General features: G+C 70.7%; 54 protein-coding genes, 1 tRNA gene and 1 pseudogene (1 of these 56 running past the window's edge). 17 read left to right on the top strand and 39 right to left on the bottom strand.

From position 1 onward, the window contains the following. On the bottom strand, positions 1–768 hold the 5' portion of the coding sequence (locus J7I97_RS02780; protein WP_214930729.1) for a hypothetical protein. The gene continues 438 nt to the left of window position 1, outside the view; 768 of the gene's 1,206 nt are visible here — the first part of the coding sequence; the start codon lies at positions 766–768; its stop codon lies off the left edge, out of view. Between the two features lie 52 nt (positions 769–820). Next, positions 821–1,132, bottom strand: coding sequence for a calcium-binding protein (locus J7I97_RS02775; RefSeq protein ID WP_214930728.1), 312 nt, complete (start codon positions 1,130–1,132; stop codon positions 821–823). Between the two features lie 100 nt (positions 1,133–1,232). Between J7I97_RS02775 and J7I97_RS02770 the strand changes: the two genes are divergently transcribed. After that, positions 1,233–2,126: an LLM class flavin-dependent oxidoreductase gene (locus tag J7I97_RS02770; RefSeq protein WP_214930727.1), complete on the top strand. Its 894-nt coding sequence runs from the start codon at positions 1,233–1,235 to the stop codon at positions 2,124–2,126. A 34-nt stretch (positions 2,127–2,160) separates the two neighbouring features. On the opposite strand, the gene J7I97_RS02765 is transcribed toward J7I97_RS02770, so the two are convergent. From J7I97_RS02765 to J7I97_RS02755, 3 genes are all read right to left on the bottom strand, one after another. Then, entirely contained in the window at positions 2,161–4,986 is a 2,826-nt protein-coding gene (locus J7I97_RS02765) for a tetratricopeptide repeat protein (RefSeq protein WP_214930723.1), read from the bottom strand. Positions 4,987–5,272: 286 nt separating this feature from the next. Further along, positions 5,273–7,228, bottom strand: a complete 1,956-nt coding sequence (locus J7I97_RS02760) for an HSP90 family protein (protein ID WP_214930721.1) — start codon at positions 7,226–7,228, stop codon at positions 5,273–5,275. A 133-nt stretch (positions 7,229–7,361) separates the two neighbouring features. Next, positions 7,362–7,901, bottom strand: coding sequence for an RNA 2'-phosphotransferase (locus tag J7I97_RS02755; RefSeq protein ID WP_214930719.1), 540 nt, complete (start codon positions 7,899–7,901; stop codon positions 7,362–7,364). A gap of 132 nt (positions 7,902–8,033) precedes the next feature. Between J7I97_RS02755 and J7I97_RS02750 the strand changes: the two genes are divergently transcribed. After that, positions 8,034–8,864 carry an aquaporin gene (locus J7I97_RS02750; RefSeq protein ID WP_214930718.1) on the top strand — a complete coding sequence of 277 codons (831 nt, stop codon included), beginning with the start codon at positions 8,034–8,036 and terminating at the stop codon, positions 8,862–8,864. Between the two features lie 104 nt (positions 8,865–8,968). Here J7I97_RS02750 and J7I97_RS02745 read toward each other — a convergent pair whose 3' ends face one another. The 4 genes and pseudogenes from J7I97_RS02745 to J7I97_RS02730 all read right to left on the bottom strand — a co-directional run bounded on the left by J7I97_RS02745 (position 8,969) and on the right by J7I97_RS02730 (position 12,843). After that, on the bottom strand, positions 8,969–9,883 hold the full coding sequence (locus tag J7I97_RS02745) for a MerR family transcriptional regulator (protein ID WP_214930717.1): 915 nt from the start codon (positions 9,881–9,883) through the stop codon (positions 8,969–8,971). A gap of 10 nt (positions 9,884–9,893) precedes the next feature. After that, positions 9,894–10,064: pseudogene (locus tag J7I97_RS02740) on the bottom strand (metal-dependent hydrolase); the annotation flags it as partial. Positions 10,065–10,186: 122 nt separating this feature from the next. Then, positions 10,187–11,968 (bottom strand): SDR family oxidoreductase, encoded by a 1,782-nt coding sequence (locus J7I97_RS02735; protein WP_214930816.1) that lies wholly within the window; start codon positions 11,966–11,968, stop codon positions 10,187–10,189. 5 nt (positions 11,969–11,973) lie between these two features. Next, positions 11,974–12,843, bottom strand: a complete 870-nt coding sequence (locus J7I97_RS02730) for a M24 family metallopeptidase (protein WP_214930715.1) — start codon at positions 12,841–12,843, stop codon at positions 11,974–11,976. Between the two features lie 215 nt (positions 12,844–13,058). Between J7I97_RS02730 and J7I97_RS02725 the strand changes: the two genes are divergently transcribed. The 5 genes from J7I97_RS02725 to J7I97_RS02705 all read left to right on the top strand — a co-directional run bounded on the left by J7I97_RS02725 (position 13,059) and on the right by J7I97_RS02705 (position 17,281). After that, complete coding sequence (locus J7I97_RS02725) at positions 13,059–14,030, top strand: ABC transporter ATP-binding protein (protein ID WP_214930713.1); 972 nt, start codon at positions 13,059–13,061, stop codon at positions 14,028–14,030. Continuing rightward, positions 14,020–14,907, top strand: coding sequence for an ABC transporter permease subunit (locus J7I97_RS02720; RefSeq protein ID WP_214930712.1), 888 nt, complete (start codon positions 14,020–14,022; stop codon positions 14,905–14,907). Before J7I97_RS02725 ends, J7I97_RS02720 begins: the two co-directional genes overlap by 11 nt. Then, positions 14,904–15,815 carry an ABC transporter ATP-binding protein gene (locus tag J7I97_RS02715; RefSeq protein WP_214930711.1) on the top strand — a complete coding sequence of 304 codons (912 nt, stop codon included), beginning with the start codon at positions 14,904–14,906 and terminating at the stop codon, positions 15,813–15,815. The genes J7I97_RS02720 and J7I97_RS02715 overlap by 4 nt, the downstream gene beginning before the upstream one ends. A 14-nt stretch (positions 15,816–15,829) precedes the next feature. Then, positions 15,830–16,549, top strand: coding sequence for an ABC transporter permease (locus tag J7I97_RS02710; RefSeq protein ID WP_214930710.1), 720 nt, complete (start codon positions 15,830–15,832; stop codon positions 16,547–16,549). 84 nt (positions 16,550–16,633) lie between these two features. After that, positions 16,634–17,281, top strand: coding sequence for a rhomboid-like protein (locus tag J7I97_RS02705; RefSeq protein ID WP_214930709.1), 648 nt, complete (start codon positions 16,634–16,636; stop codon positions 17,279–17,281). Positions 17,282–17,462: 181 nt separating this feature from the next. Here the strand turns inward: J7I97_RS02705 and J7I97_RS02700 are convergent, their stop codons facing one another. The 9 genes from J7I97_RS02700 to J7I97_RS02660 form a co-directional block, all read right to left on the bottom strand. After that, on the bottom strand, positions 17,463–18,275 hold the full coding sequence (locus J7I97_RS02700; protein WP_214930708.1) for an HAD family hydrolase: 813 nt from the start codon (positions 18,273–18,275) through the stop codon (positions 17,463–17,465). Then, on the bottom strand, positions 18,272–19,549 hold the full coding sequence (serS, locus tag J7I97_RS02695; protein ID WP_214930707.1) for a serine--tRNA ligase: 1,278 nt from the start codon (positions 19,547–19,549) through the stop codon (positions 18,272–18,274). The genes J7I97_RS02700 and serS overlap by 4 nt, the downstream gene beginning before the upstream one ends. Before the next feature lie 520 nt (positions 19,550–20,069). Next, entirely contained in the window at positions 20,070–21,005 is a 936-nt protein-coding gene (gene pheA, locus J7I97_RS02690; protein ID WP_214930706.1) for a prephenate dehydratase, read from the bottom strand. A gap of 43 nt (positions 21,006–21,048) precedes the next feature. Then, entirely contained in the window at positions 21,049–22,344 is a 1,296-nt protein-coding gene (gene efeB / locus J7I97_RS02685) for an iron uptake transporter deferrochelatase/peroxidase subunit (protein ID WP_251058413.1), read from the bottom strand. Then, the gene (locus J7I97_RS02680; protein ID WP_214930704.1) at positions 22,344–24,359 is read right to left on the bottom strand and encodes a copper resistance CopC/CopD family protein; all 2,016 of its coding nucleotides are present in this window, start codon (positions 24,357–24,359) and stop codon (positions 22,344–22,346) included. The genes efeB and J7I97_RS02680 overlap by 1 nt, the downstream gene beginning before the upstream one ends. Before the next feature lie 22 nt (positions 24,360–24,381). Beyond that, complete coding sequence (locus tag J7I97_RS02675; protein ID WP_214930702.1) at positions 24,382–24,927, bottom strand: copper chaperone PCu(A)C; 546 nt, start codon at positions 24,925–24,927, stop codon at positions 24,382–24,384. After that, complete coding sequence (locus tag J7I97_RS02670) at positions 24,924–25,574, bottom strand: SCO family protein (RefSeq protein WP_214930700.1); 651 nt, start codon at positions 25,572–25,574, stop codon at positions 24,924–24,926. Before J7I97_RS02670 ends, J7I97_RS02675 begins: the two co-directional genes overlap by 4 nt. A 54-nt stretch (positions 25,575–25,628) precedes the next feature. Beyond that, positions 25,629–26,354 carry a YcnI family protein gene (locus tag J7I97_RS02665; protein ID WP_214930699.1) on the bottom strand — a complete coding sequence of 242 codons (726 nt, stop codon included), beginning with the start codon at positions 26,352–26,354 and terminating at the stop codon, positions 25,629–25,631. Between the two features lie 110 nt (positions 26,355–26,464). Beyond that, positions 26,465–27,316 (bottom strand): hypothetical protein, encoded by an 852-nt coding sequence (locus J7I97_RS02660; protein WP_214930698.1) that lies wholly within the window; start codon positions 27,314–27,316, stop codon positions 26,465–26,467. 209 nt (positions 27,317–27,525) lie between these two features. Here J7I97_RS02660 and J7I97_RS02655 point away from each other — a divergent pair, with 209 nt between their 5' ends. Then, positions 27,526–28,008: an ATP-binding protein gene (locus tag J7I97_RS02655; protein WP_214930697.1), complete on the top strand. Its 483-nt coding sequence runs from the start codon at positions 27,526–27,528 to the stop codon at positions 28,006–28,008. A 109-nt stretch (positions 28,009–28,117) separates the two neighbouring features. Here the strand turns inward: J7I97_RS02655 and J7I97_RS02650 are convergent, their stop codons facing one another. Together J7I97_RS02650 and J7I97_RS02645 are read right to left on the bottom strand one after the other, a co-directional pair. Continuing rightward, complete coding sequence (locus tag J7I97_RS02650; RefSeq protein WP_214930696.1) at positions 28,118–29,584, bottom strand: aminopeptidase P family protein; 1,467 nt, start codon at positions 29,582–29,584, stop codon at positions 28,118–28,120. Positions 29,585–29,687: 103 nt separating this feature from the next. After that, on the bottom strand, positions 29,688–31,145 hold the full coding sequence (locus J7I97_RS02645; RefSeq protein ID WP_214930694.1) for a PP2C family protein-serine/threonine phosphatase: 1,458 nt from the start codon (positions 31,143–31,145) through the stop codon (positions 29,688–29,690). Between the two features lie 523 nt (positions 31,146–31,668). Between J7I97_RS02645 and J7I97_RS02640 the strand changes: the two genes are divergently transcribed. Next, the gene (locus J7I97_RS02640) at positions 31,669–32,490 is read left to right on the top strand and encodes a bifunctional DNA primase/polymerase (RefSeq protein ID WP_214930693.1); all 822 of its coding nucleotides are present in this window, start codon (positions 31,669–31,671) and stop codon (positions 32,488–32,490) included. A gap of 156 nt (positions 32,491–32,646) precedes the next feature. Further along, positions 32,647–33,240, top strand: a complete 594-nt coding sequence (locus J7I97_RS02635; protein WP_214930692.1) for a hypothetical protein — start codon at positions 32,647–32,649, stop codon at positions 33,238–33,240. Between the two features lie 180 nt (positions 33,241–33,420). Here J7I97_RS02635 and J7I97_RS02630 read toward each other — a convergent pair whose 3' ends face one another. The 3 genes from J7I97_RS02630 to J7I97_RS02620 all read right to left on the bottom strand — a co-directional run bounded on the left by J7I97_RS02630 (position 33,421) and on the right by J7I97_RS02620 (position 36,098). Beyond that, positions 33,421–34,395 carry a DUF5926 family protein gene (locus J7I97_RS02630; RefSeq protein ID WP_214930691.1) on the bottom strand — a complete coding sequence of 325 codons (975 nt, stop codon included), beginning with the start codon at positions 34,393–34,395 and terminating at the stop codon, positions 33,421–33,423. A 226-nt stretch (positions 34,396–34,621) separates the two neighbouring features. Beyond that, positions 34,622–35,224 (bottom strand): ATP-binding protein, encoded by a 603-nt coding sequence (locus J7I97_RS02625; RefSeq protein ID WP_214930690.1) that lies wholly within the window; start codon positions 35,222–35,224, stop codon positions 34,622–34,624. 85 nt (positions 35,225–35,309) lie between these two features. After that, the gene (locus tag J7I97_RS02620; protein ID WP_214930815.1) at positions 35,310–36,098 is read right to left on the bottom strand and encodes a glycerophosphodiester phosphodiesterase; all 789 of its coding nucleotides are present in this window, start codon (positions 36,096–36,098) and stop codon (positions 35,310–35,312) included. 248 nt (positions 36,099–36,346) lie between these two features. Here J7I97_RS02620 and J7I97_RS02615 point away from each other — a divergent pair, with 248 nt between their 5' ends. From J7I97_RS02615 to J7I97_RS02590, 6 genes are all read left to right on the top strand, one after another. Beyond that, the gene (locus J7I97_RS02615; RefSeq protein WP_214930689.1) at positions 36,347–37,927 is read left to right on the top strand and encodes a S1C family serine protease; all 1,581 of its coding nucleotides are present in this window, start codon (positions 36,347–36,349) and stop codon (positions 37,925–37,927) included. A gap of 119 nt (positions 37,928–38,046) precedes the next feature. Next, entirely contained in the window at positions 38,047–38,952 is a 906-nt protein-coding gene (locus J7I97_RS02610; protein WP_214930688.1) for a LysR family transcriptional regulator, read from the top strand. Positions 38,953–39,070: 118 nt separating this feature from the next. Beyond that, positions 39,071–39,625 (top strand): cysteine dioxygenase family protein, encoded by a 555-nt coding sequence (locus J7I97_RS02605; protein WP_214930687.1) that lies wholly within the window; start codon positions 39,071–39,073, stop codon positions 39,623–39,625. Then, entirely contained in the window at positions 39,625–40,707 is a 1,083-nt protein-coding gene (locus J7I97_RS02600) for a putative sulfate exporter family transporter (RefSeq protein ID WP_214930686.1), read from the top strand. Before J7I97_RS02605 ends, J7I97_RS02600 begins: the two co-directional genes overlap by 1 nt. A 176-nt stretch (positions 40,708–40,883) precedes the next feature. After that, positions 40,884–41,888: a serine protease gene (locus J7I97_RS02595; RefSeq protein WP_214930685.1), complete on the top strand. Its 1,005-nt coding sequence runs from the start codon at positions 40,884–40,886 to the stop codon at positions 41,886–41,888. A gap of 70 nt (positions 41,889–41,958) precedes the next feature. After that, a tRNA-Ser gene (locus tag J7I97_RS02590) sits at positions 41,959–42,048 on the top strand. Positions 42,049–42,180: 132 nt separating this feature from the next. Here the strand turns inward: J7I97_RS02590 and J7I97_RS02585 are convergent. From J7I97_RS02585 to J7I97_RS02515, 15 genes are all read right to left on the bottom strand, one after another. Beyond that, positions 42,181–43,506 (bottom strand): tyrosine-type recombinase/integrase, encoded by a 1,326-nt coding sequence (locus J7I97_RS02585; RefSeq protein WP_308363363.1) that lies wholly within the window; start codon positions 43,504–43,506, stop codon positions 42,181–42,183. Between the two features lie 142 nt (positions 43,507–43,648). Further along, positions 43,649–43,837, bottom strand: coding sequence for an AlpA family transcriptional regulator (locus J7I97_RS02580; protein WP_214930683.1), 189 nt, complete (start codon positions 43,835–43,837; stop codon positions 43,649–43,651). Positions 43,838–44,305: 468 nt separating this feature from the next. Next, positions 44,306–45,778: an ATP-binding protein gene (locus J7I97_RS02575; RefSeq protein ID WP_214930681.1), complete on the bottom strand. Its 1,473-nt coding sequence runs from the start codon at positions 45,776–45,778 to the stop codon at positions 44,306–44,308. Beyond that, entirely contained in the window at positions 45,778–46,644 is an 867-nt protein-coding gene (locus J7I97_RS02570) for a bifunctional DNA primase/polymerase (RefSeq protein ID WP_214930679.1), read from the bottom strand. The genes J7I97_RS02575 and J7I97_RS02570 overlap by 1 nt, the downstream gene beginning before the upstream one ends. 78 nt (positions 46,645–46,722) lie before the next feature. After that, positions 46,723–46,995 carry a hypothetical protein gene (locus J7I97_RS02565; RefSeq protein WP_214930678.1) on the bottom strand — a complete coding sequence of 91 codons (273 nt, stop codon included), beginning with the start codon at positions 46,993–46,995 and terminating at the stop codon, positions 46,723–46,725. Positions 46,996–47,006: 11 nt separating this feature from the next. Next, positions 47,007–47,195, bottom strand: a complete 189-nt coding sequence (locus J7I97_RS02560; RefSeq protein WP_214930676.1) for a hypothetical protein — start codon at positions 47,193–47,195, stop codon at positions 47,007–47,009. A 159-nt stretch (positions 47,196–47,354) separates the two neighbouring features. Then, positions 47,355–47,597, bottom strand: a complete 243-nt coding sequence (locus J7I97_RS02555; protein ID WP_214930675.1) for a hypothetical protein — start codon at positions 47,595–47,597, stop codon at positions 47,355–47,357. Between the two features lie 150 nt (positions 47,598–47,747). Beyond that, positions 47,748–49,814 (bottom strand): FtsK/SpoIIIE domain-containing protein, encoded by a 2,067-nt coding sequence (locus J7I97_RS02550; RefSeq protein ID WP_214930673.1) that lies wholly within the window; start codon positions 49,812–49,814, stop codon positions 47,748–47,750. Positions 49,815–49,905: 91 nt separating this feature from the next. Further along, positions 49,906–50,106: a DUF6257 family protein gene (locus J7I97_RS02545; RefSeq protein WP_214930672.1), complete on the bottom strand. Its 201-nt coding sequence runs from the start codon at positions 50,104–50,106 to the stop codon at positions 49,906–49,908. A 74-nt stretch (positions 50,107–50,180) separates the two neighbouring features. Next, the gene (locus J7I97_RS02540) at positions 50,181–50,567 is read right to left on the bottom strand and encodes a DUF6251 family protein (protein WP_214930670.1); all 387 of its coding nucleotides are present in this window, start codon (positions 50,565–50,567) and stop codon (positions 50,181–50,183) included. Continuing rightward, positions 50,564–50,824, bottom strand: a complete 261-nt coding sequence (locus tag J7I97_RS02535; protein WP_214930668.1) for a hypothetical protein — start codon at positions 50,822–50,824, stop codon at positions 50,564–50,566. The genes J7I97_RS02540 and J7I97_RS02535 overlap by 4 nt, the downstream gene beginning before the upstream one ends. After that, on the bottom strand, positions 50,821–51,156 hold the full coding sequence (locus J7I97_RS02530; protein ID WP_214930667.1) for an RRQRL motif-containing zinc-binding protein: 336 nt from the start codon (positions 51,154–51,156) through the stop codon (positions 50,821–50,823). Before J7I97_RS02530 ends, J7I97_RS02535 begins: the two co-directional genes overlap by 4 nt. Next, positions 51,156–52,178 (bottom strand): DUF2637 domain-containing protein, encoded by a 1,023-nt coding sequence (locus tag J7I97_RS02525; protein ID WP_214930665.1) that lies wholly within the window; start codon positions 52,176–52,178, stop codon positions 51,156–51,158. The genes J7I97_RS02530 and J7I97_RS02525 overlap by 1 nt, the downstream gene beginning before the upstream one ends. Next, entirely contained in the window at positions 52,175–52,510 is a 336-nt protein-coding gene (locus J7I97_RS02520) for a hypothetical protein (RefSeq protein WP_214930663.1), read from the bottom strand. Before J7I97_RS02520 ends, J7I97_RS02525 begins: the two co-directional genes overlap by 4 nt. Continuing rightward, positions 52,507–52,776 (bottom strand): DUF6284 family protein, encoded by a 270-nt coding sequence (locus tag J7I97_RS02515; protein ID WP_214930661.1) that lies wholly within the window; start codon positions 52,774–52,776, stop codon positions 52,507–52,509. The genes J7I97_RS02520 and J7I97_RS02515 overlap by 4 nt, the downstream gene beginning before the upstream one ends. A 604-nt stretch (positions 52,777–53,380) precedes the next feature. Here J7I97_RS02515 and J7I97_RS02510 point away from each other — a divergent pair. Beyond that, positions 53,381–54,511 carry a helix-turn-helix transcriptional regulator gene (locus tag J7I97_RS02510; protein ID WP_214930814.1) on the top strand — a complete coding sequence of 377 codons (1,131 nt, stop codon included), beginning with the start codon at positions 53,381–53,383 and terminating at the stop codon, positions 54,509–54,511. Here the strand turns inward: J7I97_RS02510 and J7I97_RS02505 are convergent. Continuing rightward, complete coding sequence (locus tag J7I97_RS02505) at positions 54,495–55,271, bottom strand: NUDIX domain-containing protein (protein WP_214930659.1); 777 nt, start codon at positions 55,269–55,271, stop codon at positions 54,495–54,497. The two genes, J7I97_RS02510 and J7I97_RS02505, sit on opposite strands and share 17 nt — an antisense overlap. Positions 55,272–55,343 lie beyond the last annotated feature (72 nt).

Below are 55,343 nucleotides of genomic sequence, written 5' to 3'. Positions count from 1 at the left end.
GGGATGTGCGGCGACGGCGGCCTCCTGGCGGTGGCGGTAGTAGGCGTTGAAGAGGTCTTCGGCTTCGGCGGGGGGAAGGACCAGTTCGTCGCCGCCGCAGAACTCGACGAACGCGGCCCGGTCCTCCCGCATCCGCTGCCATCCCTGCTCGATCTTCTCGGGGTTGCGGAAGACGAGTTCGGGTTGGCTGGTGGCCAGTTCGAGCGCCGCCCGGGCGATCTCGGTGGCGCTGGACCTGGGGTAGCTCGACATCGCCCCGGATACCAGCCACGCCCCGCCGGCCGAGTGAACGGGTACCAGGCAGGTGTGAAGGAACCCTCCCTTGGACACTCCACGGAACGCCGCCCGCCCGACATTCGAGTACGTGCGGTACTCCAGGTCGTCGACCAGGTTCAGCAGAACGACGGCATCACCTTCCTTGCGCTGGATCTCGAAGATGCCCTCGACCGGGTCACGCCAGCCGAGCAGCATCTCCCGGTCGACCGCGGTCAAGTCCCTCCGTCCAGCGACGAACCGGTCCACCACGGTCGAACCGTCCGGCAGGCGGTACCGCAAGGTGAAGCGATCGACGATCCGGATCGCCGCGCCCTCGTCCAACTGCCGCTCAGGCCCTGCGGCCTCCAGCAGGAGGGGCGTCAACCACCGGTCGAAGCGGGCGCTCTGCGCGAAGGCGACCAGCTGCCCTTTCAACTCGGCACTGCGCTCGATGAGGTCGGTCAGCGACGGCCCTCCGGCGCCCTGATGCGTGCCCTGTGCGGCGTTAGCCACGTTCAGCCTTTCCCTACAAGCCGGCTCCGTGTGAAGTGTGAGGTGCCCGGCCTCAACCGGCCCAGTGACGGTATGCCTCGATCCACTCCGCGCCCTCAGGGGCCGGGGTGGGCAACGGCAGCTCCAGGAGTCCGATCGACTGCCGGATGCCGCCGCGAGAGCACACGGCGACGATCCGGCCGTCCAGCGTGAGGTCGATGCCGCGCACGGTTACCTCGATGCCGAGAACCGCGGTGCTGAAGGGCACGTCGAGGTACTCCTCGAGCATGGTGAACAGACCGGTCAGCTGCTCGTCCTCGTTGTAGGCGTCGACAGTCGCCTCTTCGATCATGGCCTCGAGTTCGGCCTTACCCAGCGTGCGCATGGGGCCACGGTAGCGGCCTCCATCGCGACGCCGGCGTGGCTTCCTGAATCTGTTCGCCGGCACATCCGTGGCAGCGGGAAGCCCGCGTATCGTCTGAGGCATGCGTCTGAGCACGGTGATCCTCCCCATCCACCGGTGGGGCGAAGGACAGAAGATCTGGCGGCGGGCCGAAGAACTCGGATTCCACGCCGCGTACACGTACGACCACCTGTCGTGGCGGTCGTTCCGGGACGGGCCGTGGTTCGGCGCGATCCCCACGCTCACCGCCGCGGCGACGGTGACACAGCGTATGCGTTTGGGCACCCTCGTGACTTCGCCGAACTTCCGGCACCCGGTGACCCTCGCCAAGGAGCTCATCACCTTGGACGACATCTCCGGCGGGCGCATCACCCTCGGCATCGGCGCGGGCGGCAACGGCTTCGACGCGACCACTCTGGGCCAGGAGCCGTGGACCCCGCGCGAGCGCGCCGACCGCTTCGCCGAGTTCGTGCCGCTGCTGGACCGGCTGCTGACCGAAGGCGCCGTGAGCCACTACGGCACGTTCTACTCCGCCGAGGAGGCCCGCAACATCCCCGGCTGCGCGCAGCAGCCGCGGCTGCCGTTCGCGGTCGCCGCGACCGGGCCGCGCGGGCTCAAGCTCGCTGCCCGGCACGGCCAGGCCTGGGTGACGACCGGGGATCCGAAGCTGTTCGAGGAGGGCACGCCCGAGCAGTCGCTGGAGGCCCTGCGCGGCCAGCTCGGCCGGCTTGAGAAGGCGTTCGTGGAGATCGGACGGGATATCGAGCCCATGGAGAAGATCATGCTGACCGGCTTCACGCCGGAGCGCAACACGCTGCTGGAGTCCGTGGACGCGTTCGTCGACTTCGCGGGGCGGCACCGCGAGCTCGGCTTCACCGAGCTTGTGATCCACGCGCCCGTCCCGGACTCCGACTTCGCCGCCGACGAGACCGTTTTCGAGAAGATCGCCACCGAGGCGCTCGCCCAGCTGGGCTGACCCCCACCGCCGCACGGCGGCGGGGGAAGCCGCGTCAGGCGGTCAGGTTCTCGATGATCCGCTCCGCGCGGGGCAGCACCCAGTCCGGAACGGCATCCTCGGGCCACGCCCGGATCTCATCGACCAGCGCCGAGATCCGGGCGGCGCCCACCTCGGCGCGGCCCAGCTCCTGCTCGGTCCAGGCGGCGTTGTTCAGGCACTGGAACCGGTCCTGCAGATGCGCCGGGCCGAGGTCGGCGTAGACACCGGCTGCCCGGTCCCACAGCAGGACCTCCTCCAGCCGAAGCGCCTCGATCTCCGCCTCGCTCAGCGACTCGGCGGGGCCGGAGCCACCGCCGGCGGCCACGCCCCCGTCCTCGTCCCCGTTCCCGTCCTCGTCCTCGTCCTCGTCTCCGTCTCCGTCGCTGCCGTCCTCGTAGGCAGCCTGCTCGTGTACGTTGACCCGCCGGTCGAGTACCTGGGCCAGTTGGTGCCAGGTCTGGGCGAGCTCGGACCGCAGCTCCGGGGCTTCCGGGGTCCCCGCCAGCGCAGCCTCCAGTACCGCGGTCGCTTCGTCCATCAGGGCCCGCGCCCGTGCCACCGTGGCGTTGGTGACTTCCTCACGCAGTGCCAGCCAGGCCAGGGAGCGCAGGATCCGTGCCTCGGAGACCGGCGCGTCCCCCGTTACCCGGTGCAGCTCCAGGGACCGCTCGTACGCCGCGACGGCTTCCTGCGTCAGCCTCGCCTCGGACAGCTGGTCCGCGGCCGACTGCGCGAAGCTCGCCTGCGGACGCGGATCCTCCCATCCCTTCACCGCCTCCGCCGCCAGCAGATACTGCTCCGCGGCCGCACGCGGTTCGTTCAGCTCCCGCAGCAGATCACCGAGGAACTCCCGGACGGACACGGCCTGCTGCTCGCCGTGTTCCAGCAGATCGGACAGCGTCGACTGGATCACCTCCGCAGCGTCGGCGTTCCGGCTCAGCCGCGCGTACGCCCGCGCCAACAGCAGCCGGGCCTGCGACCCGCTGTCGGTGGTGAGACCGGCCTGGTCGAACCAGTGCGCCGCCGTCAGCGCGTGCTGGGCCGCTTCCTCCGCCGCCTCGGCCGCCGCCTCCCCCGCAGCTCCCGCCCGCCGCAGCAGGATGTCCGCCAGGGTGAGCCGTACGACGCCCTGCTGCTCGGCGTCCGTCACCTCCGCGGCATGCTCCAGCCCGGAACGCGCCGCCTCCTCCGCCTCCTCGGGGCGGCCCAGCGACAGCAGCACACCGGCCCGCAGCACCAGCGGATCCACCGCCTGCCACGGCCGGCCCGCCGCGACACCCCGCGCGGCCGCCGATGCCAGCAGCGGCGTGGCCCGCTCGGGGTCGCCCTGCGACAGGGCCACGCGGCCCAGCATTTCCTCGGCCTCCGCCACCAGGTCCGGCAACGTCTCCCCGTACGCGGAGACGAAGGCGGTGAGGTCGGCCGACAGTTCCCCGTGCCCGTGGCCCCGCTCGTGGTCGTCGGCGTGGCCGTGCCCATGGCCGTGCCCGTCGCCGCATTCGGGCTCGCGTACGGCCTCGACCGAGCGGAGGTACGATTCCAGGCGGATCGCGGACAGTTCCGCGAGGGCGATCCGGCGGGTCCGCAGCGGTTCTCCCGCGTCCAGCGCCTCGGCGGCCCGCAAGGCCACCCCCAGCAACTCCCGGATCTCCCCCGGCTCGGCCCCGGACTGCGCGGCCGCGCTCGCCAGCCGCAGCTCCGCCAGCGCGGCGCGTTCGGCCTGCCCCAGCGCCTGGTAGTCGTCGCGGGCCGCCGCCAGCAGCTCCGCCGCGTCCGCGGCCCCGCCCCGCGCGGCCGCCAGGGCCCGGTGGTCCGCCACATCGGCGGACACCAGCGGGTCCACCTCACCCTCCGGGCGCGCCTCCACCCGTACGGCCACCTCAGCCCAGAGCGCGTCCGCGCCCGGATGCCCCAGGTCACGCGCCGCCCGGGCCCGCTCCACCAGCTCGGCGAAGTCCGCCCCGGCCGGCGCGGCCACGGGCGCGGCCACGGGCGCGGCCGGAGCCGCCATCGGCAGGGCCGTACTGCGCACCCCCAACGGCAGCACATCGGCCAGCGGCGCTTGACCGATCCGGTCGAGGAGCCGGTCCGAGACCCGGGTGGTGCCGTTGCGGGCATCGAAGCGCCGGGCGATGTCGAGCGCGCCCGCGCGCAGCACCTCGTACAGCTCCGACACGGTGCGCGCGATGCCCTCGTAGGGGACGGCGGGGCTCTGCCCGTGGCCCAGCTCCTTGAGCCGGCGCAGCAGTACGAGGATCCCGCCGTGGAACGCCAGCTGGTCGTCGACATTGGCGAGCGGGCCCACATGGGCGGCATGCTCGGCCAGGATCTCCAGTCCGCGCGGCTCGTTGCCGGTGAGCGCGCAGAACTCGATGTGCTTGCCGATCGAGGGCAGCAGGCTCTCCTTGCCCCGGGCCAGGCGGTAGCCGCGCAGGTGCTGTGTACGGGCCTCGTCGAGGCGGCCGAGCCGCAGCAGTGGCAGCAGCGCGATGGCCAGCACCCGGTGGGGCTCCTCGGCGCAGGTCTTGTCGCCCGCCAGCACCGGCTGCCACACCTCCAGAGCCCGTGCGTCGTCGCCGCGCAGCATCGCGTAGTGGCCCTGGCCGTTGAGCTCGCAGGCGTGGCAGTCGCTCATGTCGTCGCGGTCGGCGGCCTGCCACCGCGCGTACGCCCGCTCGGCCCGCTCGTCGTCGCCGATCGAGTCGGCGAACCACAGCTCGGACTCGCGCACGGGCCGCTCGCTGTACCCCGCGATCCGGTAGCGGCGCTCCATCTCCTCCAGCCAGCCGGTGGCGGACTCCAGCGGGACCTCGGGGGACTTGTTGATGGCCGTGGCCACCCCTTGAACTGCCAGAACAGCGAATGGGCATCCCACTTGGAGAAGGCGCCGGGATCCTTGTCGTACTCCTGGAGCAGCCGGGCGAAGGGCACCAGCATCTTCGTGGACTCGGCGCTGTACAGGTAGGCGTTGATCAGGTTGTCCAGTGCCGCGCGGAACAGCTCGCGGTCGCCGCTCGCCTCGGCGGCCGCGGACAGTGCCTCCGCGTGGGCGTTGCGGGCGGTCCCGCCCGGCGACTGGCGGTTCTCGGCCAGGCCCCGCTGGATCTCCTCGCGCGTCAGCGTCGTCACTTCTGGTCCTCCTGGGTGTCGGCGGGGTGGGTCGCCCATTCCAGGAGACCGAGGAAAGCCCGGTTGAGCAGGGTGGAGTCGGCGGGGCGCAGCGGCCGCTGGGACATCAGCAGCGCCTGCCCGTACAGCGATTCGACGGCGGTGCCGGTGAGGGTCTCGTCGGGCAGCGTCGCGATCCGCCGGATCAGCGGGTTGTTGTGGTTGAGGACCAGCCGGGCCCGGGGCGCCGAGCCGCGCAGGGCGCCGAGGATGCCGCTCCACAGGGAGTCGGCGCTCTCCAGCGCGGCGCTCCGGTCGCGCTCCTGCCGGGCCTGGCGGTCGTCCAGGTAGAGCGCCGGGACCGAGACGGGCTGGAAGGCGCGCAGCACCACATCGCAGCCCTGGGGCTCCAGGCGGGTGCGAGCGGTGGACAGGAAGGCGGCGAGGGCCAGTTCGGCGGAGCTCGGGACGGGGTCGAGCCGTTCGGTGACGGCCCCGGCGTCCAGCTCGGCGACCTTGAGGTCCGGCCGTACCGTGGGCAGCAGGGCGAGCAGGTCGGCGTCGTAGGTGTAGCCGGCGTTGATGACGCCGAGGCCGTGGGCCGCCGCGATCGGGGCGATCTGGCGGAACTCCTCGACGGTGCGGGTGAAGTGGATCTCGGTGTGGGCGGCCGCGAACTCCTCCAGGCTCATCGAGCCGTCGCTGGTCTCGAACGGCAGCCACGGCAGCATCAGGCCGAGCAGCTCGGCGTCGTGCCGGGCCAGCGACTTCACGCCGAGGTGGTGGACGCTCAGGAAGGCGTCCAGGCGCTCCGGTTCGCTCGCGGCCAGCTCGGTGAGCCAGCTCCGGACGCGGGCGCCCAGGGCCTCCCGTACGGCGGCCAGGGTCTCGTCGTCGTACAGGTTCTCGCGGGAGGCGGTGGGCCGCAGGGTGTCGGTGTCGAGGACGGCACGGACGAAGAACGCCCAGTCGGGCAGCAGGTTGTCGGCCTGGTCGGTCAGCAGCATGCCCTTGAGGTGGACGCGGTGTCCGGCCCGGTGGGCGGGGCTGGTCGGCTCGGGCAGGACGTACGCCACTCCGCGTACCCCGGCGACCGGCAGGTCGAGGTCGATGCTGTCGAGCGGGGTGAAGCCGAAGAGCTGCGCGCAGTGCCCGGCGAGCGCGACGCGGCGGGCGGCCGGGTTGGGGTAGGGGCGGTCCCATACGGCGGGCCGGTCGGTGACGGGGCGCGGGGCGCCGCCTTCGCCGTCGTCGAAGGTGATGTCGTACGGGAGCAGGGAGCCGTAGTCGCGGGCCAGCTGCTCGACCTTGGCCGGGACGGTCCACTCCTCGGCGCCCGGACGGGCTTCCAGGAAGACGGTGGTGCCGGGCTCGGGGCGGGCTTCGTGGGGCAGTTCGCGGACGGTGTAGGAGCCGTCGTCCGTGGCCAGCCATTCGACGGGCGCGGCCTGCGGATCGCGGGCAGAGCGGGTGATCACCCGGATCTGGCGGGCCACGACGAAGCAGGCGAGCAGGCCGATGCCGAACTGCCCGAGGAATTCCTGGCGGGTGGTCTCAAGCCCGCGTACTTCCATGTCACGGTCGCCGCCGCGCTTGGAGCTACGGCCGATGGTGGCGAGGAGGGAGTGGGCCTCGGCGGCGGTCAGGCCGATGCCGGAGTCCTCGATGGAGACCCGGCCGCCGGAGGCCGACAGGCGGATGCGGATCTGCGCGCCGGGCTCGTGCGCGTGCCGGGCGGTGACGGCGTCGACGGCGTTCTGCAGCAGCTCGCGGACGTAGACACGCGGGCTGGAGTAGAGGTGGTGGGAGAGCAGGTCCACCAGGCCGCGCAGATCGACCTGGAAGCTGTTGGTCTCGGATGTCCCGGCCGGGGAAGTCTCGGCCGGGGATGTGTCCGGGGATGTGTTCGGGGATGTGTTCGGGGACGGGTTCGGTGACGGGTTCGGGGACGGGTTCGGGGACGTGGACGTCATGGGGCGTCACCTCGCGTGCTCGCATGGATTGTTCGGCGATCGCGAGGTACCCCCCTCACGGATCCCGGAGTGAGGAACAGGGTAGGTGGATGATCTGACAATCTTCCCGTGAATTCCTTCGTGCTGGTATGCGCTAGGAGAACCGCAGGAATTGCGGCGGTACGGCATCCACCAGCCACACCCCGTTGGCACTGATCCGGAAGACGTGCCCGGCCGCGCGCATCGCCCCCGAGTCCACGCTGAGCACGACCGGCCGGCCGCGCCGCGCGCCCACCCGGGTCGCGGTCTCCCGGTCGGGGGACAGGTGCACGTGGTGGCGGGCCATCGGGCGCAGCCCCTCGGTGCGGATCGCGTCCAGGGCGGCGGCGACGGTGCCGTGGTACAGGTACGCGGGCGGTTCGGCCTCCGGCAGGCCGAGATCCACCGGGACGGTGTGCCCCTGGCTGGCCCGGATGCGGGTGCCGTCGACGGCGAAGCGCTGCTTGTCGTTGGCCGCCACGACGTGGTCGAGCTCGGCGCGGCTGAAGGGGAACCCGTGGGCGGCGGCCGCGCGCAGCAGGTCGTCGATCTCCACCCAGCCCTGTTGATCGAGCACCAGTCCGATGCGTTCCGGCTGATGCCGCAGGTGTTTCGAGACGTATTTGGACACCTTCACGGTGTGTCTGTCGTCCATGGCCCCAGCGTGCCGGGTCGGACGGGGTTCGGGCAGGGATTTTTCCCCCGTCGCCAAGGAATGGACCCCTCTATCGCACTTCCAAGATACGGAATACATTTTCCACTGAACTGCTGCCCAGGGGGGGAATCCATGACGTTCCACGCATCCTTGCCGCGCCGCGCGGCCGCCGAACTCATCGGCACCGCCGGCCTTCTCGTGGTGGTGATCGGATCCGGAATCCAGGCCGCGGCCCTCAGCCGCGACACCGGAGTCGCCCTCGTCGCCAACTCGCTCGCATCGGCGATCGGCCTCGGGCTGATCATCACCCTCTTCGGGCCCCTGTCCGGGGCCCACCTCAACCCGGTCGTCACCCTCACCTCCTGGTGGGGCCGCCGCTCCGGCGGCGACGGGCTCGGCGGCCGGGAGGCCCTCGTCTACACGGCCGCCCAGACCGCCGGCGCCATCGGCGGCGCCGTCCTCGCCGAGGCCATGTTCGGCCGCACCCCGGGCACCTTCGCCACCCAGGTCCGCGACGGGGGCCACCTGCTCGTCGGCGAGGTCGTCGCCACGGCCGGGCTCGTCCTGGTCATCCAGGGGCTCGGCCGCATCGGCCGCCCGAGGCTGATCCCGGCCGCGGTCGCCGCGTACATCGCCGCCGCGATCTGGTTCACCTCCTCGGGTTCCTTCGCCAACCCGGCCGGCACCATCGGGCGCGCCTTCAGCGACTCCTTCACCGGGATCGCCCCGCAGTCGCTGCCCGGGTTCGTCGCGGCCCAGCTGGTGGGCGGCGCCCTCGGGCTGGTCCTCGCCGGCCTCCTGTACGGCAAGACCGGCAAGCCCGGCAAGCCCGGCAATACCGGCAATACCGGCAAGGGCGCGGCGGCCGCGCACCATGCCGCGACCGTGGCCGAGGCTGAAATCGGCACCGATGCGGTGGCCGAAATACCCCGCACCAAGGAGGCGTACGAGCCCATTGGCTGAGATTTCCCCGGCGTTGCCCACAGGCACCCCCGACTTGTCCACAGCCGTTTGGGCGGGTTTTGACGGCAAACGCATGATCCGCCCTGTGGACTACTGAACGAGCGCTACCGACCGCCCCGGCTCGCCAGATCGTTCATCGTCCGGGCCTGAAGCTCCCGCTCCGTCGCGGCCCGGACGAACTCCGCCACATGGTCGGGGCCTACGAGTTCCTGCACCGCCCGCACCGTCTCGGCCGGCAGCGCCACCGGCGACGGACCGGACGGCTGCGGGGATCCGGCGGCCCCCAGGTGCCGCTGGAGATGCCGGGTCGCGAAAAGCCGCATCGCCCGGGCCAGCTCCGCGTCCACCGTCTGCTGCGCCAGCGGCCGCAGCCTGCGCACCATCGTCGCCGCCTCCGCCGCGTCCGCGTCCGTCGGCGGCACCTGCCCGAGGTAGCGGGCGAAGACGTGCTCGGTGGTGAACTCCAGGAACCGCGAGGCGATGTGCTCCACCTGCCCGCGCAGCTCCCGCAGATGTCCCGTGATCGCCGACAGCGGCACCCCGGCGGCGTACAGCTCGGCCGCCACCGCCAGTTCCTGCGGGGAGGGCACCAGGAAATCGTCCGGGCGCCCCGGGATCCGCTCCAGCACTCCCAGTTCGCACGCCTCGCCCACCGCGTCGTCGTCAGGCTTTCCGCCGAACCGTTCGTTGAGCTCGGCCCGGCTGATCCGGGCCGCCTCCTCGTCGGTCCACGGTCCGTGCACCTCGGCGACCAGTCCCAGTACGCCGCCCAGCCCGCGCCCGGCGTCCCAGGCCTCCAGCAATTCTTTGATGGAGGCCAGGGTGTAGCCCCGGTCCAGCAGGTCCGCGATCTGGCGCAGCCGCGCGAGATGCGTGTCCCGGTAGACGTTGGAACGGCCCCGCCGCTCCGGCTTCGGCAGCAGACCGCGGTCCTGGTACGCCCGGATCGTGCGCACCGTCGCCCCGCTGTGGTGGGCCAGATCCTCGATCCGGTACTCGGCTACCGCCTGATCGGACAATCCCGGCTCCCTACGACATGGCGGCTCGGCCGACCGCGCCCGCCGCGGCCCGGGCGGCAGGTGAAGCCGCCAGGAACTCGAGCGCCGTGCGCAGCGAGCCCTCCTGCGAGGGATGGTACGACCGCGGGAAGTAGCGGGGTATGGCCGTGCCGAGCTCTCTCCGCGCGGGCGGCAGCCCCTCGGAGGCCACCCGGCGCGGGCTGATCGCGTACGAGGTCCCGCGCGGGCCGCGCCCGCCCGCCCCGCCCGCCCCGGCCGCCACCGCCGCCGGATCCGCCGCCCCGCCCGCCTCCGCCGCCCCGCTCACAGCTTGGGCTCCAGCTTCGCGAACCGCCGCAAGGTGCCCGGCGCGAAGCGGGACATCCACAGCGCGCCCTTGGACTCGGGCGTCACCGGCACCACGGCCTGGTTCTTCACCACGGCCAGCAGGATCGCGTCGGCGACCTTCTCCGGCGGGAAGTTGCGCAGCCCGTACAGCCGCGAGGAGCGCTCCTGGCGGCGCTTCTCCTCGGCCTCGTCCACCCCGGCGAACCGGGACGTGGCGGTGATGTTGGTGTTGACGATGCCGGGGCAGATCGCGGAGACCCCGATCGACTTCGACGCGAGCTCGGCGCGCAGGCACTCCGACAGCATCAGCACCGCGGCCTTGGAGGTGCTGTAGGCGGGCAGGGTCTTCGAGGGCAGGTAGGCCGCGGCGGAGGCGGTGTTGACGATGTGCCCGCCCTGGCCGCGCTCGGCCATCTGCTTCCCGAAGATTCGGCAGCCGTGGATGACGCCCCACAGATTGACGTCGAGGACCTTCTTCCAGTCCTCGGATGTGGTCTCCAGGAACGGCCCCGACAGCCCGATTCCGGCGTTGTTGACCAGGACGTCCACGATCCCGTACTCGGTGGCGACCTTCGCCGCGAGCTTCTCCATCGCCTGCTCGTCGCTGACGTCGACGCACTCGCCCCACGCCTCGGAGGCCCCGATGAGGCGGGCCATGTCGGCGGTGCGCGCCGCGCCTTCGGCGTCCCGGTCCACGCACACCACCCGGGCCCCGGCCTCGGCGAAGGCGAACGCGGTGGCCCGCCCGATGCCGCTGGCGGCGCCGGTGACCAGCACCAGCTGGCCGCCGAACCGGTCGGCGTACTTCCCCGGGGCCCTCTGCTCGGGCGCCCGGATGGCGGGCTCCTCCCGGGCCGTGACGAACTCGGCGATCCACGCGGCCAGCTGGTCGGGCCGGGTCCGGGGCACCCAGTGCTTGGCCGGCAGGGTGCGGCGTACCAGATCCGGAGCCCACAGCTCCAGCTCGTCGTAGAGCCGCTCGGACAGGAAGGCGTCCCCGGTCGGGGTGATCAGCTGGACGGGTGCGTGCGCGTACGCGTCGGCGCGCGGCCGGCGCAACCGGGACCGTACGTTGTCGCGGTAGAGCCAGGCCCCGTGCGCGGCGTCCGAAGGCAGCGAGGCCGTCGGGTAGGAGCCGGCCGGGATCTTCTCCAGGCGCTGGAGGATCTTGGGCCACCGCTTGCCGAGCGGACCTCGCCAGGCGAGCTCCGGCAGCACGGGCGTGTGCAGCATGTAGACGTACCAGGACTTCGCGCCCTGGTTCAGCAGCTGCGCGGCCCGGCGCGGGGTGGGCCGCGCCATCCGCTTCTTGATCCAGTGCCCGAAGTGGTCGAGGGAGGGCCCCGACATGGAGGTGAAGGACGCGATCCGGCCCTCCGTACGGGCGACCGTCGCGAACTCCCAGCCCTGTACCGAGCCCCAGTCGTGGCCGACCAGGTGTACCGGCCGGTCCGGGCTGACCGCGTCCGCCACGGCCAGGAAGTCATCGGTCAGCTTCTCCAGGGTGAACCCGCCCCGCAGCGGCACCGGAGCCGTGGAGCGCCCGTGGCCGCGTACGTCGTACAGCACCACATGGAAGCGCGTCGCCAGCCGCTCGGCGACCTCCGACCAGACCTCCTTGCTGTCCGGGTAGCCGTGCACCAGCAGCACGGTCGGGCGGTCCGCCTCGCCGAGCTCGACGACGCACAGCTCGATCCCGCCGGTGCTCACCCAGCGCTCGCGCGCCCCCGCGAGTCCCGCCAGTCCTGTCGCGCCCATCCCGCTCATGCCGCCTTCTCCTCAGCCCAGCGCCGCACGTGCGGCAGATCGTCGTCCAGCCAGAACGCGCTCTCCTCGGGGTCCCGGGAGTCGGTGACGACCAGGATCTCCTCGAACTTCGCGCCGGTGCCCCGGAAGCCCAGATGCGGCTCCACCGCCCACAGGCCGGGCTGCGGCGGGTGGTCGGAGAAGTGGTACGGGCTCCACAGCGGGGACCAGCCCTCACGGTGCCCGTGCAGGGCGTCGCTCGCCAGCCCCTTTAGCGACTGGGTGCCGAAGCCGAACGCGGTCGGTGACCAGCGCCGCTCCTTGACCCGGTCTATCTTGTGCGCGATGACGCCGAAGGGGTAGGCGCGGTGCCGGTTCGCGTAGCCCTGCCGGGTCATCAGCCGCTCGACGTTCTCGTAGATCTCGCGCAGCGGGCGGCGCTCGCGCACCTGCTCCAGGATCAGCTCGCGGTGGGGCCGCAGATCCGACATCAGCCGGTCCTGCACCGGGTTCAGGCCGAGGCTGCCCGAGTATCCGATGTCGGCCGCGTACCCCTTGTAGACCGGGGCCATGTCGAGGATGAACGGCATCCCCGGCTCCAGCTTCCGGTTGGTCGGGAAGAACTGCAGGGGGATCTTGAAGTTCGCGAACGCGGTGCGGTCCCCGAACCACGCGAAGGGGAGGTGGAACCAGTCCCGCACCCCGCGCTCCCGCAGCCATTCGCGCTGCATCCGCGCGGCCTCGCGCTCGGTCACACCGGGCCGCAGCTGTGCCGCGACGGCCTCCGCGCACTCGTAGGAGAGGCGCTGGACCTCCCTGAACCCGCGCAGGTCGGCGGAGAGGTGCGGGGGGTGTTGAGCGGTGCGTTGCTTGGTGTCCCCAGTCATGCCAGCCGTCCGTCCCTATAGCCGTACGCGCCCGTAACTTGACACTGATGAATGTGACAATGACTGGAGATCACGTCAAGGCCCGTGCACGACCTGTGGACAAAGTTGTCCGGTCCGCATCAGCCTTCCGGCAGGGTCCGTAGTCCTGAAGGCGGAGAAAGGATCCCGCTCCAGGTCTGACGATCCGCGCGGCCGGCGCCACTAACGTCGAAGCCGTGACTGTCATCGCGACCGAAAGCCTGAGCAAGCGGTACCCCCGAGTGACCGCCCTCGACCGGCTCTCCATGGACATCGGGCCCGGCGTTACCGGGCTCGTGGGCGCCAACGGAGCCGGCAAGTCCACGCTGATCAAGATCCTGCTTGGACTGTCCCCCGCCACCGAGGGCCGCGCCGCCGTGCTCGGACTGGACGTCGCCACCCATGGCAGCGCCATCCGTGAACGCGTCGGCTACATGCCCGAGCACGACTGCCTGCCACCCGACGTCTCGGCCACCGAGTTCGTCGTACACATGGCGCGCATGTCCGGCCTCCCGCCGACCGCCGCCCGCGAGCGGACCGCCGACACCCTGCGCCACGTGGGCCTGTACGAGGAGCGCTACCGCCCCATCGGCGGCTACTCCACCGGCATGAAGCAGCGCGTCAAGCTGGCCCAGGCCCTCGTACACGACCCCCAGCTGGTGCTCCTCGACGAGCCCACCAACGGCCTCGACCCCGTCGGCCGCGACGAGATGCTCGGCCTGATCCGCCGCGTCTACACCGACTTCGGGATCTCGGTCCTGGTCACCTCCCACCTCCTCGGAGAGCTGGAGCGGACCTGCGACCACGTCGTGGTCGTCGACGGCGGCAAGCTGCTGCGCTCCAGCTCCACCAGCGATTTCACGCAGACCACCACGACCCTCGCGGTCGAGGTCACCGACTCCGACGTCCACCCGGACGGCACCGCCGCCCTGCGCAAGGCACTCACCGAGACGGGGATCACCCTGCACGCGGGCGAGGAGCAGGGCCTGCCCGGAGCCGGCCACATCCTCCTGGTCGAAGCCACCGGAGACGAGACGTACGACCGGATCCGCGACACCGTCGCAGACCTCGGCCTCGGCCTGGTCCGCATGGAGCAGCGCCGCCACCACATCGCGGAGGTCTTCCGCGACAACGACCAGCAGAAGGGAGCCGGTTCCGATGGCGCCTGACACCTCGACCCAGATCCACAACATCGGCTACCGGTCCTACGAAGGCACCCGGCTCGGCCGCGCCTACGCCCGCAAGTCGCTGTTCTCGCAGTCCCTGCGCGGCGCCTACGGACTCGGCCGCTCCGCCAAGTCCAAGGTCCTCCCGATGATCCTCTTCGCGGTGATGTGCGTCCCCGCGCTGATCCTCGTCGCGGTCGCCATCGCGGTTCCCGGCTCCACCGACCTGCCGATCAAGTACACGACGTACGCCCTGACCACCCAGGTGGTCATCGGCCTCTACCTCGCGTCCCAGGCGCCCCAGTCGGTCTCCCGCGACCTGCGCTTCAAGACCGTGCCGCTCTACTTCTCGCGGCCCATCGAGCGCGTCGACTACGTGGTGGCCAAGTACGCGGCGATGGCCTCGGCCCTGTTCATCCTCACCGCCACCCCGCTGCTGATCATGTACATCGGCTCGCTGCTGGCGAAGTTCGACTTCAGCGACCAGACCAAGGGATTCGGGCAGGGACTGGTGTCAGTACTGCTGCTGTCGCTGCTCTTCGCCGGCCTCGGCCTGGTCATGGCCGCGCTCACCCCGCGCCGCGGATTCGGCGTCGCCGCCGTCATCGCGCTGCTGCTCATCCCCTACGGTGCCGTCTCCACCGTGCAGGCCGTGGCCTACTCCACCGGCTCCACCGGAGCCATCGAGTGGATGGGCCTGTTCTCCCCCGTCAGCCTGATCGACGGCTTCCAGGCCTCCTTCCTCGGCGGTTCCTCCGGCTTCCCCGGCCAGGAGGGCCCCTCGGCCGCTGTCGGCTTCGTCTACCTGCTCGTCATCCTCGGCCTCATCGCCGGCTCCTACGCCGCCCTGATGGCCCGCTACCGGAAGGCCGGGCTGTGACCATCATCGACATCGACCACACCTCCCGCTGGTTCGGGAACGTCGTCGCCGTCAACGACGTGACCATGCGCATCGGCCCCGGCGTCACCGGACTGCTGGGCCCCAACGGCGCGGGCAAGTCCACCCTCATCAACATGATGGGCGGCTTCCTCGCCCCGTCCACGGGCACCGTCACCCTCGACGGCACGCCGATCTGGCGCAACAAGCAGGTCTACAAGCAGATCGGCGTCGTGCCCGAGCGCGAGGCCATGTACGACTTCCTCACCGGCCGCGAGTTCGTCGTCGCCAACGCCGAACTCCACGGGCTCGACGACGCGGACGCCCAGCGGGCGCTCGCCACCGTCGAGATGGAGTACGCCCAGGACCGCAAGATCTCCACGTACTCCAAGGGCATGCGCCAGCGCGTGAAGATGGCCTCCGCCCTCGTCCACGACCCGTCCGTACTGCTCCTCGACGAGCCGTTCAACGGCATGGACCCGCGCCAGCGCATGCAGCTCATGGACCTGCTGCGGCGGATGGGCGACGAAGGCCGCACCGTCCTGTTCTCCTCCCACATCCTGGAGGAGGTCGAGCAGCTCGCCTCCCACATCGAGGTGGTGGTCGCCGGCCGGCACGCCGCCTCCGGCGACTTCCGCAAGATCCGCCGTCTGATGACGGACCGCCCACACCGCTATCTCGTCCGCACCTCCGACGACCGGGCCCTTGCCGCGGCCCTGATCGCCGACCCGTCCACCGCCGGCATCGAGGTCGACCTCAAGGAAGGCGCCCTGCGCATCCAGGCCGTCGACTTCGGGCGCTTCACCGAGCTGCTGCCGCGGGTCGCCCGTGCGCACGGCATCCGGCTGATGACGGTCTCGCCCTCCGACGAGTCCCTCGAGTCGGTCTTCTCCTACCTCGTCGCGGCCTGAAGGAGCTGGCACCCATGTACAACCCCACCGTCGCCCGGCTCACCTACCGGGCCCTGCTCGGCCGCCGCCGCGCGCTGATCCTCTTCGCGCTGCCCGCCCTGCTGATCGTCATCTCCATTGCCGTCCGCGCCTTCACCGGCGTGGACGACAAGGTCGCCGCCGACCTGCTCGGCGGGTTCGCCCTGGCCACCATGGTCCCGCTGGTCGGCGTCATCGCCGGAACCGGCGCCATCGGCCCCGAGATCGACGACGGCTCGATCGTCTACCTGCTCTCCAAGCCGGTGAAGCGCCCGACGATCATCATGACCAAACTGACCGTCGCGATCGCCGTCACCATGGCCTTCTCCGCGATCCCCACCCTGATCGCCGGCTTCATCCTCAACGGCAACGGCCAGCAGATCGCCGTGGCCTACACCGTCGCCGCCCTCGTCGCCTCGATCGCCTACAGCGCGCTGTTCCTGCTGATCGGCACCGTCAGCCGGCATGCGGTCGTCTTCGGTCTCGTCTACGCCCTGATCTGGGAGTCGCTCTTCGGCAGCCTGGTCTCCGGCGCCAAGACCCTCAGCGTCCAGCAGTGGGCCCTGTCCCTCGCGGAGAAGGTCGCCGGCGAAGGCTACGTCGACGCCAGCGTCGGCCTGCCCACCGCCGCCGTCCTGCTCATCGCGGTCACTGTCGGCGCCACCGTCTACGCCGGCCAGAAGCTGCGCCGTCTCACCCTCGCGGGCGAGGAGTAGGCGCTGCCGCAGCGCCTCCGAGGACTGTGCCCCGCCCGGCCCACCGGCCAGGCGGGGCACAGCTTCGCGGGTCATCATCGGTGCATGATCGAGCACCCGGGGCCCGAGCCGGCCAGGCCACTGCGGTCCTGGATACGGTCCGCGCCCGGCACGCACGTCTGGCTGCTGATCATCGCCATCACCAGCGTCATCGTCGTGATCGCGCCCGACCGCGTCGAGCACGTCCTGCTCCACCGCAACAGCAGCAACATCCACGAGCTCACCAGACACCCCATCAGGGCCCTGCTCTCCAGCGCCTTCTGGATCGAGAACCCGGCCTCGCTCGCCCTGTACGCCGTGCTCTTCGAGCTCTTCCACGCACCCGTCGAGCGGTGGCTCGGCACCCTGCGCTGGCTGGTGATCGTCGCGACCGCGCACATCACGGCCACCCTGGTCACTCAGAAGGTCGTCCTGACGGCCATCCAGGACCACCGCGCGCCGCGCAGCATGGTCCATGTCGTCGACATCGGCGTCAGCTACGGTCTCGCCGCAGCCGTCGGAGTCCTCGCCTACCGGCTCCCCGGCCCCTGGAGATGGATCTATCTCGCCGGAGCCGTCGCCTTCTTCGGGCTCCCGCTCGCCACCGGCGGCACCTTCACCGACCTCGGCCACGCCATCTCGCTCGCCGTCGGCCTGCTCGCCTGGCCGCTCACGCGGCACCCGCAGCCGAACCCTGTTTCACGTGAAACATGAGCCGTGTTTCACGTGAAACATCGTCAGGAGCGCCGGGGAAATTCGCTGGTACAGGGCGTTCGGCCGGGGCAGAGTGAGTCGTGCGGGGAGCAATAAAAGGTCCGGGACAGCTACTTCGAGCGCGCCTCGCGGCGCGGGCTGTCCCGGACCTTCCTCGTGTTCCCGTGCGTGAGCGGAGCGGTCAGGCGGCGCTCAGCAGACGCTCCAGCACCACCGCGATGCCGTCCTCCTGGTTGGAGGCCGTCACCTCGTCGGCCACGGCCTTCAGCTCCGGATGGGCGTTGGCCATCGCCACTCCGTGCGCCGCCCAGCCGAACATCGGTATGTCGTTGGGCATGTCGCCGAAGGCGATGGTCTCCGCCGCCTTCACACCCAGCCTGCGCGCGGCCAGCGACAGACCGGTGGCCTTGGTCAGCCCCAGCGGAAGGATCTCCACGATGCCGGGGCCGGCCATCACGATGTCCACCAGGCTGCCCACGGTCTGCCGGGCCACCTGGACCAGCGCGTCGTCGTCCAGCGTCGGGTGCTGGATGTACAGCTTGTTGAGCGGAGCACTCCACACCGCGGCGGTGTCCTCCAGGTAGAGCGCCGGAAGGCCGCCCTGCACCTGGTAGCCGGGCCCGAACAACACCTCGCCGTCCACTCCGTCCCGGCTGGCCGCCAGTGCCAGCGGCCCGACCTCGGCCTCCAGCTTGGACAGCGCCAGCGCGGCCAGCTGCCGGTCCAGCGTCACCGAGGTCAGCAGCCGGTGGGCACCCGCGTCGTAGACCTGGGCACCCTGCCCGCAGACCGCGATCCCCTTGTAGTCAAGATCGTCCAGCACGCGCCGAGTCCAGGGCACGGCCCGGCCGGTGACGATGATGTGCGCCGCGCCCGCCGCGGTGGCCGCGACGAGCGCTTCACGGGTGCGTTCCGAGACGGTGTCGTCGCCACGCAGCAGCGTGCCGTCGAGATCGGTCGCGACGAGCTTGTACGGGAACGGAACCGGGCTCACTTGGTGATCGGCTCCAGGACCTCGCGACCACCGAGGAAGGGCCGGAGCGCCAAGGGCACGCGCACCGAACCGTCGGCCTGCTGGTGGTTCTCGAGGATCGCGACGATCGTGCGCGGGACGGCGCACAGGGTGCCGTTCAGCGTCGACAGCGGCTGGGTCTTCTTGCCGTCGCGGTAGCGGATCGACAGGCGGCGGGCCTGGAACCCGTCGCAGTTCGAGGCCGAGGTCAGCTCGCGGTACTTGCCCTGGGTCGGGATCCACGCCTCGCAGTCGAACTTGCGCGAGGCGGAGGCACCCAGGTCACCGGTGGCGACGTCGATCACCTGGAAGGGAAGCTCCAGGCTGGTCAGCCACTGCTTCTCCCACTCCAGGAGCCGCTGGTGCTCGGCCTCGGCCTCCTCCGGCGCGACGTACGAGAACATCTCGACCTTGTCGAACTGGTGGACGCGGAAGATGCCGCGGGTGTCCTTGCCGTACGTACCGGCCTCGCGGCGGAAGCATGGCGAGAAGCCGGCGTACCGCAGCGGCAGCTTGTCGGCGTCGATGATCTCGTCCATGTGGTACGCGGCGAGCGGGACCTCGGAGGTGCCGACCAGGTAGTAGTCGTCCTTCTCCAGGTGGTACACGTTCTCCGCGGCCTGGCCGAGGAAGCCCGTGCCTTCCATGGCCCGCGGGCGGACCAGCGCCGGGGTCAGCATCGGGATGAAACCGGCCTCGGTGGCCTGCGCGATCGCCGCGTTGACCAGCGCCAGCTCCAGCAGCGCGCCCACACCGGTCAGGTAGTAGAACCGGGAGCCGGACACTTTGGCGCCGCGCTCGACGTCGATGGCGCCCAGCGACTCGCCGAGCTCCAGGTGGTCCTTGGGCTCGAAGCCCTCGGCGGCGAAGTCGCGGATCGTGCCGTGCGTCTCGAGGACGGTGAAGTCCTCTTCGCCGCCGACCGGGACGTCCGTGTGGACGATGTTGCCGAGCTGGAGGAGGAGCTGCTTGGCAGCCTCGTCCGCCTCGTTCTGCTCGGCCTCGGCGGCCTTGACGTCCGCCTTGAGCTGCTCGGCCTTCTTCAGCAGTTCGGCCCGCTCCTCCGGGGAGGCCTTCGGGATGAGCTTGCCGAGCGACTTCTGCTCATTGCGCAGTTCGTCAAAGCGCATGCCGGAGGACCTGCGGCGCTCATCGGCGGAGAGCAATGCGTCGACGAGCCCGACGTCCTCTCCACGGGCGCGCTGCGAGGCACGGACACGGTCAGGGTCTTCACGGAGCAGCCGGAGGTCAATCACCCCTCCAGGCTACCGGGCCGGGCTTCAGGGGATCACACCGATATTACGCTGTGTGTCGCTATGCCCCAATTGAGGCGAATAGAAAACTCTTGTCCACTGGCCGGAAGCGACCCTTCTGGGCAGGTCAATAAAAGCGGCTGATTCCCCGAAATGGGGCACAACAGGGCAGGCGGCCCCTGAGCAGGACCGGAGGCTCATCCTTGTCCACAGGAATTCCCCGCCGAACCAGCTTATCCACAGGCTGTGTGCGGCATCTGTGGACACGTGAATAGATCATTCGCACCCGGCGCAGGGTCGGGGTGAATCGGGGTTCAAACCGCCCTCACACACTCATTCGGGTGGGAATGCCTCGCCCCAAAGAGTTGCCCGGTGATACGGGGGTGACGCCGTTCACCCCCCGCTCCCCAGCGCGAAACCTAGGCTCGCCGACCGATTTGTCGACCTTGTCGTGCCGCTCTGTCGACTTGTCCCCAGGTCCCCATCTCGGCCTGTGGATAACTCTGTGGACAGTGGAGAAGCCCTACGCCCGGCCGTCGAGGCAGCGCGACAGCCAGTCGGACGCTGCCGTGAAATCGCCGTCCGAGGTGCCGGGCCGGGAGGCGCGTACGTCACCCACAGCCACACCCGCCCTCGGGTAGGAGCCGAGGAAGCGGACCTGCGGACAGGTCCGCTTGAGACCCATCAGGGCCTCGCTCACCCGGCGGTCGGAGATGTGGCCCTCGGCGTCGACGGCGAAGCAGTAGTTGCCGATGCCCTCGCCGGTCGGCCGGGACTGGATCAGCATCAGGTTGACCCCGCGCACGGCGAATTCCTGGAGCAGCTCCAGCAGTGCGCCGGGGTGGTCGTCGCCGAGCCACAGCACGACGGAGGTCTTGTCGGCGCCGGTGGGGGCGGCCGGCCGGGCGGGACGCCCGACGAGCACGAACCGGGTCTCGGCGTTCTCCGCATCGTGGATCTCGGTGACCAGCGGCTCCAGCCCGTACGTGGCGGCGGCGAACTCGCCCGCGAAGGCGGCGTCGAACCGGCCCTCCTGGACCAGCCGGGCGCCGTCGGCGTTGGAGGCGGCCGACTCCCACACCGCGTCGGGCAGATTCGCCCGCAGCCAGTTGCGTACCTGCGGCTGGGCGACCGGGTGCCCGGTGACGGTCTTGACGTCCGACAGCTTGGTTCCGGGCCGCACCAGCAACGCGAAGGCGATGGGGAGCAGCACCTCGCGGTAGATCATGAGCGGTTCGCCGGAGGCCAGCTCGTCGAGGGTGGCGGTGACCCCGCCCTCCACCGAGTTCTCGATCGGCACCAGCGCGGCCGCGGCCTCCCCGTTGCGTACGGCGTCCAGGGCGGCCGGGACCGACACCATCGGGACGAGCTCCCGGGTGGCGGCTTCCGGCAGGGTGCGGAGGGCGGCTTCGGTGAAAGTGCCCTCGGGACCGAGATAGGTGAAACGGGTGGCCGACATGTGATCAGCCTAATGCCGGGTCACCCGCCTCCGACCGGTTTGTTCACCCTTCGAGCAGCCGCTGCCCCACGTACTCCCCGGCGCGCGGCGCGGCCGGGACGGCGTACAGGCCGCTGGACTCGTGCCGGACGAACGCGGACAGCGCATCGCCGCGGTCGAGCTTGCGCTGGACGGGGACGAAGCCGCGCAGCGGATCGGCCTGCCAGCAGATGAAGAGGAGTCCGGCGTCGGGGATCCCGTCGGCGGATATCCCGTCGTGGAAGGAGAAGGGGCGCCGGAGCATGGCGGCCCCGCCGTTCTGCCCGGGGGACGAGATCCGGGCGTGGGCATTGGACGGGATCACGGGCTTGCCGTCATCCCCCATCTTGGCGAAGTCCATCTTGGTGGACTCGGTGCCGCCGGTCAGGGGCGCCCCGGTGGCCTTCGTGCGGCCGATGACCTGCTCCTGCTGGGCGGTGGACTGCTTGTCCCAGTCGTCGAGCAGCATGCGGATGCGGCGGACGACGGCGTACGAGCCCCCGGCCATCCAGGCGTGTTCCGCGGGCCCGGGTCCGGCGGCGGGGACGAAGACCCGCTTGTCGAAGTCGGGCTGCGAGGGCTTCGGGTTGTTGGTGCCGTCGACCTGGCCCATCAGGTTGCGGGTGGTCATCGGGGCACCGGTGGCACCGGGTGAGCGGTTGAAGCCGTTCATCTGCCAGCGGACCCGGGCGGCTTCCCCGGCGTCCTTCTGGAGGGCGCGCAGGGCGTGGAAGGCGACGAGTCCGTCGTTGGCGCCGATCTGGACCCACAGGTCGCCGTTGCTGCGCTGGAGGTCGAGCCGGTCGGCGGAGAAGTCAGGCAGCGGATCGAGGGCGGCCGGGCGGCGGGCGGTGAGTCCGGCCCGCTCGAAGAAGGAGTGGCCGAAGCCGAAGGTGACGGTGAGGGAGGACGGCCCGGCGTCGAGGGCGATACCGGTGTCCGCGGTCGGCGCGGTCTCGCCCGCCATGAGCCGGCGGGCGGTGTCGGACCAGCGGCGCAGCAGGGCGGCGGCCTCTGTGCGGCCGGCGCCGGGGGCGAGGTCGAAGGCGATGAGGTGGCCCTTGGCCTGCATCGGGGTGGTGATGCCGGCCTGGTGGTCCCCCTCGAAGGCGACCTGGGTGGCGCCGAGGGAGACGAGGGTTCCGGTGGTTCCTGAGGCGGCGCCGGCGGTGGAGCCGGCCGGGGAGTCGGCGAACGCGGAGTGCGCGAGCGCGCCGCCGGTGGCGCCGAGGGCGAGCCCGGCGGCGCCCGCTGCGCCGACGGTGCCCAGCAGCCGGCGCCGGGAGATCTCGATGTCGGAGTTGCTCTCAGTCACGCTCATCAGCCGATCTTGACAGTTTTCTGGACGGTCGTCTGGTCGATGTCGGACGTGCGGACCGTCACGTCGATGCGCCATTCGCCGGCGAGCGGCAGCTGGACGCCGGAGGCGCTCCAATGGCCGGTCGCGGCCCGGTCGGGGACGACCGGCAGGGGGCCGATGTCCTTCGCGGGGAGAGTGAAAGCGATCTTGACTTCGGGGAGTTCGAGGGGCTGGCCGTCGGGGGTGTCCGCCCAGAGGTGGAGGTCGTTGGCGCCGACCCGGCCCGGGTCGAGTTCGAGGCGGACGGATCCCTTGCCGTTCTGGCCGCCGGTGTCGAAGGGAAGCGTGATCTTGACGGCGCGGTCGGGCACGGCGGTGGCGGAGGACCCGCTCCCGGCCTCCAGTTCCGCGGCGCGGCCGGGCTCGGTGCTCGTCAGGATGGTGGTGATGGCGAGCAGGACGACGGCGACCCCGGCCTCGGCGAGCACGGACCGGCGCAGGCCCGCCCGGTCCGGGTCGGCGTCGCGGACCTGCTTCTCGCGCGCGTTCTCGCGGGCGGCGCGCTGACGCGCGAGCTGGGCTGCCCGCTTGGGGTCCTCGGGGACGGTGACGGGCGATGTTTCACGTGAAACATCGCGCTGCCCGACGACCTTGGCCGTCTGCACGGTGGGGGCTTCGACGAGGCGGCCGGTCCATTTCCGGGAGAGATAGGCGATGCCGACGAGGACGGCGACGAGGCCGACCTTGATGAGCAGGATCTGTCCGTAGGGCGTGCCGGTGAGGGCGGACCAGGTGCCGATCTGGCGCCAAGCCTGGTACACGCCGGTGACCGCGAGCACCAGGACGCTGATGAAGGCGACCCTGGAGAAGCGCCGGATGGCATCGCGCTCGATCCCGGGGACCTTGTGGAGGGCGACGAGCAGCGCCGCGAGGCCGCCCAGCCAGGTGGCGACGGCCAGCAGGTGCAGGATGTCGGCGGGCATGGCGATGCCGGGCTGGATACCGGTGGAGGCGTGCTCGGAGAGGGCCCAGGTGGCGGCGATGCCACCGGCGACGACGGTTCCGCCGATACCGAGGCCGAAGACGAGGTCGCTCGTGTCCTTCGCGTTCTCCGTCCCAGCGTTCTCCGTCCCAGCGTCCCCCTTTCCAGCGCCCGCAGCTCGCGCGTCCCCAGCTCCCGCGTCTCCCGTTCCCGCCGCCCCGGAGCCGTTCTGCCGCCGCGCGTAGGCCCCGAAGAGGACGGCGATGAACAACGCGGCCGCGCCGAGCAGCAGCAGCCGGGATACCAGGGAGGCGCCGGTCTTCGTCTCCAGGACGGCCCTCAGTCCGTCGAGGTCGAATACGTCGGCGAAGTTCCCGGAGCCGGTGTACGGGTTGCGCAGCACCAGCATCGCGAGGGTGGCGGCGGTGAGGGTGACCCAGCCGCGCACGACGAGCTTCTGCAGGGACCGCTCGGCCGCGCCGCGGCGCCAGCAGAGCAGGACGAAGGCGGCGCCGCCGATGAGGACGGTGAAGCCCGCGTAGGCGGCGTAGCGGGCGATGTCGTACGCGACACCGACGGGCCCGCCGCCCGCCTGCCGGGTGAGCAGGGTGACGCTGGTGGCCGAGGGGGCGCCGATGGAAAAGGTGAAGGCGCCGGAGACCGGGTGGCTGTCGGCGGACACGGCCTGCCAGGCGACGGTGTAGGTGCCGTTGGGCAGTCCGCTGTGCAGGGCGGTGCCGTAGCGAATCGTCGATCCGCTGCACATGTCGCGCAGTTCGCCGGTGTCCACGCGTTTGCCCTGCGGGTCCATGACGCGGATGGAGTCTCCGCCCATGGCGACCTGCTCCGAGAAGGAGAGGGTGACCTGGGCGGGGGCCGTGGCGACCACCGCCCCGTCCTTGGGGTCGCTCGCGGTCAGTGCGGCGTGTGCCGTGGCCGGGGCGGCCGCGGTGAACAGCGTCGCCAGCAGGGCCGCGAGGACCAGCGCGAGCCGTGGCAGAAGTGCCGCGGTCCGGAAGCGGGCCGTGGATGGGGCGGGGGCGGTGGCCGTCATGGCGTGTCAGTCCCTCGGTCCGTCAGTGGGCGGTGCCATTGGTGGGTGTCGCGGCCGTCGTGTTGTACGTCCGCTCCTTGACGTCCAGCTCGACCTTGACGGGGTCGGCCTTCTCGAAGCGCAGCTCGACGGTGACCTTGTCGCCCACCTTCGGGGTGTTCTTGAGCCCCATGAACATGACGTGGTTGCCGCCGCGCTCCAGCCTGAGCTCGCCGTTGGCCGGCACGTCCATGGAGGAGACCTGCTGCATCTTCTGATTCTTGGTCTCGTGGATCTGCAGATCGTCCGAGAGCGGGCTGGTGACTGCCGTGAGCTTGTCCGCGGTCTTGGAGTTGTTCTTGATGACCATGAACGCGCCGGCCATCTTGTCGTTGACGGGCTCGGGCATGAAGGCGCCGCTGACCGTCATCGAGGGCTTGGCGGCGTCGGCCTTCGAGCCGGAGTCCGAGCCGGCCTTCGAGCCGGAGTCCGAGCCGGAGTCCGAGCCGGAGGAACAGCCGGATATGGCGAGCGCTGCCGTCAGGGAGAGGGCGGCGGCGAGGGTGCGGGTGGTGGTGCGGCGGTTCACGGGTTCTCTCCCTTGACGATCTTCGGCAGGTCCTTGGTGTAGTCATCGACGGTGGTGCTCTCGCCGTAGAGGAGGTAGCCCTCCTCGGTCTTGGGCGAGAACGCGATGACCTGAGCGCCGTGCATGGAGACGACGCTGCCGTCGGCCTCCTTCCTCGCGGGCTCGATACCGATGCCGAGGCTGCGCGCGCCGGCCTGGATGGTGGCGAAGTCCCCGGTCAGTCCGATGAAGGACGGGTCCTGGGCCTTGAGCCACGAGCCGAGGGACTCGGGAGTGTCCCGTTCGGGGTCGGTGGTGACGAAGACGACCTGGAGCTTGTCCTGGTCGGCCTTGGGCAGTGCCTTCTTGGCGACGGCGATGTTGCTCATCGTCAGGGGGCACACGTCGGGGCAGTTGGTGTAGCCGAAGTAGATGAGCGTCGGCTTGCCCTTGGTCTGCTCGCGCAGGTTCCACGGCTTGCCGGTGGTGTCCGTCAGGACGAGACCCGGCTTGCTGAAGGGGCGGTCGAGCACGGTCGCGGCCCCGGCCTTCGACTGGCCGGTGATCTGGGTGACCGAGTCGGACTTGGGCGTTTCGCCGCCGCAGGCGGTGAGAGTGAGGACGGCCGCCGCCGCGAGGGCGGCGACCGTCACACGTGTGGTGCGCATGGAGAGATGTCCCTGGGATCGGGGATGCTGAGGATGTTCTACAAGTGGGGTGCGTCAGGAGGCGCGGCGACGCGAGGCGACGCCGAAGGCGACACCGCCGAGCCCGATCACGATGCCCGCGATGCCGAGGGCGCGCGCGGTCGTGTCGGAGCCGCCCTTGGCGGCCTTGTCCTGGCTGCCGTCCTTGTGACCCTTGTCGGCGTTCTTGGCCTCGTCGGTCTTCTTGTCGCCGCCGTCGTGCTTGTCGCTGCCCTTGGCGGCGGTCAGCTTCAGGACGGGCGCCGGGTTCTGCGGTTCCGCGGCGCCTTCCTTGGCCTCCTCGATCCAGCGGACGACCTCGTTGTTGTCGTACGTCTGGATCGCCTTGAAGACCATCTGGTCCGCGTTCTCGGGCAGCTTGCCGACGGAGACCGGGAACTGCTGGAACTTGCCCGGCTCGATCTTGCCGCCGCTCCAGGTCACCTTGGTGACGGCCTCGTTGATCTGCTTGCCGTGCACGGTGAGCGGCTTGTCGAGCTTGGTCTTCTCGACGTTCACGGTCCAGCCGGGGATGTCCTGCGGCATGACGGACGTGAGCGGCTGGTCGACCGGGAAGTTGACCTCCAGCTGGGTGGTCGACGCGCCGTCACGCTCGTTCGGGACCTTGAAGTTGATCACCGCGTAGCCGCCCTTGGCCGCCTCGCCGGGCTGCACGCCGACATGGGCGAAGGCAGGACCGGAGAGGACGAGGACGGTACCGGCGGCGAGGGCGGCGGCGAAGGAGACGCGAGAGGTCTTCATGGCAGGAACACTCCAGGGAAGCAGGGGTGACGGTGGCTCCGCACACAGGCGCGCGCGGATTCCGCGGCACCGGTGCTCCCGCTGGATGTCCCGGGGAGTGGGGTGCCGCGTCAGGCTGCGAGGGTGAGCGCCGCCGTGGGCGGCCCGCGCCGGATCACCGTGTGCTGGAGTGCCACGCGGCCGGTCGACGCGGCCGGGGCGGGGGCGGTCCGGGGTGCCCGCGGAGTACGGGCCGGCGCGCCCGCGAGCCCGGACGCCAGCGCCCGTACGAAGGCCAGCGCGGCGCGCAGCGGACGTACGGGGTGGGCTTCGGCGGACAGCCGGGACAGCTCGACCAGCCGGAACAGGGCGGCGTCGCCCCGTCCGAGCAGCCAGCCGGCGGCGAGCGCGGCCAGTAGGTGACCGAGCAGCATGGCCGGGCTGAACAGGCCGATCGCGGGTTCCCCGGCGGCGGCCTGCGCCATGTGGGCGTGGGCCATGTGGCCCTGGGCGGCGGCCTGTCCGGCCATGGCGGCCGGGTCCAGCCCGGCGGTCTCCAGGATCTGCCGGGCGTCTGCGGGGCTGAGCGGTACGGAGTTGCCCCCGCACACCAGCCGGGCGGCGAGCGCCGCGAGCGAGGTGTCGGAGGAGACGGCCCCCGCGGAACCCGCCGAACCCGCAGCCCCCGCCGTGGCCGAGGCGGCCGCGGCGCTGTGCTGGCCGAGGCCGAACAGCGTGTGCAGCCCGAGTTGGCCGGCCGCGAGCCCCGCGGCGATGCCGGGCAGCGAGCGCCGCCGTCCCGCTAGCGGGGCGGTGATCGCGAGGACCCCGAGGAAGCCGAGGCCAAGTACCCACCAGGGCACGGTGGCGCAGGACGCCAGGGCGTGCCCGGCCGCGGACAGCACGACGCAGACCGCGGTGAACACCGCGGCCCGGATCATCCGGAGGCCTGCTCCGGCATGCGTCGTACGGGGGGCAGTCATGGCCGGGCCATCATCGCACTGCGCTCGCAGCCGCCATACGGCAGGTCCGGAAGGTCCCATCCGTCCCCGAGCCGGTTCCGAGCCGGGCCTGAGCGATCCGGCCGTTCCGTCCGCATACACCGGCCCGCGGGAGTGTCACATCGGCCGAATGAGGGCTCTGACGGCCGTCGGGCGCTTACGGCCGACCACGGGCGGCAATAGGTAACGGTATGAGCATCTGGTGGTCTCTCCACTTGAGGCGCGAAGCCGCGAGCGTGCCGCTCGCCAGGCGGCTGCTACTGGGGACGATGGAGACCGCGGGGGTGGACCCGGACATCTCCTTCGAACTGTCGGTGGCGCTGAGCGAGGCATGTGCGAACGCGGTGGAGCACGGCGGGCCGGCGGCCGACGCCGACTCCGGCGGGGAACCCGTATCGGAGGCATGCGCGGCGTACCGCGTCACGGCATACCTGGACGGGGACTGCTGCCGGATCGAGGTGACCGACTCGGGCCCGGGATTCCCGCCCTCGGCGGTGTCCGGGCGCAGACCCGAGCCGGCCGGCCCCTCGGAGAGGGAGCATGGCCGGGGGCTGTGGCTGATCACCGAGCTGGCCGACCACGTCCGCATCCGCAACCGGCCGGGCCGGGGTGCGGTGGTCAGCTTCGACAAGATCCTCAAGTGGCGCGAGGGCGCGCTGCTGAAGGTGTCGTAGATACGCCGATGGGCGGGACCCCCTACGGGATCCCGCCCACCATCCGTGTGTCAGGTGTGCCAGGCGTGGCAGGTCAGCCCTTGAGGCCAGGTCAGCCCTTCAGGCCAGGTCAGCCCTTGAGCCGCGCCATCCACGCCTCGACCTCGACCGAGGTGCGGGGCAGCCCGGCCGACAGGTTCCGGTTGCCGTCCTCGGTGACCAGGATGTCGTCCTCGATCCGGACGCCGATGCCCCGGTACTCCTCGGGCACGGTCAGGTCGTCGGCCTGGAAGTACAGCCCGGGCTCGACGGTCAGGCACATGCCCGGCTCCAGCGTGCCGTCCACGTACGCCTCGACACGCGCGGCGGCGCAGTCGTGGACGTCCATGCCGAGCATGTGGCCGGTGCCGTGCAGGGTCCAGCGGCGCTGAAGGCCCAGCTCCAGGACGCGCTCGACGGGGCCCTCCAACAGGCCCCACTCGACGAGCTTCTCGGCCAGCACGTGCTGCGAGGCGTCGTGGAAGTCGCGGAACTTCGCACCCGGCTTCACGGCGGCGATGCCGGCTTCCTGGGACTCGTAGACCGCGTCGTAGATCTTGCGCTGGATGTCGGTGTACGTGCCGTTGATCGGCAGCGTGCGCGTGACGTCGGCGGTGTAGAGGGAGTGGGTCTCCACGCCGGCGTCGAGCAGCAGCAGGTCCCCGGAGCGGACGTCGCCGTCGTTGCGGACCCAGTGCAGGGTGCAGGCGTGCGGGCCGGCGGCGCAGATGGAGCCGTAGCCGACGTCGTTGCCCTCGACGCGGGCGCGCAGGAAGAAGGTGCCCTCGATGTAACGCTCGGACGTGGCCTCGGCCTTGTCGAGGACCTTCACGACGTCCTCGAAGCCGCGGACGGTGGAGTCCACGGCCTTCTGCAGCTCGCCGATCTCGAACTCGTCCTTCACCGCGCGGGCCTCGGAGAGGTAGACGCGCAGGTCCTCGTCGCGCTCGGCGGTGACCTTGTCGGCCAGCGCCTTCTCGATGAGGGAGTCGTGGCCGCGGACGGCGCGAACCGGGCCGGTGGCCTCGGTGAGCGCCTCGGCGAGCTCGCGCACGTCCTTGGCGGGCAGGCCCAGGACCTGCTCGGCCTCGGCGAGGGAGTGGCGGCGGCCGACCCACAGCTCGCCCTGGCCGGACAGCCAGAACTCGCCGTTCTCGCGGTTGGAGCGGGGCAGCAGGTAAATGGTGGCGGTGTGGCCGCTCTCGCCCGCGGGCTCCAGGACCAGGACGCCGTTCTCGGTCTGGTCGCCGGTGAGGTACGCGTACTCGGTCGACGCGCGGAAGGGGTACTCGGTGTCGTTCGAGCGGGTCTTGAGGCGGCCCGCGGGGACGACCAGGCGCTCACCGGGGAAGCGCGCGGACAGCGCGGCGCGGCGGGCGGCGGTGTGCGCGGCCTGGGCGATCGGCTCCAGCCCGTGCAGCTCGGTGTCGGCCCAGCCGGTGCGCATGTTCTCGGCGAGTTCATCGCTGACGCCCGGGTACAGCCCGTTCTTGCGCTGCTTGTGCTTCTTCTTGGGCTGCTCTTCTTCCGGGGTCTCCGGGGTGAGCTCGTCAGCCACGTCTGCTCCTCAGATACGACACGGACCGGGTACGGACCTCATCCATCGTATGTGCGAGGGGAAGACAGTCGAAGGGGCGTGTGACCTATCGCTGTGTGACATATCAGTCAAATCGGGCAGCGAGCAGGACGATGTCCTCCGCGTCCGCGCCCGCGCCCGCGTCCGCGCCCGCCGCCCGTACGGCGGAGGAGGCGTTGTCGTCGGTGTCCCGCAGCACGGTCCGCAGAATGTGGTCGCAGAGGGCGGCCGGATCGTCGCGGGCGGTACGGGGGACCCCCGCGGCCGCCGCGTGCAGCCGGGCGTAGGCCCGGTCCATGGGGTCGCCGGTACGCCGCAGCAGCCCGTCCGTGTACAGCAGCACCGTTTCTCCGGGCGCGGGTTCGATCTCCACGCTCGGCGCTTCCCAGCAGGCCAGCATCCCCAGCGGCGCGGAGAGCGAGGTCTCCACGTATTCGGTGCGGTGCTCGCCGATGAGCAGCGGCGGGGTGTGCCCGGCCCCGGCCAGGATGATCTTGCGGGCGGCCGGTTCGCAGTAGGCGAAGAGTGCGGTGGCCGAGCGGGCGGGCTCGGTGAGCCGCAGCAGCAGCTCCAGGTCGGACAGGACCGCGACCGGGTCCTCGCCCTCCATGACGGCGTACGCGCGCAGGGAGGCCCGCAGCCGCCCCATCGCGGCGACGGCGCTCGGCCCGGAGCCGGTGACGGAGCCGACGGCCAGGCCCATCGCGCCTTCGGGCAGCGGCAGTGCGTCGTACCAGTCGCCGCCGCCGCGCGGGCCGGTGTGGTGCCGGGCGGCGAGCTGGACCCCGGCGATCCGGGGGAGCCGGCTGGGCAGCAGTTCCTCGGCGACGGTGGCCAGGCTGGACCGGGCGCGCTCCACCTCGACCATCCGGGCCAGGTGTTCGGCGGCGTGCCGGACGTAGAGCCCGGCGAGGTCGCGCTGGCGCTCGTTCGGCTCGGCCTGCTCGTCGTAGAGCCAGACGGCCGCGCCGAGCCGGCCGGTGGCCTCGGCGGTAAGCGGCAGCGCGTAGCTGGCGGCGTAGCCGAGGCGGGCGGCGACCTCGCGGTGGCGGGGGTCGACGGGAGCGCCATAGCCGCCGGTGCCGGGGGCCGCACCGGGTTCGGGGAGCACCTCGGAGCCGCCCTGGGCGTCCGGGAGGCCGTCGAGGATGCGGCCGTAGGAGGTGGCGCTGCGCGGCACGGTCTCGATGTGGCCGAGGTCGGCGCGGCCGAGGCCCAGGCCGATCGTGGTGGTGGGGCCGAGCCCGTCGGAGGGCTCCAGGACGACCAGGCCGCGGCGGGCGCCGACGAGGGCGGCTCCGGCACGCAGGAATTCCTGGAGCGAGGATTCGAGGTCGCAGGCGCGGGCGAGCCGCTCGGTCAGCTCGTGGAGGGTGGTGAGGTCGGAGACCATGCCTGCCAGCCGGTCCTGGATGAGGCTGCTGGCGGCGGGTGGCGGAGGCTGTGCGGGAGCGGTACGTGCGGGCGTGGGCGCCGCAGTGTGGGGTGACGCGGTAACCGCTGGATCGATTCCAGCCACTTTCGGCAGATGCGGGGCGCTCATGGCGTCCGCCTATCCACCTGGTGCGATTCGCCATATAGCATCGCAAACCCCCAGATCGTGCTGCGCCGCCATCAATGAATCCACATCTACACGCACACGAGGAGCGATGTCCAGCATTGCCCAGGTGGGAATCCTGGTGTCCATGGGACGGCAACTCACTGTCGAGCCAAGGCTAGAACTTGGCCGGAAAACGCCGGATGCGGGCGGTTTTTGCGATCGACTGGAACGGCTTCGAAGTGGGTCCGGGTACGTAATCGATGGTGCCCAGGGCCAGTTGGCGCTCTCCGGCACCCGCCGGAACCGCCCGGCCCGGACCGTCGTCCTTAGCGGCGGCACCCGGTCTCGGCACCGGTGCGGGTCGCTCTCCGCCCCCGCCGGACGTTTTATGGACCCGTAAGAAAACTGCACGAACCGTGTGAACCTGCTTCAGGCGGACAATGACGCGAAACGTGTACGTGTGGTGAAACACCGCTTACGTGGTGTGATGTGGCCCTCGGCGTTCAACGGAAAGGAACGAGCGCTCATGCGCGAGATCCTCGGAAGGCGTCTCCAGCGGCTCCGCAATCGCTTGCACTCCCTGCGCTCGGCCTCTGCCCCTGCTTCGGGCTCCCCTTCGGCGCAGGGCGGCATTCCGACTCGCACTTCGACACTCACTCCGACTCTCCTCGACACCGCACTCACCTGCGCCACCGTCTGGCACTGGCCGGTCCTGCCCGGCGTGGGCCGGGCGGGCGGCGCGGGTACGGGTACGGGTACGGCCAAACGCGCGGCCAAGGGCGCGGGTAAGGGCCCGGGTAAGGGCGCCGCCGCGGACGGCGTGCGGTGCGCCTGCCCCGACCCCGACTGCGTCGTACCCGGCGCGCACCCCTTCGACCCGGGGCTGCTCGCCGCCACCACCGACGCCCGGATGGTGGCCTGGTGGTGGGCCAGGCGGCCGTCCGCCCCCGTACTGCTGGCCACCGGCGGGGCCGCCCCGTGCGCGGTGAGCCTGCCGGCCAAGGCGGCCGCGCGTGCCGTCGTACGGCTGGACGCTCAGGGCATGCGGCTCGGTCCGATCGTGGCGACGCCGACCCGGTGGTCGCTGCTGGTGGCGCCGTATTCGCTGGAGCGGCTCGGCGAACTCCTTTACGCCAAGGCCCAGGTGCCCTCGTCGCTGCGCTTCCACGGCGAGGGCGGCTACCTGTTGCTGCCGCCCTCCGCGGCGTCCGGCGGCGGCCAAGTGCGCTGGGAGCGGGAACCGGGTGGGGCCGGAATTCCATGGCTGCCCGAGGTCGAGGCGGTCGTCGACGCGCTGGTGGAGGCGAGCAGCGGGGCGCCCGGCGGCGGCAGCCGGCTCGCGTACTGAGCGGCGTACGGACGTACTGACCTACGCGTCCTGAGCGGTGTACGGACGTACTGGAGCACTGGCGCATCACTCGTACGGGTGCCAGCTTGACGAGTTTCCAAGGGAATTGGGCGCGGGGATCTCCGTGCCCCATTCCCGCGTCGCTATCTTCGGCGAATGAATCTCCGCTTGATCGGTATCGGCGCCGGTGTGCTGATCATCTTGTCGCTTCCGCTCGCAGGAGCGATCGCCGGACCGGATTTCGCCGGTCAGGACGACGGAAAAGGCGGGTTGCTCTCCACTCTGGGTCTGTCCGGCCCCGCGGACGCGGACTCATCGCATACGCCGAACCAAGTGGGATCCTCCAAGCCCGCTGCCACGCCCGCCACCCAGCCCGCGCAGCCGGGCCCGCCCGAGCAGCCCCGTACCGATTCCCGGTGCGGCCCCGAACTCTCCTCGCCGCACGGTGTGGAGGCGCAGACCTGTGTCCTGGTGGCCGAGGGCCAGACCTGGGGGCGCAGCTACTACCGGAACACCAGTGGCCGGGCGCTGGACGCCGTACTGACGGTGATGGGACCGGCCGGGCGGACGGTGCAGATCCAGTGCACGGTCGGCGCGGGCGACGAGCCGGGGCTGTGCGAGACGCCGCGGGAGGCCTCGGCGGGGGCGCCGGACACCTACTCGGCCGTTGCGGAGTTTGCAGTTCCGGATGATGAAGGGGAGCTGCTGCTGCGGTCCGGGAGCAACTCACCGGCACCGGGCGATGGTTGAACATCGCGGAAATGGAAGGGCCCGGTCGCTGGCGACGGGGGATGCACCAGCGACCGGGCTACAAGAACCGTAACAAGAGATCGCCTGTTCGCAAATTCGATCTCTGATATTCAGACACCGATTTGCAGGCGATTAGCGGGAGTTGTGACCCCAGTCACCGCTCCCGCGCGTGTGCGGCGGTCAGCTGAGGGTGACCTGGCGGTTGGTGAGCCCGCCCCGTGCCCGGCGCTCCTCGGTGGTCAGCGGGGCGTCCGTCGCGAGGGCCGCGAGCAGGCGCTCGGCGAACTCCGCGGCGGGCTTCTCGACGTCATCGGCCGAGACCCCGGTGGGCAGATCCCAGACCGGGACCATCAGGCCGTGGGCGCGGAAGGAACCGACGAGCTTGGTGCCTTCGCCAAGGGAGGACGTGCCTGCGGCGTGCAGCCGTGCGAGGGCGTCGAGCAGCTTTTCCTCGGCGTGCGGCATGACCCAGCGCAGGTGGTTCTTGTCCGGGGTCTCGCACCAGTAGGCGGCGTCGACGCCGGCCAGCTTGACGGTGGGGATGGCGGCAGCGTTGGCGCGTTCCAGCGAGGCGGCGGTCTCCGGAGAGGCGTTCTGGGCACTCTCCGATTCCGGAATCCAGAATTCGAAGCCGCTGTGTACAACCGGCTCGAAAACGCCGTCCGTGTCCAGGAGATCCTGAAGTCGCGTCCCTTCGGCGGGAACCCGGCGGGCCGGAACCGGGGTCCCCGGGTCCGCCACGAGCGCGCGCTCCAGGGTGTCGGCCATGTCCCGGGCGAGGTCCCCGGTGGTCGAGTCGTTCTGCAGGCCGAGGAGGACGGAACCGTCCTCACGGCGCAGCGCCGGCCAGGCCATCGGCAGTACGGTCACCAGCGTGACGGACGGGACGCCCTCGGGCAGGCCGCCCTTGAGGGTGAGCGGCACGGTGGCCGCGGGGACGAGCTCGCGCAGCGCCACCCAGTCGCACTCGCCGGGCAGACCCTCGAACGGGCGCTGCACGTGCTCGGTGACGGCGTGCGCCGCGGCTGCGCCGTGGCAGGCCTTGTAGCGGCGCCCGGATCCGCAGGGGCAGGGCTCGCGGGCGCCTACCACCGGGATCTCACCGTTGTTGAGCTGCGGCTTTGCAGTCTTCGCTGCGGGGCGCTTCTTGGCCATCGTGAGTGTCTCCCGGTTGCGGCGGTACGGCGTTGTGTCTGGGCGCGAGCCTAGCCGTTCGTACCGCCGGAACCGGTGGGGTGCGGCCGGGAGCACGGTCGGCGTGCGCTCCCGGACGGCCGCCCGTGCGGATGACCGGTACTTCTGTCGTACTGCTGTCGTGCGGATGACCGGTACTTCTGTCGTGCTGCTGTCGTGCTGCTGTCGTACTGCGCCAGTACTGCTGTCAGGGATCCAGATCGTCGAAGGCCGTGCTGAAGTCGATCGCCGGTGGCGCAACGCGCGTAGCGAAATCCTCGTGCCGGGGCCCACACGCGACAATCACCCACACGGTGACCTCGCCTGCCGCTCCGTCCCGGACACCCCAGTCCTGGGCCAGTGCGCTGATGATGTTCAGCCCCCGGCCGCCGTGCGCGGTGACCGAGGGCGTGGCTGGAACCGGACGGGTGGGCCCGCCCCCGTCCGTGACCTCGACCGTCAGCCGCCCCGCTTTGTCGACGCGCCATGCGGCGCGTATCTCCCCGTCCCCGATCTCCCGCGCGCCCAGCGGCCGGCCGTGTCGGCAGGCATTGCTGAGCAGTTCGGAAAGGATCAGTACGGCGTCGTCCACGACCGATTCGGGCACCCCGCTGATACGCAATTGCTCACGCATGCGGTGTCTCGCCTCGCCCACGCCCGCTGGACCATGGGACACGCCCATGCACGACGACGTGGGCACTTCCTGTGCCACCACCAACGCCACCCCCGGAACCTCCTTAGCCCCACGCCATGGTCTGGATGCCCCAATGGCCTGGACCGGAAACCGCCGAAGTGGAGCCCTCTGACGCATTCATGACCAACGAATGCGGAGCGGATGCGCCGGGGCACACCCTGTCACGCGGGGGTCGTGGGTGACGGGTGCGCAAAACGGGACGTCAGCGCCCTAGTTGTGACAGAACCTTTCGCGGCCTGTTTGTGATGATCGCTTCCACGCCCAGATCAGCGCAGAGCTGAACGTCTTCTGGCTCATTTACGGTCCACACGTGTACGGAGTACCCCGCGGCCTGGAGCTTGCGGATGTAGCCGGGGTGGTTGCGGACGATCCGGATCCCGGGCCCGGCGATCTCCACTCCGGCGGGCAGCCGGCCGTCCCGCATCCGGGGCGAGATGAACTGCATCAGGTACACGGTCGGGACCGTCGGGGCGGCCGCCCGGATCCGGTGCAGGGAGCGCGCCGAGAAGCTCATGACCCGGACCGGATGCGGGCCCTCGGGGGGCGGGGCGTCCACGCCGAAGCGCTTGAGGAGGAAGAGGAGCCGCTCCTCCACCTGTCCGGCCCAGCGGGTGGGGTGCTTCGTCTCGATCGCGAGCTGCACCGGGCGCCCGGCGTCGGAGACCAGCTCCAGCAGGCGCTCCAGGGTGAGCACGGAGGTGCGCTCGGGGTCCGAGTCCCAGTCGGGGGACTCCTCGAGGTCCTTCCAGGAGCCGAAGTCGAGCGCCGCGAGATCGGCCAGCTCCAGGGCGGACACGGCGCCGCGCCCGTTGGACGTGCGGTTCACCCGGCGGTCGTGGACCAGGACCAGATGGCCGTCCGCCGTGAGCCGGACATCGCATTCGAGGGCGTCGGCGCCGTCCTCGATGGCCTTGCGGTAAGCGGCCAGGGTGTGCTCGGGGGCATCCTCCGAGGCGCCGCGGTGGGCGACGACTTGGATGGGGCGCGGCATTGCGAGGGTCACCGGGTCATGGTGCCACCGAGCAGGCGCCGGGCGTCGGGGAGGACCCTGGGGATGCGTCCGAAATGCCGGGGATAAAGGATGGGGGGAGACGCACAGGTCCGGCTTACAGTGCTCTGACGGGTCATGGGAAAGGCTTTGCCCAGGAACTTGTGCGGCATGTCGAACGTTCAGTCGGACCGGTATCGCCAGTAACGCCAGATTTTCAGAAGCCGTGTGTGTGACGAGGAGAGAGCGCTGTGAGCACCGAGAACGAGGGCACCGCGGCCCCGACACCCCCCGCGGCCCCGTCCGCACCCCCCGTGCCGGTGGCCGCTCCCACACCGGACCCGGTCGAGGCCCCGGCCCAGGCCCCGGCTCCGGTCCAGGACCAGGCTCCGGCCGCTGCGCCGGCGCCCGCGCCGGGGACCGCGCCTGCCGCCGCTGAGCCGGTGACCCAGCAGATCCCGCCGGCGCCCGCTCCGGGCACCGGGCACACCCAGCAGATCCCCCCGGCCCCGGCCTACGGCCAGGCACCGGCGCATCAGGCTCAGGGCCCGGCCCCGACCCCTCCCCCCGGTCCGGCCGCTGCCGCGTACGGCGCCGAGGGCTGGCCTCCGCCCCCGCCCGCCGTCCCGGCGTACGGTGCGGGTGGCGGCCACGGCGGCGCCGTCTGGGGCGCGCACCTGACCGATGGGGCCCAGGCGCCGAAGCCGAAGGGCAGGGGCGGCCTGATCGCGGCCGTGCTCGCGGCGGCCCTCCTCGCGGGCGGCATCGGCGGCGGGGTCGGCTACTGGGCCGCCGAGCGCAACGACAACGGCAGCGCCACCGGCTCGACCACGATCAGCGCGGGCAACACCCCCAAGGACATCAAGCGCGAGGCCGGCTCGATCGCGGGCCTGGCCGCCGGCGCGCTGCCCAGCGTCGTCACCATCGAGGCCTCGGCCGGCGACGGCGAGGGCGGCACCGGCACCGGCTTCGTCTACGACCAGCAGGGCCACATCCTCACCAACAACCACGTGGTGGCCTCCGCCGCGAACGGCGGCAAGCTGTCCGCGACCTTCTCCGACGGCAAGAAGTACGAGGCCGAGGTGGTCGGCCGGGCCCAGGGCTACGACGTGGCCGTGCTCAAGCTGAAGAACCCGCCCTCCGGCCTCAAGCCGCTGCCGCTCGGTGACTCCGACAAGGTCGCGGTCGGCGACTCGACCATCGCGATCGGTGCGCCGTTCGGCCTGTCCAACACGGTCACGACCGGCATCGTCAGCGCCAAGAACCGCCCGGTGGCCTCCGGTGACGGCTCCGGGAGCAAGAACTCGTACATGAGCGCGCTGCAGACGGACGCCTCGATCAACCCCGGCAACTCCGGCGGCCCGCTGCTCGACGGCCGCGGCGCGGTCATCGGCATCAACTCCGCCATCCAGTCGGCCGGCAATGGCGGCTTCGGCGGCGGCCAGGCCGGCTCCATCGGCCTCGGCTTCGCGATCCCGATCAACCAGGCGAAGAACGTCGCCGAGTCGCTCATCAAGACGGGCAAGCCGGTCTACCCGGTGATCTCGGTCTCCGTGGACATCCAGTCCAAGGCTGACGGCGCGAAGATCTCCGATCAGGGCGCCCCCGCGAACGAGCTGGTCGACCCGAACGGCCCGGCCGGCAAGGCGGGCCTCAAGCCCGGTGACGTGATCACCCAGTTCGGCGGCAAGGGGATCGACAGCGGCCCGACCCTGATCAGCGAGATCTGGACGCACAAGCCGGGCGATGTCGTGAAGCTGACCTACGTTCGCGACGGCAAGCCGACCACGGTCGACATCACGCTCGGCTCGCGGACCGGCGACAAGTCGTAGCAGCTCGTCAGTCAGTGGCCAATGACCTGCCGGCCTCGGCGAATTGATGGCTTGATGGCGAGGGGCCGTGGGCGCGATTGTGCCTACGGCCCCTCCCAACGTCCGCTTATGCTTCCGTTGTGTTCGATTCGCGGCACATACGGACTTTCCACGAGGTGGTCGCCTCGGGGTCCTACTCGGCGGCCGCCCGCGTCCTGGGGTACACCCAGCCCGCGATCACCCAGCAGATGAAGGCGCTTGAACGCGCCGTCGGTACCCCGCTGTTCACCCGCGTGGGCCGGAAGATGCAGCTCACCGAGGCCGGAGAGTCCCTGGCCCGGCACGCCGAGTCGATCCTGGGCAGCCTCTCCGCCGCCGAGGCCCAGCTGAAGGCGTACGCGCGACTGCGCACCGGCCGGGTCCGGCTCTGCGGATTCCCCAGCGTCAACGTCACCCTCGTCCCGGAAGCGCTCAGCGGCCTCGCCAAGGAGCATCCGGGCGTACAGGTCGAGCTGCTGGAGGGGGAGCCCCCGGAGTCGCTGCGGCGGCTGGAGCGCGGGGAGTGCGACATCACCCTGGCCTTCACCTACCCCGGGCTGCATGAGGAGATCCCGGACGAGGTCGCGGAGGTAAGGCTGCTGGAGGACCAACTGACGGTGCTCCTGCCGACCGGGCACCCTCTGGCCCGGCGCCGGGCCGTGCACCTGGCCGACCTCGCCGAGGAGCGGTGGATCGCGGGCTGCCCGCGCTGCCAGGCGAACCTGCTGCACGAGTGCGCCGAGCTGGGGTTCGTCCCTGACATCCGGTTCGCCACCGATGACAACCTGGTGGTGCAGAGCCTGGTCGCACAGGGCCTCGGTGTGGCCATGATGCCCGCCCTGGTGTTGCCCTCCCTCTCGCTGAGCCGGGTGTGCGGGCGGGCGCTGCACCCGGCCGCGCGCCGCCACATCGCCGCGTACGTGTACCGCGACCATCTGCGGATCCCGGCGACGGCCGTGGTGCTGGACGAGCTGAAGCGGGTGGCGTCGAACCGGATCGGCTGCTGACCGGAGCACCGACGGCTGCCCGCACCGGTTGCGCTGGACCCAACCCATAAGCGGGGCTTGGCATTTCGGGTAGAAACTGTCGTTGGACGTGATGGATGGGCTGCCGGACGCTGCCCGTATGACCACCACCACGCCGGCCCGTACGACCGCGAGGATGGCCGCCCTCGTCAGTGAGATCCGCACGGTCGTGGACCGGGGTCACGCCCCCGACCTGACCGCCTACCTGGTCGGTGAGCGCGTTGCCCCGCATCTGGGCACGCCCGATCTGCTCACTCCCGAGCAGCGACTGGGGGACCCGGGCCGGTACCGGCAGCACATACTGCACGCCGAGCCGGACGGCAGCTTCTCGGTGGTGGCGCTCGTGTGGCTGCCCGGACAGGAGACCGCGATCCACGACCATGTCTCCTGGTGCGTGGCCGGGGTGCACGAGGGCGAGGAGAGCGAGCTCCGCTACCGGCTGGCCCCGGCCACCGCTGCGGCGGGCGCCCGGCTGGTGGCGACCGAGGAGGTGGTCAACGGTCCTGGTGACGTCTGCGGGTTCGCCCCGCCCGGCGATATCCACAAAGTCCGCAACTCCTGTCGTACGACGGCAATTTCCCTTCACGTGTACGGCGCCGACGTCGCCCGCCTGGGCAGCAGTGTCCGTCGCGTCTACACGCTCCCCACCGACTGATGGCCCTGCTGAACCGCCCGGCCCACCGGTCGGTGCGGGTGCGCCGTGTTTCACGTGAAACATCCCCGGGCGGCCATGTTTCACGTGAAACATCCAGCTCCTGGCCCGGGTTGGGGATGGCGGTCGCCGGCGCCTTCACTGCGTGGTGCGTCCACCGGCTGCTGCCGACGGTGCCGATGCTGACCGCATCGGTCGTCCTGGGTATCGCGGTAGCCCATCTCCCCGGCATGCGGACCTTCGTACGCGGAACCGCGCGCCCGGGGCTCTCCCTGGCCGGCCGACGGCTGATGCGGCTCGGCATCGTCCTGCTCGGCCTCGGCCTGGGGCTGGACCAGGTGCTCCGGCTCGGCTGGGCAACGGTGGCGATGGTGGTCGGAGTCGTCGCGGCCACCTTCCTCGGCACCCTCTGGCTGGGACGCCGGCTCGGACTGCCGGGAGACCAGCCCCTGTTGATCGCCACCGGGTATTCGATCTGCGGTGCATCGGCGATCGGCGCGGTGAGCGAGGTGTCCGGCAGCGACGAGGAGGACGTTGCGTCCTCCGTGGCGCTGGTGACCCTGTGCGGGACCCTGGCCATCGCCGTGCTCCCCCTCTTCCAGGGGCCGCTGGGGCTCTCCGACCCGGCCTTCGGGCGTTGGGTCGGCGCGAGCGTCCACGATGTCGGCCAGGTCGTCGCCACGGCCCAGACGGCGGGCCCGGGGGCCCTCGGCGAGGCCGTGCTGGTCAAGCTGATGCGGGTGGCCCTGCTGGCCCCGCTGGTGGCTGCCGTGGCCTTCTCGGTACGGGCCCGCAGGCGCGGCGTGCGCACGAGCTCGGGACGCCGCCCGGCTCCTGTGCCGCTGTTCGTGGCCGGGTTCCTGGCGGCGGCCGGGCTGCGGGCCACCGGCGTACTGCCCGACGTAGCGCTGGAGTGGGCGCACACCGCGCAGGAGGCCCTGCTGGCGGCGGCCCTGTTCGGCCTCGGGAGCGCGGTGCACCTGCCGACCCTGGCCCGGACCGGAGGGCGGGCCGCGGTGCTGGGCCTCGGGGCGTGGGTGGTGGTGGCCGGGGTTTCGTACGCGGGCGTGCTGCTTACCGTATGACGGCTGGAGGGAGGGGAGTTGGCCAATTGCTGGCCGGAACCGACCGAACGCTCTGACTGTCCCCTGACATCTCGCGCCGTGCGTGGGAACCTGCCTCCGATCCGCACCGACAGCTCTTCACCCCCACCCTGCCCCGGGCCGGCCGACCGGTCGGGGCACGGCAGAAGGAGTCATGCGTGAATCGTCATCGCACAGCAGCAGTATCGGGCCTCTTGGCGGCGGGTGCCCTGATCGCGGGCGCGCTGATGGGGGCCACCCCCTCGGCCGCGGCCTCCTCGGACACCCCGGCCCCCCTGTCGTCGTTCAGCCAACAGCACACCCAGGGCTTCTGGACCGCCGAGCGGATGCGCAACGCCACCCCGCTGGACATCACGGCGGCCCCGCGAACCGCAGGCACCGCGGCCACCCCGACAGCCCGCCCCACCTCCATCCCCCCAACCTCCCCCACGGCCTCCTCCACCGCCTCCCCCACGGCCTCCTCCACCGCCTCCCCCACGGCGTTCCCGCAGCCGGGCGGTGCCTGGACGGGCGGCGGCGCGATCGTGAAGACCTCCGGCCGGGTCTTCTTCACCATGGGCGACCGGACGGCATCCTGCTCCGGCGACTCCATCACCAGCGCCAACGGCAGCACGGTGATCACCGCCGGCCACTGCGTGAAGTACCAGGGCGCATGGCACACCAACTGGGTCTTCGTCCCCGCGTACAACAACGGCAACGCGCCCTACGGCCAGTGGTCGGCGACCAAAACCTTCGCGACCGACCAGTGGGCGGCCAGCGAGGACATGAACATGGACGTCGGCCTCGCCGTCGTCGCCCCGCTGAACGGCCAGAAGCTCAGCCAGGTCGTCGGCGCCCAGGGCATCCTGTTCAACGGTGGCTACAACAAGCAGATGTACTCCTTCGGCTTCCCGGCAGCCTCTCCGTACGACGGCACCAAGCTCGTCTACTGCAGCGGCAACACCGGCAAGGACTTCCTGCTGACCAAGGACCACAGCCTGGCCTGCAACATGACCGGCGGCTCCAGCGGCGGCCCCTGGCTCCAGGACTTCAGCGAGACCACCGGCCTGGGCACCCAGGTCTCGGTGAACAGCTTCGGCTACAACTTCCTGCCCAACCGGATGTACGGCCCGTACTTCGGCAACGAGGCGAAGGCGGCCTACGACAAGGCCCAGACCGCCTGACCCCGACCCGCGCGCCAGACAAAAACACCAGCCCCGCCCACCCCCGCCGCCCGGTACTCTGTACCGGCCAGGTGGGTTGCCCGAGCGGCCTAAGGGAACGGTCTTGAAAACCGTCGTGGCAGCGATGTCACCGTGGGTTCAAATCCCACACCCACCGCCAGGTCAGTGAAGTGGCAGGTCAGAGGGCGGGCACCCGTATCGGGTGCCCGCCCTCTCTGCTCACCCTGTCTCACCCCGAATCGCCCCTGTCACGCTGTTGACCAGCGCGTGTGGCCAACTTGTGGCCAGGAAGTCAGGCCCCTGCGGGGGTGTCATCCTCTGCCAGAGCCTGATCAATGAGCTGGTTCGACACCTGCTGCTGGCCTCGCAGGATCTTCGCGTAGAACTTCCAGAGGACGGCCACGCTGTGGCCGGCCCGGCGGGCCACTTCCACCGGGTCGACGCCCGCTTTGATCCACAGCGAGACGCCGGCATGCCGCAGGGAGTAGGGGACCTCTGCGAGCGGCGTATTCACATCCGCTGCGGGCAGCGCCTTCTCCCGCGCTTCGTCCCATACGCGGGTGTATTCGTTGGAGCCGACCCGGCCGCCTTCCACCGCACGGAACAGCCGACCATCGGTAGCCATCCCTTCGCGCTCCAGGTGGCTCCGGAGTAGCTGTACGAGCGCCGGCGGCACGGGCACCGACCGGCTGGCCTTGCGCGCCCGCCGCTTGAGCCCCCGATCGTCGTAGGGCGTTCCGCCGTCCGTCCAACCCGCCCCAACCTCAGGGCGGCTTCGGCGCAGCACCAGCTCCCCCCAGCCCGTGGACGGCAACTTGCAGTCGCCCTTGGCGAGGGCTGCCACTTCAGACGGGCGCATCGCGGCGTAGTACATGCACCCGAAGAACGCGTGGAGGTGCTCGCCGCGGCTGCCCTGGGCCTGGACGGCGTCCAGGAGCCGACGGGTCAGCTCGGGCCCGGGAACGTACTGGAAGTCCACTTCGTCGTCGGTCTGCGGAGGGTCCCAGTCGACCTTGGGCAGCGGATTCGCGGGCAGGGTGTCGCATTCGACGGCGTACCGGAGGGCGTTGCTCAGGACGGCGCGCTTACGCCGGATCGTGTTGTCCGCCGCGCGTTTCCCATTGAGACGCTGGGAGATGGCGGCAAGAGCGCGGCGAAGGTTCTCAGCCTCCGCGACCTCGGACACACGGAGGGAATGGCTGGCCATCCACTCCAGAGCCTGGGCTGCGGGCGCCGGCGGCGGTTCGGCCTTCATGCGGGGGACGGCGTTCCCCTGAGGGTCCAACGTCATCTGGAAGGCCCATGACCGCAAGGCCAGCCGCAGCACCTTCGGGTCGGGAGCCGACTTTCCGCTCGTGACGAGGGCCATGGTCACGTTCGTCATCGCCTCAGCGATGCCGACTCGGTGCTTGGCCGCAGCGCCCGGCCACTTCATACAGGCGTAGGCCCTGGCGTGCTCGAACCAGGTGGGCGACTTGAGCTGACGAAGCTCGGAAACCGGCAGCCCGGACGACACGTCAAACTGCTCACCCTTGCGAACGGCCTCCATGAGCTGAGCACGTCGACCATCGGCCAGAGTCTTGGTCAGGAACGGGGCCTGGTGCTCCTCGCCACCCACGATCCATCGGAGTTGGTAGGGGGCGCTCTTGCTCTGGCGGGTCCGGATGCCCCAGATCCGTACGTCGTAGCTGTACAAGTCGACTCCGTTCAAGGGAAAGGGCCCCAGCCAGGGTGGCTGGGGCCCGTGACGCCGGGATTGGCTATGCGGCCGATGCCTCGCAGCCAGCCAGCCAGTCATCAAGGTCGGCCCGCCGGACACGGAGCTGACCGTTCGGGAGCTTGAAGAGGCGGGGCGCGTTGCCCCGAGCGCGCAGCCGGTAGAAGGCGGCACGGCTCATGTCGATCTCGGTGAGGACTTCCGCGAGCTTGAGCATCTGGGGGCGGGCCATGAGTTCCACTCCTTGGCTTGCGGTGTGCTGGGTTGTCAGGTGGGTTGTGCTGTCCGAAGGGCGGGATTCTGCGTCACCGCGTCACCCGCGTCACTCGTGCTGCCTGACCTGCGGCTTTCCGGTGACGCTGACTGTCGGGGGGTGCGTCACCGGGCGGGGTGGTCTCCGTCATCGGTGACGCGGGTGACGCGGGGTGACGCAGCTCCGGCCGTCCTGCGTCACCGGGGAAACCGCAGGTCATAGATCGTTTCTGACCCCCCGGTGACGCGGATGACGCAGGATCCCTTTCCTTCGGACAAGAAGGGCGGGTGTCTGTCGTAGTGCGCCAGGTCCAAAGCGAGAAGAAGGGGCCGCTGCGCGGCACGACCTTTGCAGCGGCGGCAAGCCGCCGGATAGGCAAGAGGAGCACCCCGCGCCTTGGCCGGGGGTGCTCCTCTTGCTTGTGCCCGCGGCCCGGGATGCCCTGGGCTAGAACGCTTCCTGCTGCTCTGGCGCGGTCGGGGTGGGTCGGGTCATCTCGATGTAGCGGGCCGTCTTGGTACGGCCCCAGTCGACGAGGACTCCCCGTGCGGCGAGGGTGGGCTGCAGTCGCTTGAGACGGTCGGAGAGGACCTTCCCGGTGGTGGGCCACCCCTTGGGCAGGGGGCGGAAGTCCTCTCCGGTATAGAGCTGGGTGAGGGCGTGCAGCCATTCCGCCGAGGTCATACGAGCCCCCTCACCGGCTTCGAGGGTGGCGGCGTGCTTCAGCGCGGTTTGGGCGAGCAGGTCGCCTTCGATGACGTCGTCGTTGAGTTCATCCAGGCTGGCCCGGTAGGCGGCGAGCGCTCCCAGGCCGGTCGCAGCATCGAGCTGCGCGCACAGGTGAGCGAAGTCGGCCATCCTCAGATCCGTGGGGATGTCGGCCTCGGCGGCGCGGACCTTGACGGTGAGGTCGAGCAGGGACCCCAGGGTGACCGGCAGGACCTCTTCGAACTCCCGCCACAGCTCCGCCTCCGTCCGCCGGACGGTGGGGCGCTCCAGGCGGAGCGGGAGGAGCCGCTCGGCAAGGTCGGGGCGGATGACGCCCACGTCGATACCGGTCAGCAGGAGAGGCCGGCGGTAGCGGGCACGGACGACGTCGCCGTCGGTGTAGAGGGCACGCTTGATGGTCTCGGCTCCGGTGACGATGCAGCACATGAGGTCGGACAGGTCCGGGGCGAGGTGGGAGAGGTTGTCGAGGGCGGTGACCCATCCGGCGGCGACGGCCGCGATCAGGTTCTCTTCGTCTTTCGGGGCGCGGCGCAGATCGCCGCTCATGCCCTCGATGATCCGCACGAGCATCCTTCCGCCGGTGGACTTGCCGGCGCCCTGGGGGCCGGTGAGGAACGGGGCGGGGACGGGCACGGACGGCCCGAGGCACCCGATCAGCCACGCGACGGCCAGGCACTCGGTCTCGGCGTTGGCGAAGTTGCACAGCCGCAGGAGCAGGTCGATGCCCTTTCCGTCGGTGTCCTTGGCAGGGAGCGGGAGTTCTCCGGTGAGCTGGGTGCGCCGCCAGCAGACCTCTTCCGGCTGGGGCGTGAGGATGTCCCAGCCGGTGGGGTGGATGCGTACGGACTGCCCGTCGTTGCGGCCCAGGTCGAGCCAGGTCGCGCCGTCGAAGCCCGGCGCGACGCGGATGTGTACGGGCTGAACGTCCTTGGTCAGGGCCAGGGCTTCGATGAGGTCGAGGGCTTCCTTGAGCGCGGTGCCGTTGAACACGCCGTGTCCGTTCTCGTAGAGGCCGACCATGAGCTCCTGGCGGTGGCTGCCGGACGTGCCCTGGGAGCGGATCGGGCGCGCGACGGGGTGGCCGTTCTTCTGCGCGTACACGGTCCCGTCGGCGGTGCGGAAGTACCGGAAGTTGTCCTGCGCGTAGCCGGTGATGACCTCGCGGCCCGAACTCTTCTCGTCGTCGGACATCACAGCCCCAATGCGGTGCGCGCGTTGGCCCACGCGGCGGTGCAGTGCCGGGTGGATTCGCCCTTGGCGTGCGCGGCGGTGAAGAGCCGCTCGACGTGGGTTTCGGTGAGGCAGCCGCACCGGCCGTGGGTGGACAGGACCGCGAGGAACACCCGGTACACGTTGCTGTGGATCGCGCTCTGGGCGGCGGTGATGGACTGCTCGGCCATGGCGATACCGCGTTCCAGGAAGGCGGGGGTGCGGTGACGGCACTGCCCGCCGTCGGCCACCGTGGGAACGCTGATCGCGTGGGACACGGGGCGGGACGCGGACTCCTTCACGGCCAGCGCGCGGACGATGTCCGGGAGGGCGACGATCGGGCCGGTGCCGGGGCCGTACCAGCGGGCGTACGACATGGAGGACTTGATGTCGACGCCGGGCCGGACCCCGTTGGTGGACTGCATGGCGCCCCTGTAGAGCCAGTGCTCCCCGCGCGTCGTGGCCACGGCCTTCGTGGCGGGGAGGTTCTGGTGGGCCCAGGCCACGGCGTCGGGGTTGTCGAGGTCCACGACGGTGAGGCGGGCGCCGCCGGGGTGATAGGCGATGGCTCCGGCCTGGCGCCAGGCGGTGGCCCAGGCCGGGGAGGTGAGGACGCCGCGGTCGGTGGTGGCGGCGGCCCAGCCGTGGCACGGGGCCGGGCACTGGCACGGCCCGGCCGCCTTCATGTGCGGCCGGTCCCCGCAGGCACTGCCGGAGCAGGCCGGGCAGTTCCCGACGGGGAGCTTGCCCTCCCGCAAGGGCAGCACGGGCAGGCCGATCTCAGCGAGCCAGAGTGCGGTCCGCAGACGGAGCCGGTGCTCTCGCCAATTGTCGGTGGGTTGGGTCATGCTGGTCTCTCCAGTTCTTGTGGGTTCTGGATGAGGGCGGCCCCGGTCATTGGCGTGAGGGGGCCGCCTTCGGCGTTCTTAGAACGGGGGCTCGTCGCCGGTGTCCCAGGGGTCGGCAGCGGTCCGGCGGCGGGGCAGGTGCGGGAGCGGGAGCACGGTCCAGTGCTGTTCCTCGTTCCAGCAGGTGCAGGGGTCCCATTCGGTGCCGGCGTACTCACCGGTCTCGTGGTCGCCGTAGTCGTAGCTACGACCGCCCTCGCCCTGGCAGCGGGGGCAGGTGGGCCGGGGCGTGTCGGTCAGGATCAGGGCCGGGCGGGGCCAGGTGGTCCGGCGGATTCGGAGCCGGGGCATGTGCTGTCTCCCTACAGGTTGGGGATGGCGGCGACGATGGCGTTGGCCATCTCGTTGATGGGGCCGGCGGCGCCGGTGGAGGCGAGGAAGAACCCGAATCCGGCGGCGACGAACGCGCTGCCTGCGCTGAGGCTGTGGGAGCGCAGGAGGAAGTACAGGACGAGTCCGAAGAGCGCGACGAGCGAGACGGTGATGGCCATGCCGGAATCTCCTTTGACGTGCACGGGGAAGGTTGCGAGGCTGCGCGTACTTCGGGTGCTGACAAGCTCGGGGGTGTACCGGTGGCCGTGTCCGCCTAGCTCCACCATCGGAGCGGGGTCCGCCTTATGGCGTGCGGCCACCGGCCTTGCTGTCCGGGGTCAGCGGGTGCCGGCGCGGTGGATCTCCCGGCTCTGGTTGCGCAGGCGGCGCCCAACGCGCAGGCGCTTGCCCTGGCCCTTGCAGCGGTGGCAGGGCTTGACCCGCTTGACCTTCCCGGCGCGGTTGAGGGTGAGCTTGGCGCCGATGCCGTCGCACTTGCGGCAGGTCCCGAACGGGCTGGCCATGCACAACAGGGTGTAACCGGCGAGTGTGGCGAGGATGAGGGCGCTAGCGATGAGCATGCGGGTCTACTCCCAGCGTTGGGGCGGTTTCCGGGGCTTTTCGCAGGTGGGCCGCTAGACACTAGATCGCTGATCAGGTGCCTGATCTGGTGCTAGTGGAGGTGCTAGACCTAGCAGCGGCGGGTGCTAGGTCTAGCAGCGGTTCTAGGGTCAGGCGGCGGCCCGATCGGCGTCACGGCGAGTGATTGCGGCGGTGATGTCGGAGCGCTTGATGCCGCGCCGGTTCTTGCCCTCGCCTTCGTCGTCCTGGCCCCAGACCTGTCCGGGCTTGATGCCCCAGGGCTTGAGCGCGGCGGTGACGTTCTCGCCCTTCCACCCCGCATACGCGTCGGGCCGGAGCCCGGTGAGGCGGGCGGCGATCCGCTCACACCAGACCGCCTCCTCATCGGCCGGGATGACCGCGAGGGTGTCGGCGAGGATGTCGAGTCCGGCGGTTGCTTCGGGGCCCTTGCCGATGGCGTGGCCGGTGACGTTGCCGTACTCCTCGCGCATCGTGCGGGCCCGGCCAACGACCTGCTCGGCGGCGACCGCGTCGACGAAAGCGGAAGCGACGATGCGGGGATCATCGCCCTCGCCGGCCATCCAGCAGATGCCGCGGTCGGAGCGGGAGAACATCGTGGCCCGGTACCCGGCCTTGTACATCGACGTACCCAGGATCATGTCGTTGGCGGGCTGGCCCATGACCTTCAGCGCGAACCGCAGCACGGCGTTCGCGGAGATGCCGGTGGGGAGGGACCTGGCGTCGGGGCGCTGGGTGCCGAACATGCCGACGATGCCGAGGGCGGGGCCGCGCTTGGTGATGTCGGTGCAGATGTCCTCGATCTCCCCCCCGTACTTCTCGTGCTCGAACGGCACCTGGCACTCATCCAGGCCGACGACGATCGGGTGCAGGCCAAGGGTCTTGTCGCTGGCCAGATCCGGGGTCACCTTCGACTCCGGGCACCGGCTGCGCGGCAGGGACTTGATGACCTTCGCCCGGCGCCGCAGTTCGTCCTTCAGCTCCCGCAGGGCTTGAACGACGTACTCGATGTCCTCGTCTTCCTCGCCGGCCCGGTAGCGGTGGCAGACCGGCTCGAGTGCGGAGAAGTCGCCGGTTCCCTTGAAGTCGAACGCGTAGATGGCGGCGCGCGGGTCGAGGGCGGCGATGAGCAGGAGCAGCCGCATGAGGAAGGTCTTGCCCATGCGGGGGATCGACCCGACAACGACGGCGGCGAACATGAGGGTGACGGATACGTCGCGCATGCGCTGGTCGTTGCCGAACACGACGGGCTTGAACAGGTCCACCTGCCCGGACTTCAGGAGCGGCCAGGCGGGCTTGGTGGTCTCGTTCATCGGCTTATCCCCGACCCACAGGACGAGTCGTCCTTCGTGCTCGGTGGGGTCGGGGGCGGGCCAGACGCATCCGACCTTGCGGCGCAGGCCGGAGGCGAGGGGCTTGCGGGCCTCCATGATGTCCTCCGGCGTGACGCCGTATGGGAGGTCGAGGTCGGCGCGGTAGCCGGGCCCGTCGCGGACGATTTCCGAGGTGAAGCGGAGACCGTTCATGTCCCCGCCCTTCTTGATGGCGGCGGAGATCTTCGCGTTGCCGATGCTGTCCAGACCACGCAGCACGATCGAGCCGGTCATCTTCTGCAGCTCGGTCTTCAAGACGGCCGGGCCGATGACGGGGGCGTCGGGCTGCTGACCGGCGAAGCCCAGGAGGAGGATCCCGCCAGCGGCGAACGCGTACAGGAAGGCCGGGGCGAGGACGTAGAGCCACAGGGCGAATCCGAGCCCGAACACGGCGGCGACGAGGGTGACCAGGCCGCGCAGACGGATGCGGCCCTGGCGGAGCCGGGCGAGGCGCATGTACTCCTCGACGTCCTCGGTGCGGACGGCGAAGTCCCGCAGCGGGGCCGCCTCGCGGTCCCACACCCACCGGTTGGTGGAGGCGATGAACCGGCACGCGCCCCGCGGCGACATCAGCGCGAGGCGGCCTGCGTAGACGGGCATCCGGACGCCGTGGAACAGGGTGGCGTAGCCGAGGTTCGCGCCGGCGTGCCGGGCGGTGGCGGCGAAGTCCCGGCGGTTGGTGAGCCAGCTGGCGAGGACGGGCTTGCGCTTCTCGTCGCGGACCTTGGGGTCGGGCAGGTCCGGGTTGTCGACCATGGTCGGTATCACCGGCTCCACGTCCTCGTCCGGGACGGCCCAGAGGTGCGTGCTCGGGGAATCGGTCATGCTGAGAACTCCTGCTCTCGCTGACAAGCGGGGGTGGGTAGGGCCCGGGGCGGCCTGATTCCTTGGCCGGGACGGCCGCCCCGGGGCACAGCTACTTGCGCTTCTTGCTGCTCTTGCTGTCCTTGACCGTCTGGGCCTCGCGCTCGCGGGCGCCGTCGACGATCCGGGTGAACTTCCGCTCCAGGTCGCCCTGGTAGACGGTCTGGCTGGCGATACCGCGCTTGGCCATCCGTGCGGTCAGCCACACCAGCTTGGTGACCTCACCAGCGGTGTACTTCGGGTCCTTCGCCATGACGCTCCCTTCGGAGCCCGGGGCTGTCCCGGCTCCCCTCACCACCCGCGAAGCGCGGGTGGATCGGGCAACCGTCAGCCGCGCCGCCGGCGGACCTTGCGCACGTTCCTCACGGCCTGCGTGCCGCTGGGGCTACCGATCGACTTCACGACCGTGTGGACAACCCAGCCGAGGACCAGCGCGAGGAAGGCCAGGAACGCGATGTTCGCGGCGATCGCGGTCAGGGCGGCGACCAGGAGCGGACCGAAGTACACGCCGGCGGCGACCGCCCCAGCCCCGACACCGGAGCCGAGCGCGATGCGCTGGATGGTGCGGTCGGGTGGGGCCTGGTGGATGTGCTGGTGGACGACCTGCGGCCCGGCGTACGCGGCGGGCAGGGTGCTGGGGCTGGCGTAGACGTGGGTGCCGTCCGGGAGCTGGACGACGTTGGCGTGCTGGGGCAGTTCGGGGAGGTGGTTCACCGTGTGCTCCCTGCGGCCGGAGTCGGGCGGGGGATGGCGCGGCAGGTCTCGGAGTGCTTCTGGGCGTCGCGCTTGACGCCCTCGGTCATGTAGTTGAGGTAGCGGGAGATGTCCCGCTCGCATCCCCGGCAGGTCGCCGTGGTCTCGTCTCGGACTTGCTTGACGTCGACGGTGGCCTGGTGGTCGCCGGTGATCTCGGCGGCCTTGGTCAGGTAGCGGGCGATAACACCGGCGGGCCATTCGGTCTGGCTGGTCACGGAGTGACTCCTTCGGGGTAGGCGCAGGGGACGCACATGCCGAGGGAGGCCGGGATGACGTATCCGGCGTCGCGGCGGCATTCGGGGCAGGTGCGGCGGGCTGTGTTGGCCTTCGCCAGGGCTGCGGCTTTGGCAGAGGTCATGGGGCGGACCGGGCGGGCCAGCTCTATCCGGTAGAGGAAGGCGACCAGCGGCCCGCGCCGGTAGCGGGGCCGCTCCACCTGCGCTGCCACGTCCTGTCCACCCGGCCGGAGCCCGGCGGCGCGGAGCTGGCGGCGGGTGGCGAGCCCGTCCGGGGCAAGGCGCCAGGTGTAGATGGGAAGGGTGCCCATCAGCCGAGGGCCGGGACGGTCGCGTCGCGGAGTTCCTGGTAGCGGGTGGAGGCCCAGCCGACGGACCAGCCGGTCAGCTCAGCGGCCACCCGGACTGCGAGGCCGGCCGCGAACGCGGCTTGGACGACGGCCCGGGCCCGGTCCTCCGGCAGCTTCTCGGCCGGAGGGCCGGCGGACAGCAGCGCGGCGCGTTCACGCTCGATCCGCTCCTGTTCACGCTCGCGTTCACCGCGTTCACGCTCGGCCTGCTCGGCACGTTCCCGGCGTTCACGCTCGGCCTTCTGCCGGGCCGCTTGCTCGCGCTGCTGCGCGGCCCGCTGCTCGGCCTGTTCACGCTCGGCCTGTGCCTGTTCACGCTCGCGTTCACGGCGTTCACGGGCCTCACGCTCCGCGATCGCAGCGGCATCGGCACGGGCCTGTTCCTCGCGCCGGATCCGGTCCTGCCGGTCGGCCTCCTCACGAATGAGTCGGGCTTCGTGTTCACGCTGTTCACGAGCGAGAGCCGCCTCATGGTCACGGCGTTCACGGACCCGCCGCTGACGGGCCTCCTCCCGATCCTCGACCGCCTGCGTACGGGCCTGCGCCTCCGCCCGCTGCTCGACTTGCAGAGCCCGGACGGCAGCGGTGATGGCCCGCCGGTAGGCGAGTCCAGCCTCCGCTGTGACGATGAGGAGAAGCGGTGCCACGGCATGGATCGCGACTCCCACTAGGTCCCCGGCCAGGGCGGATGCGCCGATGTTCAAGGCGAGGGTCATGGCGCCGGTCATCCACCGCAGCGCAACCGGCCACGGACCGCCGTGGCCGCCAAGGCGGGCCAGGACAGAGTCGAGGCGGACCACGATGACCACCGCTGCGTCAACGACGATCGGCAGGATCGGTGCCGTCCACCGCCACGCGGCCGGGGTGTGAGCGGCCATGAGGGGGGTGACCGTGAGGACGGAGTAGAGCATCGCCCCGCCGACGATCAGCCACATGCCCACCGATAGGGCGCGCTCGGATGAACGGATCTGAGCACTGTTCACGACGCGACCTCCGCCCGTGAACGCTCCAGGACGGAGGCCGGATCCTTGGCGTAGCCGATGAGCAAGAGCCAGGCTCCGGCGTAGTGGGTCTCCGTCTTCAGGACGCGGGTGCGGCCGTCCTGAACGTGGAAGCTCACGTTCTCGGGGGCGATGCCGAGGACGTCCCGCCACGCTTCGAATCCGGCGAAGTCGTTGTGGAAGGACAGCTCCAGCCGATCGGGGTAGACCGTGGACACCGACACCCCCGGCGCCGGCAGGTGCGGGAACTCGGAGGCGAACAGCCGCAGGACCAGCAGCGGTGCGGACAGCGCTTCGAACGGCTGGACGCTCATGCGGCACCACCCGGCATGCTCGCCGCGGCGGCCTGGTTGATCAGCGTCCGACGGGCGGCCAGGACCTTGCGGCGAGCCCGGCGGATCCGCCGCTCATCCAGCTCGGCCGGCGCCCGGTCCAGTACGGCGATCTCCGTGTCGAGCAGCTCGACCTCCGCCAGGATGAGCGGCAACTCGAACTCGATCGCGTCCAGCTCCGCGTCCGACGGCTCCAAGCCGTCCGACCACGGGGTAACAGCGTTGTGAAGTGCAGCGATGGACTTCATGGGTCTTGCTCCTTCTGTGGAGGAACGGGGCCGAACAGCAGCCCCCCGGCGTTCGAGCGCTGGGGGGCTGCACTGCGTTGGGGGTGAAGCGGGAAGAACTCCGGCTCCCCTCGGCTCCGCCCGTACGGCCACGGGCCGGACGGGCGGAGGAGGCAGCCGACCGCCACCGGAGGGTGGCGGAGAGGGCTGAGCGTGCGGACCTGAGCCGCACCGGCCGCCTTACTGAGGAGGCGGCGGCCTCAAATTCACGTCCACTGTTGAGTTCTCAAGGAAAAGCCGGTGGCTCTCCGACGGGTGCGGTAGCCCCGAAGGGCTCCCGTAAGAACGGGACACGCCGGACGCCAAGAGGTACTGCGGGCACATCGGAGTTGGGCCCTTGCGAGCCATCTGGTGCGCACCAGAAGCATGGCATCTGGTGCGCACCAGATGCAAGCCCTTGGTTCGTTCGGGCTTGCCGGTGTTGTTCCGGTGTGACTTCAGGAAACGGCCCAGACAGGGGGTCTCGGTAGCCAACAGGGGTTAACCTCAAGGGTGTTAACCCGCTCCCACCTGCGGCGATCCGGTTAAGCCTCCGCAGGTGGCACGGCCATCGGAGGCGATGCACGTGGGCAAGGGATTACGAGCTGTTCGTACGGCGCGGGGATGGTCGCAGGAGCGGCTGATCTTCGAGATTGAGCGCTACGCGCGGCAGCACATGCTGAACGTCGCGTCCAGCGCGAGCCTGAAGACCTACGTGTCGGAGTGGGAGAACGGCCGGCGGGCCATCACGGAGCGGTACGCCGTGATCCTCCGGCCACTGCTCGGGGTTACGGACGCAGAGTTGCGCGGGGAGCGTGCGCGCTCAGTCCCCCAGCAAGCTGACGGCTACGAGGACCTGTTGAGCCGGATCGACGCGGCGCGGAGCGTCAGCGACTCCATGGTGAGCACCTTCATGGACCAGACCGAGCTACTGCGGACCATGGACCGGCAGATGGGTGCATCGGGCCTGGTGGACCAGATGAGCGGCCACCTGGCGAGGATGGAAGACGCGCTCACCTTCGCCGTCCTGCCGGGAACGCGCCGTCCCATCGCGACGGCACTGGCCGGGGCGGCGACCCTGGCAGCCTGGCAGGCGCTGGACGGTGGTTCCGTGGAGCGCGCCTGGCGGCACTACGAGCTGGCGAAACGAGCCGCGCAGGACGCCGACGCACCCCAGTACTTGGCTCACGCCATGGGCGAGCAGGCGTACGTCCTGGGTGATGCCGGGCGACCCGAGATGGCGGTTGAGCTCATCCGGGACGCGCAGCGCACGCACGCGGAGCGGCAGTCGCCTCGCCTTCGGGCTTGGCTGAGCGCGGCCGAAGCTGAGCTGTGCGCCGCTGCTGGCCTGCACGACGATTCCAGGTACGCGCTCGACCGAGCGGAGGCCTCGCTGCCGGAAGGCGCGCACGCCCGCGACTCCGACATGCTGAGCATCTTCCTGAACGGGGACCATCTGGCGCGCTGGCGGGGAAACGTACTGGCGCTTCTGGGAGACAGCTCCGCCATGGGCGAGCTCTACACGTCGCTCCAGACGACGGACCCCACGTTCGTCCGCGCCAAGGCAGGTCTGCACAGCGACCTGGCGCAGGCCCACCTTGCCCGCGGCGAGTTCGATGAGGCGAGCTCGAACCTTCAGCAGGCGCGCCTGCTGGCGAACCGCACGGGGTCCGTGCGGTACCGCCGACGTGTGGAGCTGCTTACGGGGCGGCTGTAGCCCGTGACGCGAGGACGTGCAGGAGGGCGACTAGCGTCCCTGACCCCATGAGCTTCCCATCGGCCATGAGTCCGGGGATGTCCGCCAGGGGCACCCAGGCGATCTGCCCGGCTTCCTCGATGTCCGTGGGTTCGCCCACCTTCACCGCGCCCCGTGCCACGAAGATCTCGTGAGGCGAATCGACCATGCCAATCATGGGCTGATACGTCACAACGTGCTCGACGTTCGTCGGACGCCAACCGGTCTCTTCCTCGGTCTCCCGCGCCGCCGTGGTCGCCGAATCCTCGCCTTCGTCCACGATCCCGCCGGGGAGTTCCCATCCCCACTGCTGCGGGACGAAGCGGTAGCGCCACATCATCAGGACGCGCTGCTGCTCATCGATCACAGCCGTGATCGCCACGTGGTGCAGGCGCACCACGTGGTGCTCGAACCGCTCGACCCCGGGCGGCTCAACGTCGACGAGGTCGAGGTTCACCCACCGGTTCTCGTAGACCGTCCTGCTGCCGTGGATCGTCCAGGGCTCCAGCTCTGTCGGCGTGGGGACGGTCTCGCCACCCACGACTCGGTACGAGCTGCGGTCGTACGCCTTGATGAGCCGCTCGCTCGCCAGTCGTGCGAGCACCTGGCGGAGGGCGGTACGGCCGATCTCCAGCTCAGCGCTCATGGTCCGCTCGGAGGGAAGCTTTTCGCCGGGGCCGTACTTGCCCGACTCGATCCAAGACCGGATCGTCTGGTAGACCCTCGTCGACTTCGGTCCCATCCTCAGAGCACTCTCCCCGTTCGTCGGCTGGTGATGACCAGCGTAGTCGGGCGGAATCACGGAGGGCTCAGC

The organism is Streptomyces sp. ISL-87 (assembly GCF_018614095.1).
In the GTDB taxonomy this organism is placed as follows: domain Bacteria; phylum Actinomycetota; class Actinomycetes; order Streptomycetales; family Streptomycetaceae; genus Streptomyces.
This window is presented reverse-complemented; position numbering and strand designations above follow the sequence as displayed.

Coding starts and splice junctions, on each gene's coding strand:
- J7I97_RS02775 (WP_214930728.1), bottom strand. CDS start 1,132: ATGCGCACGCTGGGTAAGGCCGAACTCGAGGCCATGATCGAAGAGGCG.
- J7I97_RS02770 (WP_214930727.1), top strand. CDS start 1,233: ATGCGTCTGAGCACGGTGATCCTCCCCATCCACCGGTGGGGCGAAGGA.
- J7I97_RS02760 (WP_214930721.1), bottom strand. CDS start 7,228: ATGACGTCCACGTCCCCGAACCCGTCCCCGAACCCGTCACCGAACCCG.
- J7I97_RS02755 (WP_214930719.1), bottom strand. CDS start 7,901: ATGGACGACAGACACACCGTGAAGGTGTCCAAATACGTCTCGAAACAC.
- J7I97_RS02750 (WP_214930718.1), top strand. CDS start 8,034: ATGACGTTCCACGCATCCTTGCCGCGCCGCGCGGCCGCCGAACTCATC.
- J7I97_RS02735 (WP_214930816.1), bottom strand. CDS start 11,968: ATGGGCGCGACAGGACTGGCGGGACTCGCGGGGGCGCGCGAGCGCTGG.
- J7I97_RS02730 (WP_214930715.1), bottom strand. CDS start 12,843: ATGACTGGGGACACCAAGCAACGCACCGCTCAACACCCCCCGCACCTC.
- J7I97_RS02720 (WP_214930712.1), top strand. CDS start 14,020: ATGGCGCCTGACACCTCGACCCAGATCCACAACATCGGCTACCGGTCC.
- J7I97_RS02710 (WP_214930710.1), top strand. CDS start 15,830: ATGTACAACCCCACCGTCGCCCGGCTCACCTACCGGGCCCTGCTCGGC.
- J7I97_RS02705 (WP_214930709.1), top strand. CDS start 16,634: ATGATCGAGCACCCGGGGCCCGAGCCGGCCAGGCCACTGCGGTCCTGG.
- pheA (WP_214930706.1), bottom strand. CDS start 21,005: ATGTCGGCCACCCGTTTCACCTATCTCGGTCCCGAGGGCACTTTCACC.
- efeB (WP_251058413.1), bottom strand. CDS start 22,344: ATGAGCGTGACTGAGAGCAACTCCGACATCGAGATCTCCCGGCGCCGG.
- J7I97_RS02680 (WP_214930704.1), bottom strand. CDS start 24,359: ATGACGGCCACCGCCCCCGCCCCATCCACGGCCCGCTTCCGGACCGCG.
- J7I97_RS02670 (WP_214930700.1), bottom strand. CDS start 25,574: ATGCGCACCACACGTGTGACGGTCGCCGCCCTCGCGGCGGCGGCCGTC.
- J7I97_RS02665 (WP_214930699.1), bottom strand. CDS start 26,354: ATGAAGACCTCTCGCGTCTCCTTCGCCGCCGCCCTCGCCGCCGGTACC.
- J7I97_RS02660 (WP_214930698.1), bottom strand. CDS start 27,316: ATGACTGCCCCCCGTACGACGCATGCCGGAGCAGGCCTCCGGATGATC.
- J7I97_RS02655 (WP_214930697.1), top strand. CDS start 27,526: ATGAGCATCTGGTGGTCTCTCCACTTGAGGCGCGAAGCCGCGAGCGTG.
- J7I97_RS02645 (WP_214930694.1), bottom strand. CDS start 31,145: ATGAGCGCCCCGCATCTGCCGAAAGTGGCTGGAATCGATCCAGCGGTT.
- J7I97_RS02640 (WP_214930693.1), top strand. CDS start 31,669: ATGCGCGAGATCCTCGGAAGGCGTCTCCAGCGGCTCCGCAATCGCTTG.
- J7I97_RS02635 (WP_214930692.1), top strand. CDS start 32,647: ATGAATCTCCGCTTGATCGGTATCGGCGCCGGTGTGCTGATCATCTTG.
- J7I97_RS02630 (WP_214930691.1), bottom strand. CDS start 34,395: ATGGCCAAGAAGCGCCCCGCAGCGAAGACTGCAAAGCCGCAGCTCAAC.
- J7I97_RS02625 (WP_214930690.1), bottom strand. CDS start 35,224: ATGCGTCAGAGGGCTCCACTTCGGCGGTTTCCGGTCCAGGCCATTGGG.
- J7I97_RS02620 (WP_214930815.1), bottom strand. CDS start 36,098: ATGCCGCGCCCCATCCAAGTCGTCGCCCACCGCGGCGCCTCGGAGGAT.
- J7I97_RS02605 (WP_214930687.1), top strand. CDS start 39,071: ATGACCACCACCACGCCGGCCCGTACGACCGCGAGGATGGCCGCCCTC.
- J7I97_RS02600 (WP_214930686.1), top strand. CDS start 39,625: ATGGCCCTGCTGAACCGCCCGGCCCACCGGTCGGTGCGGGTGCGCCGT.
- J7I97_RS02580 (WP_214930683.1), bottom strand. CDS start 43,837: ATGGCCCGCCCCCAGATGCTCAAGCTCGCGGAAGTCCTCACCGAGATC.
- J7I97_RS02575 (WP_214930681.1), bottom strand. CDS start 45,778: ATGTCCGACGACGAGAAGAGTTCGGGCCGCGAGGTCATCACCGGCTAC.
- J7I97_RS02570 (WP_214930679.1), bottom strand. CDS start 46,644: ATGACCCAACCCACCGACAATTGGCGAGAGCACCGGCTCCGTCTGCGG.
- J7I97_RS02565 (WP_214930678.1), bottom strand. CDS start 46,995: ATGCCCCGGCTCCGAATCCGCCGGACCACCTGGCCCCGCCCGGCCCTG.
- J7I97_RS02560 (WP_214930676.1), bottom strand. CDS start 47,195: ATGGCCATCACCGTCTCGCTCGTCGCGCTCTTCGGACTCGTCCTGTAC.
- J7I97_RS02555 (WP_214930675.1), bottom strand. CDS start 47,597: ATGCTCATCGCTAGCGCCCTCATCCTCGCCACACTCGCCGGTTACACC.
- J7I97_RS02550 (WP_214930673.1), bottom strand. CDS start 49,814: ATGACCGATTCCCCGAGCACGCACCTCTGGGCCGTCCCGGACGAGGAC.
- J7I97_RS02545 (WP_214930672.1), bottom strand. CDS start 50,106: ATGGCGAAGGACCCGAAGTACACCGCTGGTGAGGTCACCAAGCTGGTG.
- J7I97_RS02530 (WP_214930667.1), bottom strand. CDS start 51,156: ATGGGCACCCTTCCCATCTACACCTGGCGCCTTGCCCCGGACGGGCTC.
- J7I97_RS02520 (WP_214930663.1), bottom strand. CDS start 52,510: ATGAGCGTCCAGCCGTTCGAAGCGCTGTCCGCACCGCTGCTGGTCCTG.
- J7I97_RS02515 (WP_214930661.1), bottom strand. CDS start 52,776: ATGAAGTCCATCGCTGCACTTCACAACGCTGTTACCCCGTGGTCGGAC.
- J7I97_RS02505 (WP_214930659.1), bottom strand. CDS start 55,271: ATGGGACCGAAGTCGACGAGGGTCTACCAGACGATCCGGTCTTGGATC.